A 55,652-nucleotide genomic window follows, 5' to 3' on the forward strand; every position below is an offset into this window, starting at 1 on the left:
GGGGTTTTGTCTTTCTGGTCCTCGAAAGAATCGCGCTTCCTCCTGTAGGAGCGGCCTTGTGCCGCGAAGCGGGCGCGTAGCGGCCGCCAACCCTGCCACCTCGATCACCCTGGTGCACCGCGTCGCCTGGGCTTACGGCCGCTGCGCGCCCGCTTCGCGGCACAAGGCCGCTCCAAGGGGGCGCGTTTCATGCAAAAGCAAATCTCTTTTGCACCACTGGCCGCTTATCTTCCCGCCGACAGCTGCGACAATTAATGCCGATAATTAACGTGACTTTCCTGCACGCAGCCTACGTCAAGGCTTAGGTTCCGAGGATCCTTACCTGCGGACATAGCGATGCCAGCGTACCGTGCTGCGCATTTCTGGACTTCACCACCGTCCTATCATTTGAGGTAGCAAGCAAGATGGCCAAGGCCGCCGATGTCGTTGTGCAATGCCTGGAAAACGAAGGTGTCGAGTATGTGTTCGGCATTCCCGGCGAGGAGAACCTCGACCTGCTGGAATCCCTGCGCAAGTCGAAGATCAAGCTGGTCCTGACCCGTCATGAGCAATCCGCAGGCTTCATGGCCGCCACCTACGGCCGCCTGACCGGCAAGACCGGGGTCAGCCTGTCGACCCTCGGCCCTGGCGCCACCAACCTGGTGACCGCCAGCGCTTACGCCTACCTGGGCGGCATGCCGATGATGATGATCACCGGGCAGAAGCCGATCAAGAAGTCCAAGCAGGGTCGTTTCCAGATCATCGACGTATGCGGCATGATGGACCCCATCACCAAGTACACCCACCAGTTCGCGTCGGCCGACAACATCCCGGCCCGCATGCGCGAAGCCTTCCGCCTGGCCGAAGAAGAAAAGCCGGGCGCCGTGCACCTGGAGCTGCCGGAAGACATCGCTGCCGAGCAGACCGATGCCATGCCGATCCAGCCGAGCCTGCACCGCCGCCCACTGGCCGAGCACGTGGCCATCGAAGCGGCCATCGAGAAGCTGCGCACCGCCCGCAGCCCGATCCTGGTGATCGGTGCCGGCGCCAACCGCAAGATGACCGCCAAGGTCCTCAAGCAACTGATCGACAAGACCGGCATCCCGTTCGTCACCACCCAACTGGGTAAAGGTGTGGTGGACGAGCGCCATTCGAGCTTCCTGGGCAACGCCGCGCTGTCGTCCGGCGACTTCGTGCACCGCGCTATCGAAGCGGCCGACCTGATCATCAACATCGGCCACGACGTCATCGAGAAGCCACCATTCTTCATGGTGCGTGGCGGTACCGAAGTCATCCACGTCAACTTCCGCTCCGCCGAAGTCGACGCCGTGTACTTCCCGCAGATCGAAGTGATCGGCGACATCGCCAATGCCGTCTGGCAGATCGCCGAAGGCCTGGGCGACACCTCACACTGGGACTTCACCCGCTTGCTGGCCATCCGCGAAGCCAACGAAGCGCAGATCGCCGAAGGCAAGGATGACGACCGCTTCCCGGTCTACCCGCAGCGCCTGGTCGCCGATATCCGCCGCGTATTGCCGTCCGAAGGCATCGTGGCCTTGGACAACGGCATCTACAAGATCTGGTTCGCCCGAAACTACAAGGCTCACAAGCCTAACACCGTTCTGCTGGACAACGCCCTGGCGACCATGGGCGCTGGCCTGCCGTCGGCCATGGCGGCGCACCTGGTGTACCCGGACCGCCCAGTGATCTCGGTGTGCGGCGACGGCGGTTTCATGATGAACAGTCAGGAGCTGGAAACCGCGGTACGCCTGGGCATGCACATTACTGTGGTGATCCTGCGTGACGACGGTTACGGCATGATCCGCTGGAAGCAGGCCAACATGGGCTTCACCGACTTCGGCCTGGACTACGGCAACCCGGACTTCGTCAAATACGCCGAAGCATACGGTGCCAACGGTCACCGCGTCGAAAGCGCCGAAGGCCTGCTGCCGCTGCTCGAGCACTGCATCAAGACCCCGGGCGTGCATGTGATCGACTGCCCGGTCGACTACAGCGAGAACGACCGCATCCTCAACCAAGAACTGCGTGAGCGTGCGCTGGCCGTATAAAGCCGTCATGCGTTGATCGCCGGCAAGCCGGCTCCCACAAAGGATCACGTTATCCTGGTAGGAGCCGGCTTGCCGGCGATTGCTTTACCGCAGTTTATTTCACTATTGCCGGGTAATAGCTATTCACCGCTTCCTTTACTTGGTATCCGTCACTCTCGGTTCTCCCATTCGCCTAGGAGAATCGAAGGCCCATGACCATTCGACGCCTTTCGAAATGGGGCAATGCACTGACTGTTCATTCCGTTGCTTCAGAATTTTCCTACCTAATTGCAGGAGGTGCCTGGCTGTATTTGGCACTGACAACCCCGTTTTACTGGCGACCTTCCAATAACCACAAGAAGGAAGCCAGTAATGCCCGAACAGAACCCACCCGTGAGCCCCGTCCGTATCGCCGTCATCCAGTACGATCCCCAGGTAGGGGTCGAGCACTGCGACGGTAACCTCTGCCGAGGCCTGGCATTGGCTCGCCGCGCCGCGCGTGAGGGCGCCAACCTCATTGTACTGCCAGAGCTGGCCAATACGGGCTATACCTTCCAGTCCCGCGAGGAAGCCTATGCCCATGCCGAGACCCTGCAGGAGGGCCGCAGCCTGGAGGCATGGTGTACATTCGCCTGTGATTACAAGGTCTACCTGGCCGCTGGCTTCGTCGAACGCGAAGGTCTGAAGCTTTACGACAGTGCGGTATTGTTTGGGCCGGATGGCCTGCTGGGACACTACCGCAAAGCCCATCTGTGGAATCAGGAGAAGCTGTGGTTCACCCCTGGCAATTTTGGGTTTCCTGTATTCGAGACGCCGATCGGTCGTATCGGCCTGCTCATCTGCTGGGATATCTGGTTCCCGGAGGTTCCGCGCCTGATGGCCTTGCAGGGCGCCGACATCATCTGCAGCCTGAACAATTGGGTATGGACACCTCCGCCGCTGTTCGACGAAGCTGGGCGCTGCATGGCGTCCTACCTGACCATGACCGCCGCCCATGCCAACAATATCTACATTGCCGCAGCCAATCGCATCGGCAGGGAGCGGGGCGGGCGCTTCCTTGGCTGCTCGCTGATCGCAGGCACGAACGGCTGGCCCATCGGTGAGGTCGCCAACGCTGAGGAGGAATGCATTCTCTACGCGGATGTGGATTTGAGCTGCGCCCGTACAGCCCCTATCTGGAACAGCCTGAACGACTTACCCCGTGACCGTCGTGTCGACCTGTACGACGGCATGCTCGGTTATCGCCAGCATCCAGCATTGCCGCGCTGAGGAGACCGTCGTGGATAAACGTTTCTCCGACGGGCGGCCATGGCCCGTGATGCTGATCCTGCTTTGTCTATGGGGGCTGCTGACCGGCAGCTTGACGCTGGGCCATTGGCCGGACTATGGGCAATGGCTGGCTACCCTGGACGAGCCGCTGAGTCGATTGCGTTGGATTATCGGCGATATCAGCGAAGTTGCGTTTTACAAGCATGAACTGCCAGCCTTGGGGTTACTGCTGGGGGCTTGCCTGGCTCATTGGGCACATGCCGAGGGCTACCGTTGGCAAGGCTTCCCCATTTGTTACGGAACCGGGCTCTGGCCCTGGCTGTTCTTCAGTTCGCTGTTGGGGCTGTTATTGAGCCATGCCTTGTGGGGATGGACCTTGGCGGCCGGTATCTGGCAGCCAACGTTTGTCGCATTCGTATCGCTGCCTGCTGCCATGGTGCTTGTATTTGGTGGCGGCTGGCGTGTGTCGATCGTGGGGGCTGTGCTGGGAGCACTGCTGGTTACCCCGGCGAGCCTTCTGTTCGTCAACGTGCTGTGTTATCCGCTGAATCTGCCCCTGGTGGTCGGTAACGTGCTCGGCATGGCTGTTGCGAGCATTGCCGCCTTCGTACTGTGCAAGCGTTATCCACAATGGGTTCGACATGCACGAACGCCTTTCCAGCCCAAAGTCGCGGCACCGGCAGGCCAGGTTGGTCAGGGACTTGGCTGGACCTTGCGACGTGTGCTCGCGGACTTCAGCGAGGCTCCATTCTTTGGCAACGAGCTGGCGAGCCTTGGGTTGCTGCTCGGGGTGTTGCTCGCGTTTGCGCTGGGCCCTGGGGGGCCCGCCTATGGGTCGTATCTGGTTCTGGAACTGGTGGGCGGCCAGGCATTGGCTTCGTTGATCGGGGTCGTGATCTGGCGGCGTCAGTGGCGAGAAAGAGGTTGGTATCCGACCTACATCCCCATCGTCTCCATTGTGCCGGCTGCTGTCCTGACACTTGGAGGCAGTTGGCAGGTCATCGTCCTCAGCGCAAGCCTGGGAGCGTTGATCGCGCCACCACTGGCTGTGGCCATCACCCAGCGGCTGCCGGGGTACATGCATGGTTATATTGGCAACGTGCTATCGATGGCCATCAGCACCTTGGCGATCGTGCCGTTGCTCAGCCTGATTGCAGGAGGTCAAGGATGAAAGAAACGGACGGTTTTCCCAGGTTATCGATCGGCGGCCTGGGCGGCACGATCAGCATGCAGGCTACGATCATGGGGCAAGGGGTTACGCCGCAGCTGGACTGTGAGGCGTTGCTCGCTTTCCTGCCCCGGCTTGGCGAGATTGCCCAGGTCAGTACCGCTACGCTGGGACTGGTGCCAAGTGCCTCTATGGGATTCGCGCAGATGATCGACGTATTGCGATGGGCGCAGGAGGAAGTTGAGCGTGGTGCCCACGGTATAGTGATTACCCAGGGTACCGACAGCCTGGAAGAGAGCGCGTATTTCCTGGACCTGTTCTGGCCCTTTGACGTCCCTCTGGTATTGACGGGGGCCATGCGTTCGGCGGGTGAGCCAGGGGCGGATGGCCCGGCCAACTTGCTGGCGGCGGCGTACGTGGCATTGGCCAGAGAAAGTCGAGATCGAGGCGTATTGGTCGTAATGAATGATCAGATACATGGCGCGGCCCGTGTACGCAAGGGTGACAGCTTGTCGGTCAATGCATTCGAGTCTCCGAATGGCGGCCCTGTAGGTCAACTGTTCGAAGGCCAGGTGCACTATTGGCACATGCCAGGGCATCGCACCATTCTGCCTGAACCAGACCGTGTTCAGCATCAGGTCGCATTGATGGAAAGCTGTCTGGATGCTGACACGGGCTTGCTGGATGCAACTCTTGGCCTGGGCTATGAAGGGCTGGTCATTGCCGGGTTTGGTGCTGGACATGTTTCCGAACGCTGGGCGTCGAGCCTGGAGCGCATCGCGCGGCAGATCCCGGTCATCGTTGCGGCTCGTACTGGCAGGGGAACGACAGCCAGCGCCAGCTACGGATTCGTGGGTAGTGAAATCGATTTGCAGAAAAAGGGTATGCACATGGCCGGTCACCTATGCCCCCGCAAATGCCGGATACTGCTCTGGGCGTTGTTGGGTAATGGGTTGCAGAGCTCAGTGCGCGATTATTTGCGCTGAAAACCTTGCCCGCTCCGCCGAAGGGGTGGGCAAGGCAAGCGTTGCCTCGTTGGCTTATGTGCTAGGGTGCGACGAAGATTTCCATCAGGACTCACTTTATGCTCCCTGCCCTCAGCGAAAAAGAACTCGACCGCCTAGAAGACCTGTTGATCACGTACGGCAATGACTTCTCCGTGCTCAACCTGGCCGAACTCGACGGGTTCTTCACTGCCCTGGCCAGCTCTCCGGTCAATATCCTTCCCGAACAATGGCTGCCGGCCGTTTCCGGCGGCAAGGTACCCAAGTTCAAGAAGCCGGCCGATGAAGAAGCCTACACCGCTCTGATGCTGCGTTATTACCATCAACGGGCCGGCGAATTGGCCGATCATCTCGACCACTTCGAGCCGCTGTTCGAGGAGAGCGAAGGCGAGGAGGGGCCGGCGATCATTCTGGAAGAATGGTGCTTCGGCTACATGCGCGGTACACAGGTCGCGGGCTGGGACGAATTACCGCCCGAACAGGACCGGTTGCTCAAGGCCATTTCGCTGCATGGCCTGGAAGACAACTTCGAACTGCTCGACTCCATGAGCTTCGATGAGCACCAGGCGTGCGTGCCTCAGGTCGTGGAGGCCGCGCGTAGCCTGTATCGGTACTTCAAACAGCGCAACTGACACGATCAATCCGATACTTCCCGGTGTCGGCCGTTTCTTTCCTTGCTGTGAGACAAGTCCCATCTTGTGGGCTGTTCGCCCCAGCGCACTTGCTGGGGGAATGCTCATCCCGCTAACCTGCCAGCCCTGATTCCAGCAACGCTCCGGTCATCGCAATAGATGCATGGCCCTGGGAGGTGCTGTCCCGACCAGAGCGAAAAGGACCAACGCTCCAACCCCAAAGCATGTTTCATGCAGGCGGTGCTGATCGCTGCCTGCTTCGAACACTGACGTTTATCCATCACGCAAGGAGGCTCGACCATGCAACAGAACTCATCCCCAGCCACCGGGAATCTGCTCGGTACCTACGGTTATGGCAAGGCGCTGATCATCAGCTTGGTCGTCATCGGTATCGTCTGCCTGGGCTTGGCCGCCTTCGTCGGCTTCCTGGGCACGATGCTGCCAACGGATGTGTCTGCTCCCATTTCCGTCGAAACCCGCCGTGGCACCACCTTGCAGTTCGATGGTCCGCAAGGCTTGCTGAACTTCACCCTTGGCCTGCTGGCAGTGCTTGCCCTGTGCATGTTCGGCCTGGCCATGTGGCAGAAAAAGCTGCGCAACGCTCGCTATGAAGTGTATGAAAAAGGCATCTGCCAGATCATCGGCACCCAGCGTGACTATGTGCCTTTCAGCGAGATGAACGATCTCTACCTGTTCGCCTCCGGCCAGACAGCCGTTGCCGGCTTGCACAACAACCTGGCGTACCGCCGCAATGCCAGCGAGCCGTTCCGTCGCGTCAACCCCCACCTCAAGAACCTCTATGCCTTCATCGACCTGGTGCGCGACCTGCACCTGAACGAGCGCCTGCCCAGTGCGCTCGCCACCCTGGAAAACGGCGGCGCGGTGCGTTTCAGCTACATCGACAGCGCTCAAGTGTGGGGCAAGCGTATGAAAGGCGACTTCTTCGCGCTGAATACCAAGACCCTCACCATCACCCGGGATGCTCTCGATGTGGATGGGCGTCGGGTGCCGATGTCCAGCCTACGCAACCTCGACCTCAACGCCTGGACCGAGCTGGTGGTGATCAAGGACGAAAGCGAGCAGACGGTACTGTCCACCGTAGGCAGCGGGATCATGAGCTTCGACGTATTCATCAATACCCTGCATAGCTTGCTGCAGGCGCCGAAAGCTCAAGCAGGGGAGATGGCGCAGGCTTGATGTTCACCTTTGTGGGAGCGGGCGTGCGCACCACGTGCAGCGTCATTGACATGCTGGCGCAGGCGCTGAGGGCTCAGCAGCTGGACTGATTCAACGGAGCAGGGTGAATATAAAGCAGCCTGGGCACTGCTGTTCCAGCCACTCCTTGGCCCGTTCGCTCAGAAAGTACCCACGATAGACATCCCCTTTGAAGAAATCGGCTTGCTCGTCGACCTTGAGCACCTTGAGATACTGGCCGAGGTCGGCAGGGTCATGCTGCGGGTCCTTGAGCAGGTTGAGCTTACCCACCACGAATGCCTGCCAGTACTCCGGCATACGTGCGGCAAGCTCAGGGTCATGGGGCAGGGCGTCGATGATCGAGGTCGGCCCGCCTTCCAGATCGAGGTATTCGGTAATGGGTTTGCTGGTATCCCAGTGCAGCCAGTCGATGTGCACGACATGGGTTTTTTCCAGGTGCTCGTAACGCCCGACCCCCTTCAGGCCGCTTTTCTCCAGGGCTTCCTTGACCGGCTGGGTGAGCACCAGCGAACCCGACCGGATATACGCAGCCGGCGTGTACGGCCCGACGCGGTTGATGCTGTCCATGTCGGTATCTTCATCCCAGGCGATCACGCCCTGGATCAGTGCTGCGCCCCAGTCTCCCCAGGGCGTTGGCGCGTTGTCTAAATGGTAGATATTCATACCAGGCCCCCGAGCTCTTGCCGTTCGTGCCGTAGCGATATTCATGGATGGACCTTGGTCCTGGTTGGTCATTCAGGTGAACTGAATGAAGAAGAAACCGGCGTCGTCGCCTTGCTTGCCACGGCGCGCCTGCATGTCCACGAACAGATAGCCGATACCTTCGCCGAACAGCCCTGCATGCTGAGGGCTGGCTTCGGCCACGTCAGCATCTACCAGTTGCATCATGAACATGTAGCGCGCTGGTTCGTAGATCGGGTCCTGCAGCCAGCAGGGCCTGCCGCTGGGTTTGCTCAGGCCGATCCCGCTGTCCTCATCCTGATGTTCCTCGTCATGCTCCTCGTCAGTCATTTCTTCGAAATCGATGAACGCTCGCTCCAGCAGCAAGGGGGGATTGCCGGGCTCCAGTGGTTGGCTGGCAAGTTCGTGCAGGATGACCCGGGCAAAGCCGCTGCTGATGACGTCTTGCAGCTCTGCCTGTTGATTGACCGTATAGCGACGCTGGAGAGGGCGGCTGAAACTGCCATCCTGATGTTGCTCGACGGCGAGGAAAACTGTGATGGCCATGCCTGGCGGGACGAACGTGGCCGGTTGGAACCGCTCGCTCAGGGTCAGGATGGGCGTCATCAACATGCCGGTTTCCGGGTTTGTCGGCCACAAGGAGAGGTCCTTGAGCAAAGCCGCGCCACCGATCTGGCCGAAGCCGCGATCGTGTCGGGACAAGAGGATTTTCTTCATGCCTGATAACACCCTTTGCGCGTGCGAACGACCTGGCGTAGCGATGGGTAGCCCGCGATTTCGGTTACCACTCGAACAGCCCTACGAAGTTCTTCTGGTCCACAGGGCCGTTCGAGCAACTGGCGCCACGTGCCAGGATGGAAGGTTCGAGGCGGTTGCCCATTTGGCGAACAGCCTGGTACTGGCTGTCGCAATGTCCGGGCTGCGACGGGGCTGGTTGCACATGGCTGACGATGATGATCGGCACACCATTGAACTGTTCCACGCGAGGCTTGCTTCCATCCCGTTCCGGGCTGAATTGGCAAGGCCAGGGCATGTCCAGCTGTAGCAGTGATGCATCGGAGCTGCGCAGTGCGCAACGACCTTCGTGGTTCACAAGTGTAAGTTTGTGCCCGGCAAGGGTAACTTCAGGCCCCGCATTCGATGACGGAACGGGCGTCTGTGCGCATGCATTCAGGGCGATTGCAGCCAGCAGCGTCGGCAGGGTTTTGGACACACGATTCATTTTCAGTTCCCCAGAACCGGCCTGAGGGAACAGCGAGAGTAACGGCGATTCATTCACCAGAATTCGATCTCCTATCGGCCCTGGGTGAGGGCGTGTGCCTGTGCGGAGTTGCTGATATGCACAGGTGCGAAACCTACATAAAGTGCCGAATGATATCTCGCTGACAGGCACTTCGAAGTCGGCTTCTTATGGTTTATTCATTTGCAATTGTCAAGGTAAGCTATCCGCTAACCACGGTTTTCAAGGACGACAGTGCTCACTCATATGAAGGGATCGACGTTTCAAAAGGGTCAGGAGCTGCAAAGATTTCTTTCCCGCTATTTCGGCGTTTTTATCGCCGAGTTCCTGCTGTCCTGTTTTGCCATTGGCGGCTGTGTTTCACTGGTGTTCTCCACCTATCTGCGTAGTCCGGACCGGTCGCTGTCGGTGCTGGCACTGGCGCTGGCATGGGTGGTGAGCGCCGCTTCGCATATCGCGCTGGTGCGTGGATATGCCTGGGGCTTGCGAGGGCTGATCGGTCTGAACGGGCTGGCCGTGTTGGCCGCGCTGCCGAGCTACGCTTACCGGCCGCACATGGGCGGCTACGTCTCGGTTTTGCTGTTCGGGCTGCTGGCCTTGCTGGTCATCAATACCCAGCGCTATCGGGAAATGCGCGTGCGCCTGGTGGGCTACCGGGACATTCGCAGGGCCAACCGGGAGGCGGCGAAAGCTGCGAGGTAGCGTGTTGTCGCTGATGTAACGCGGCTTCTGTATGGATGTGCGGGCACCGGCTGCGCCAGTGTTCGCGGCCACGGCCGCTCCCACAGGAACAGCGTGAACCTGAAATCCGCGCAGTACCTCTGGGAGCGGAATTATCTACGAAGAGGCCCGCCCAAACGAAAAAAGGCTGCCAATCGGCAGCCTTCCCTATGCGTCGCTCGGATATCAATCCCAGCTCAACGCCCCACCCGTCTGATACTCGATCACTCGCGTCTCGAAGAAGTTCTTCTCTTTCTTCAAGTCCATGATCTCGCTCATCCACGGGAACGGGTTGGTAGTCCCTGGATACTCTTCTTTCAGACCAATCTGGGTCAGGCGACGGTTGGCGATGAACTTGAGGTAGTCCTCCATCATCGCCGCGTTCATGCCCAATACACCGCGAGGCATGGTGTCACGGGCGTATTCGATCTCCAGCTGGGTACCCTGCAGGATCATCTGGGTCGCTTCTTCCTTCATCGCGGCGTCCCACAGGTGCGGGTTCTCGATCTTGATCTGGTTGATCACGTCGATGCCGAAGTTCAGGTGCATGGACTCGTCACGCAGGATGTACTGGAACTGCTCGGCGACGCCGGTCATCTTGTTGCGGCGACCCATGGAGAGGATCTGGGTGAAGCCGCAATAGAAGAAGATGCCTTCCAGCACGCAGTAGTAGGCGATCAGGTTGCGCAGCAGCTCCTTGTCGGTCTCGACGGTGCCGGTGTTGAATTCCGGGTCAGAGATGGCGCGGGTGTACTTCAGGCCCCAGGCGGCTTTCTTCGCCACCGACGGGATCTCGTGGTACATGTTGAAGATCTCGCCTTCATCCATGCCCAGCGACTCGATGCAGTACTGGTAGGCGTGGGTGTGGATCGCCTCTTCGAACGCCTGGCGCAGGATGTACTGGCGGCACTCGGGGTTGGTGATCAGGCGGTACACGGCCAGGGCCAGGTTGTTGGCCACCAGGGAGTCGGCGGTGGAGAAGAAGCCAAGGTTGCGCATCACGATGCGGCGCTCGTCTTCGGTCAGGCCGTCCATGCTCTTCCACAGGGCGATGTCGGCGGTCATGTTGACCTCTTGCGGCATCCAGTGGTTGGCGCAGCCGTCGAGGTACTTCTGCCAGGCCCAGTCGTACTTGAACGGTACCAGCTGGTTCAGGTCGGCGCGGCAGTTGATCATGCGCTTTTCGTCGACGCGCACGCGAGCGGAGGAGCCTTCCAGCTCGGCCAGGCCTTCGGCGATGTCGAGTTCGTTCAGGGCAGCCTTGGCGCGCTTGACGGCATCGGAGTCGTCGGCGGTCGCTACGCGGGCTTCCTGGGCGGCGGCGTCGCCGGCGCTGTCCAGCTTGTCGAGGGTGGCGGCGGCAGCGTTGCCTTGTGCAGCGGCGTTGCCTTTGGCGGCGACTTCGCCGTCTTCCTTGTCGAATTCGTCCCAGCTCAGCATGGTTCCTGGCTCCTGCTAGAGGGTTGCGCGGGGCAACCGGTTGGATTTTAGAAAGGTGACGCCTGTACTACGCAAGGCCCTTAGGGCAATACGGCGGGCAATGAGCGCGGGCGCTCGTCACGTTTGGAATTGTCGGGGTCAGCGCCTGTCCTTGCCTCGCAGGAGGGGCCAGGTCGCTTGGGAACAGTGTGGCAACGATAAAACGTGCGGGCCGGCCAAGCGTTGGGGTACGGCTTGTGTCACGCAGTCGATCATTGGCTAAACCCTTTTTCGAGGGGGGCGAAGTATAACGGAATTCGCTACCGATCGGAGCGACGCTCAACCGGCCTGCTGTAAATTTTCGACCGGTGTGGGGCGCATCCGTTCACGAATCACGCGTCGTTTCCACGGGGAAGAAGTGTAGCGGAAAAATCGCAGATGTGGTGTCTGAATTTTTGACTTGGCACAAAATATTGTGTTTTTGCGCAGGGGGAGGGAGCGGCAAAAAGCCGCGCCCAGGAGGCCGGAACCACCCGGGCGAGGGCTTAGTGGCAGCGGTAGCGCAGCGTCTGGACGATATGCGTCTTCGGATGCTGGCGCGCCTCTTCGACCGTGGTGAAACGGCCGGTTTCGGCGTTGCGGCCAATCTTGCGTACTACTGTTTTCTTCCGAGCCATCGTTTGTCTTCCGTGTTGGGACAGAGGCCCGGTGCCTGGGAGCACCGGGTCTGGCTGTTTTATCCCTTGGCGAAACAGGTGTGCAGGGGGCACGACCTCTCGATGACGCGGATACAAAAATGCCGCAAGGGGCGCCCGAAGGCGCCTCCCGCGGCATGGGGTGTTACTGGCAGGCTTCGCAGTCTGGTTCGTCGATCGCGCAGGCCTTCGGCACCGGGGCCGGGCCCGCTGCCTGGACCGGGGCGCTGTCGCCGCCGCTGGAAACGGCGTTGAGCTTGCCGGTGTTGATGGTCGACTTCTCGGTGCTGGTGGCGGCCAGGGCACGGAGGTAGTAGGTGGTCTTCAGACCACGGTACCAGGCCATGCGGTAGGTCACGTCCAGCTTCTTGCCCGAGGCGCCGGCGATGTACAGGTTCAGCGACTGGGCCTGGTCGATCCACTTCTGGCGACGGGAGGCGGCATCGACGATCCACTTGGTCTCGACTTCGAACGCGGTGGCGTACAGGTCCTTCAGCTCTTGCGGGATACGCTCGATCTGCTGCACCGAACCGTCGTAGTACTTCAGGTCGTTGATCATGACCGAGTCCCACAGGCCGCGGGCCTTCAGGTCGCGGACCAGGTACGGGTTGATCACAGTGAACTCGCCCGACAGGTTCGACTTGACGTACAGGTTCTGGTACGTCGGCTCGATCGACTGCGACACGCCGGTGATGTTGGCGATGGTCGCGGTCGGCGCGATGGCCATGATGTTCGAGTTGCGGATGCCTTTCTTGACGCGCTCGCGGATCGGCGCCCAGTCCAGGGACTCTTCCAGGTTGACGTCGATGTACTTGGCGCCACGGGCCTCGATCAGGATCTGCTGGCTGTCCAGCGGCAGGATGCCCTTGGACCACAGCGAACCTTCGAAGGTCTGGTAGGCGCCACGCTCGTCGGCCAGGTCACAGGATGCCTGGATGGCGTAGTAGCTGACGGCCTCCATCGACTTGTCGGCGAACTCGACTGCAGCGTCCGAGCCATACGGGATGTGCTGCAGGTACAGCGCGTCCTGGAAGCCCATGATGCCCAGGCCGACCGGGCGGTGCTTGAAGTTCGAGTTCTGCGCCTGGGGCACGGAGTAGTAGTTGATGTCGATCACGTTGTCGAGCATGCGCACGGCAGTCTTGACGGTACGCGCCAGCTTGGCGGTATCGAGCTTGCCATCGACGATGTGGTTCGGCAGGTTGATCGAGCCCAGGTTGCACACCGCGATTTCGTCGGCGTTGGTGTTCAGGGTGATCTCGGTGCACAGGTTCGAGCTGTGGACCACGCCCACGTGCTGCTGCGGCGAGCGCAGGTTGCACGGGTCCTTGAAGGTCAGCCACGGGTGGCCGGTCTCGAACAGCATCGACAGCATCTTGCGCCACAGGTCCTTGGCCTGGACGACTTTGAACACCTTGATCTTGTTGTACTCGGTCAGGGCTTCGTAGTACTCGTAGCGCTCTTCGAAGGCCTTGCCGGTCAGATCGTGCAGGTCAGGCACTTCCGAAGGCGAGAACAGGGTCCACTTGCCGTCGTCGAACACACGCTTCATGAACAGGTCCGGGATCCAGTTGGCAGTGTTCATGTCGTGGGTACGGCGACGGTCGTCACCGGTGTTCTTGCGCAGCTCGAGGAATTCCTCGATGTCCAGGTGCCAGGTTTCCAGGTAGGCGCAGACTGCGCCCTTGCGCTTGCCGCCCTGGTTGACCGCCACGGCGGTGTCGTTGACCACTTTCAGGAACGGCACGACGCCCTGCGACTTGCCGTTGGTGCCCTTGATGTACGAGCCCAGGGCACGCACCGGGGTCCAGTCGTTGCCCAGGCCACCGGCGAATTTCGACAGCATGGCGTTGTCGTGGATGGCCTTGTAGATGCCCGACAGGTCGTCCGGCACGGTGGTCAGGTAGCAGCTCGACAGCTGTGGACGCAGGGTACCGGCGTTGAACAGGGTCGGGGTCGAGGCCATGTAGTCGAACGAGGACAGCAGGTTGTAGAACTCGATCGCACGGGCTTCCTTGTCCTTCTCCTGCAGCGCAAGGCCCATGGCCACGCGCATGAAGAACACCTGCGGCAGCTCGAAGCGCACGCCATCCTTGTGGATGAAGTAACGGTCGTACAGGGTCTGCAGGCCCAGGTAGGTGAATTGCTGGTCACGCTCGTGGTCGATGGCCTTGCCCATGCGCTCCAGGTCGTAGCCCTTCAGTGCAGGGTCCAGCAGCTCGAACTCGACGCCTTTCTCGACGTAGGCCGGCAGGGCCTTGGCGTACAGCTCGGCCATCTCGTGGTGGGTGGCGCTGTCGGCGACGTTCAGGAAGCCCAGCGCCTCGGCGCGCAGGGTGTCCATCAGCAGGCGGGCGGTGACGAAGGAGTAGTTCGGCTCGCGCTCGACCAGGGTACGGGCGGTCATCACCAGGGCGGTGTTGACGTCCTTGATGGCCACGCCGTCGTACAGGTTCTTCAGGGTGTCGCGCTGGATCAGCTCGCCGTCGACCTCGGCCAGGCCTTCGCAGGCTTCGCTGATGATGGTGTTCAGGCGCGCCATGTCCAGCGGCGCCAGGCTGCCGTCGGCCAGGGTGATGCGGATGCTCGGGTGCGGCTCGACCACGGCGTCGGTGTGGGCGCGGGTGGCGCGCTCCTTGGCACGTTGCTCACGGTAGATCACATAGTCGCGGGCGACTTTCTGCTCGCCGGCGCGCATCAGGGCCAGTTCGACCTGGTCCTGGATTTCTTCGATGTGGATGGTGCCACCCGACGGCATGCGGCGCTTGAAGGTCGCGGTGACCTGCTCGGTCAGGCGCGCGACGGTGTCATGGATGCGCGACGAGGCAGCGGCCGTGCCGCCTTCAACTGCGAGGAACGCCTTGGTGATGGCAACGGTGATCTTGTCGTCGGTGTAGGGAACGACAGTGCCGTTGCGCTTGATCACGCGCAGTTGGCCTGGAGCCGTAGCAGCCAGATCCTGGTTCGAATCGGCGGCCTGCGGCACCTTCGCCTGCGGGTTCTCGCGAGTTGTGTCGGTTTGCATGGGTGGGTGTCTCCACAGTTTCTATATGTTCAGGCGCCTTTTGGGCGCCCACCGTTCCATCCACTAGCCTGGTGCCGGGTGGGGGACGCACATGCACGCGCGTCCGCCCGCTCGGGCGTACCGACTTCGGGACAGACTCAGGAATAAGGGGCAATAACCTGCCGCTCCCTGGCCGAAGTCAAATGCTGTTGGCGCTGGGGCCAAAGCTGTTGCTCTCAATGCTTCCGCTGGAGCGGTTTGCTGGTGAAACCACGTTAAGTTCAGCCAGAAAAATCGCTTGAATTTCTGTGCCGACTGGTGTTGGCGATAGTGAGTCAAACCCAATATCTAGTGGTTCGCTGCGATGGGGATACAAGATAATGCGGTATTGGGGCCTTTGCAAGGCGAGCGTCTGTGGATAAGTTGTGCGTACTTTGTGTGTGATCCGTGGGTATGCGCTGTAGGCCTTGTCCTAGCTGGTCTTCACTTTTTTTCTGCGTCCCGATGCCCCATCGCAGATTTTTTCGGGTGCGAACCCTATCACGAAAAGTACGCCGATCCAGGCCCTGCGACCGGCGCCTTGGCATGGTTGGCAGGGCCGGGTGCGGCACGTAGTATCGGCAGGCATTGTTGCCTTTTGGTGACGCGGACACCGCCAAGCCATCGGCAGCACCAGAACAAGAATAAACAGCACAGGCGACTCATGGACCAGCCCAGCAACCGGATTTTGATCGTCGAGGACGACCAGCGCCTGGCGGAGCTCACCGCCGAATACCTGCAGGCCAACGGCTACGAGGTTGCGGTGGAAGGCGATGGCGGTCGGGCCGTGCGACGCATCATCGACAGCCAGCCTGACCTGGTGATCCTCGACCTGATGCTGCCCGGTGAAGACGGCTTGAGCATCTGCCGGCGTGTGCGCGGCCAGTATGCAGGCCCCATCCTGATGCTCACCGCGCGCAGCGATGAGCTCGACCAGGTGCAGGGCCTGGACATGGGGGCCGACGACTATGTCTGCAAGCCTGTGCGCCCACGCGTGCTGCTGGCGCGTATCACCGCCCTGTTGCGGCGCAGTGAGGCGCCGGAGGCCAAGCGCCAGGCGCTGGCCTTCGGCGCCTTGCGTATCGACAGCCGCCTGCGCGAAGCCTGGCTGAGCGAGCAGGCGATCGACCTGACCAGCGCCGAGTTCGACCTGCTCTGGCTGCTCGCCAGCAACGCCGGCCGGGTGCTGTCGCGCGAGGAGATCTTCACCTCCCTGCGCGGCGTCGGCTATGACGGCCAGGACCGTTCCATCGATGTGCGCATATCCAAGATCCGTCCCAAGATCGGGGACGACCCGATTCATCCCCGGCTGATCAAGACCCTGCGCAGCAAGGGCTACCTGTTCGTCGGCGAGGCCGCCCAAGGCGGGGCGCCATGAACTCGATCTTCCTGCGCATCTATGGCGGGATGCTGGCCGTGCTGGTGCTGGTGGCGATACTCGGCGTGCTCAGCCTGCACCTGGTCAACCAGGTACGTGCCGAGCAACACCGCGAGCGGCTGGCGCAGGGCACGTTCAGCCTGATGGCCGACAACCTGGCCGTGCAGGACCCGGTGGAGCGTAAGCGCTCGCTACTGATCTGGGAGCGTTTGCTCGGCGTGCCGCTGGAGCTGCAGCCAACATCGGCTTTCACCCTCGACGGCAGCCAGCGCGCGCGGCTGCGCCGTGGGCTGGTGGTGGTGGAGAAAACCGGCGCCCACGCGGTGCGGGTGCTGCGCCAGATCGGCAACGAGGCGCAGTTGTTGGTGGCCGAGGTCAAGCAGGTCAGCGAACAGCTCGCTCGCGCCACCCTTTACCTGCTGGCGGACGAGCTGGTGCGCTACCCGGTGACCGAGCAGCAACGGCGCCTGGCCGAACTGAAGGAAAGCAAAGGCTTCGGCTTCAATGTCGCCCTGCAACGGCTGGAGCGGGTCGGCTTGGACGATGACCAGCGGCGGCGGGTGGAGGAGGGCGATACGGTGATGGCGCTGGGCAGGGATGGCGATTCGGTGCGTGTCTTCTCGGGGTTGACCGGGTCGCCCTGGGTGTTGGAAATCGGGCCGTTGTACCAGCTCAACCCATATCCGCCACAGCTGTTGATCCTCATTGCCTTCCTTGGCCTATGCCTGATCGGTCTGGTGGTGTACCTGCTGGTGCGTCAGCTGGAGCGGCGCCTGTCGGGGCTCGAAGTCGCCGCCACGCGCCTGGCCCAGGGTAGCCTGGACACCCGCGTGCCGGCCGGCGATGCCGACTCGGTGGGGCGGCTGGCCGAAGCCTTCAACGGCATGGCCGAGCACCTGCAGCGGTCGTTGACCATGCAGCGCGAGCTGGTGCGGGCGGTCTCCCACGAGTTGCGCACACCCGTGGCACGCCTGCGTTTCGGCCTGGAGATGATCGAGAGCGCCGGCACCGAACAGGCCAGGGCCAAGCACCTGGCCGGCATGGACAGCGATATCCAGGACCTGGACAAGCTGGTCGACGAGATGCTGACCTACGCCCGCCTGGAGCAGGGCACGCCGGCATTGAAGTTCCAGGCGGTGGACCTCGACGCCTTGCTGGCGCGGGTGATCCAGGAGCTCTCGCCCCTGCGCGCCGAGGTCAAGGTGGTGCGTGGCGAGTGTTTGGGCGGCCAGGCGGACGGAGCCTGGGTCGATGCCGAACCACGTTACCTGCATCGAGCCCTGCAGAACCTGGTGGGCAATGCCATGCGTCACGCCGAAAGCCAGGTGCGGCTGAGCTACCAGTTGGGCCAGGAGCGCTGCCGGATCGATGTCGAGGACGACGGGCCTGGGATTCCGGAGGGCGTGTGGGATCGTATCTTCACGCCTTTCACCCGGCTGGACGACAGCCGCACCCGGGCCTCGGGCGGGCATGGCCTGGGCCTGTCGATCGTGCGCCGGATCATCTACTGGCATGGCGGGCGGGCGATGGTGGGCCGCAGCCAGGCGCTGGGCGGGGCCTGTTTCAGCCTTAGCTGGCCCAGCACCCGGGCGCCGTCCTGAACCCTATACGCTGATCAGGCTGAGCAATGTCCCGTCGCGGACGCTGAACTGGCCTTCGAGCTCCTGGCCGCTGCGCCACTGGGGCGACAGGTCGGTGAGCAGGCGCAGCCGGGCCTGCCCGTCGGCGGACCACGCCAGCAGTTCGGCGTGTTCGAAATAGAAGCGCTGCCGGGTCAAGGGGTAGAGCGCCTTGAACAGGCTCTCTTTGAGCGAGAAGGTCAAGGTCACGGCCAGGCCGAGCTGACTGCGATCCAGGCGCTGCAGCTCCGCCGGGGTGAGGATTTCCCCCGCCAGCCGCTCGGCGCGCGCTTCATCGAGCAGGGTTTCCTGATCCAGGCCCAGGCCCTGGGTATCGCCATCGGCAGCCACCACTGCCGCCGCCCAGCCCTTGCCGTGGGTGATCGAGCCGTGGATGCCGGTCGGCCAGATCGGCGAGCGGTCCTCATGGGTGCCCGGCACGTAGTCGCGTCCGTCCAGCTGCTGCAGGGCGGCGCGGGCGCAGACCCGGCCGGCCAGGTATTCGGCCTGACGCTTGGCCACCGAGCGGTGCAGGCTGGCGCTCTGCTCGACACCGGCACGCTGGAAATCGTCCGCGGCCAGGCGGGTGGGGTCGAAGGTGCAACTGACCAACACCGCCCCAGGGACCGGGCGGGGCAGAGGCCAGTGGTGTTGGAGTGGAGTACAGCAAGTGGGAAGTCTGGTCATGGCGGCTATTGTGCCAGCGCTCGGTCATTTTTGGGCTGCTTTGCAGCCCTTTCGCGGCACAAGCGGCCCCGGCAATCCTCAGTCGAACACTTTCTTCAAGAATGCTTGCATATCCGCCCACGAACTCTCATCGGCCGACTTGCTGTAGCCGATATCCGGCCCCCCATGCCCGCCATGGCTCAACCGATCAGCGTCGGGGTTGGTGAACCCATGCTTGGCGCCGGGAATGCTGACGAACTCGAAGCTCGCTCCCGCCGCGTCCATTTCCTTCTTGAACGCCTCCACCTGCTGCTCGGTGACCATGCTGTCGGCCGCGCCATGTTCGACCAGTACCTTGGCCTTGACACTGCCAGGTGTCGCCGGAGCCTGGGTCGCCAATGCCCCGTGGAAGCTCACCACTGCGGCCAGGGGCTCGCCGCGCCTGGCGGCGTCGAGCACCACCTTGCCACCGAAGCAGTAGCCGACAGCGGCCAGCTTGTCCTTGTCGGTGTAGGGCTGCAGGGCAAGCAGCTCGAGGCCTGCATCGAAGCGCCGGGCCGCAGCCTTGGGGTCTTTCATCGCGGCGGCCATGAACGCCTGGGCATCCTGAGGGTGTTCGGTGCTCTTGCCATCGCCGTACATGTCGATGGCCAGGGCGCTGTAGCCGAGGGCCGCCAGGTCCCGGGCGCGGCGCTTGGCGTAATCGTTCAACCCCCACCATTCATGCACCACGATGATGCCCGGGCGCTTGCCATCGAGCGCATCGTCATAGGCGTAGTAGCCCACCAGGCGCTGGCCGTCGGCATCCTGGTAGGGGATTTCGCGGGTCTGCACCGCCGCCTGGGCGAAGGTGGCGCTGCATAACAAGGCCAGGGCAAGCAGGGAGCGCATGGTCGGTACCTCCTTATTTAGGCAAAGAACGGGCTCGTTCAGCCAGGGTTCAGCCAGGGTTCAGCGGCGGTTCAGGGCGCCCTCCCTACTCTAGCCCCCAGACCGAAACAACGCATCCAACTGGAGTACCAAACCCATGAAAGCACTCAACACCCTGATGGTCGCCATGGCCGTTTGCGCCGCCAGCCTCACCGCCCACGCCGCAGACGACACCTTCGCCAGCCTGACCTACGGCCAGACCAGCGACAAGGTGCGCAAGTCCGGCCTGCTGCAACGTAACACCGGTCATCTGAACACCGACGGTATCATCGGCAAGGACAGCACCTGGGGCGTGCGCCTGGGCAAGATCAACGACGATGCCCGCTACTACATGACCTATGACAACGTCTCGGGCGACCACAGCGGTATCAAGCTGCGCCAGGAAAACCTGCTGGGCAGCTACGACAGGTTCCTGCCGGTCGGCGACACCACCAAGCTGTTCGGCGGCGCGAGCCTGGGCCTGACCAAGCTGACCCAGGAATCCACGGGCTACAGCCGCGACACCGACCTGGGCTATGCGGTGGGCTTACAGGCCGGAGTGCTGCAGCAGATCACCGACAACGCCTCGGTGGAACTGGGCTACCGTTACCTGCGCAGCAATGCCAGCACCGAACTGGCCGAGCACGGCGCACCCAAGGCCGGCGCCCTGCGCTTGACCAGCAGCGCCCAGACTTACCTGTCAGCCAACTACACCTTCTGACTTGGCTGGGGCTCGGACATTCACTGGTATGCTGTGCCGGCCCTGACACGGGACAAGCCCGCTCCCACAGGAATCGTCGTCGATCTTGTGGGAGCGGGCTTGTCCCGCGATAGGGGCTGTCAGGCAATGAAGCAAGGAGAGTGACATGAAATTGCTGGTGGTCGAGGACGAAGCGCTGCTGCGTCACCACCTGTACACGCGCCTGGGCGAAAGCGGGCACGTGGTCGAGGCGGTGGCCAATGCCGAGGAAGCGCTGTACCAGGCCGAGCAATACAACCACGACCTGGCCGTAGTCGACCTGGGCCTGCCGGGCATGAGCGGGTTGGACCTGATCCGCCAGCTGCGCAGCCAGGGCAAGCGCTTCCCGATCCTGATCCTCACCGCGCGCGGCAACTGGCAGGACAAGGTCGAGGGCCTGGCCGCCGGCGCCGACGACTATGTGGTCAAGCCGTTCCAGTTCGAAGAGCTGGAGGCGCGCCTCAACGCCTTGCTGCGGCGCTCCAGCGGCTTCACCCAGTCGACGATCTCAGCCGGCCCGCTGGTGCTGGACCTCAACCGCAAGCAGGCGACGCTGGGTGAGCAACCGCTGGCCCTGACCGCCTATGAATACCGCATCCTCGAATACCTCATGCGTCATCACCAGCAGGTGGTGGCCAAGGACCGGCTGATGGAGCAGCTTTACCCCGATGACGAGGAACGTGACCCCAACGTCATCGAAGTACTGGTCGGCCGCCTGCGGCGCAAGCTCGAGGGCGACCGGGGCTTCAAGCCCATCGATACGGTGCGCGGCCTGGGCTACCTGTTCACCGAGCGTTGCCGATGATCCGCTCGCTGCGCCTGCGCCTGATGCTGGCGGCGGCGCTGCTGGCCCTGCTGTTCATGCTGGCCCTGTTGCCGGCCTTGCAGAAGGCCTTCAGCCTGGCCTTGCAGGAGTCGATCGAGCAGCGCCTGGCCTCGGATGTCACCACCCTCATCTCTGCGGCGCGCATCGAGAATGGCCAACTGCAGATGCCCGAGCTGCTGCCCGACGAGCGCTACAACCTGCCCTATACCGGCTTGCGTGGCTACATCTTCGACCGTGACGGCACCCTGGTGTGGCGTTCGCGCGCGACCTCCGAACAACACATCAACTACCACCCACGCTACGACGGGCGCGGCAACGAATTCGACCGCATCCGCCAGGACGATGGCGAGGAGTACTTCGTCTATGACGTGGAGATCAAGCTGCTCGGCGGCAAGAGCGCGGCCTACAGCATCGTCGCCCTGCAACCGGTGCGCGACTACCAGCAGACCCTCGATGGCCTGCAGGAAAAACTCTACCTGGGCTTTGGCGCCGCGCTGCTGGTGCTGATGCTGCTGCTCTGGGCCGGCCTGACCTGGGGCCTGCGTTCGCTGCGCCAGCTGAGCGTGGAGTTGGACGAAGTAGAGGCCGGCGCGCGTGATGGCCTGAGCCGCGAACACCCCCGGGAGCTGTTGCGCCTGACCGGCTCGCTCAACCGCCTGCTGCGCAGTGAGCGCGAGCAGCGCCAACGCTACCGCGACTCGCTGGATGACCTGGCGCACAGCCTCAAAACCCCGCTGGCGGTGTTGCAGGGGGTCGGCGAGAGCCTCGGGCAGGGCAACAGCGAGCGCGAGCAGGCGCGGGTGCTGCAAAGCCAGATCGAGCGCATGAGCCAGCAGATCGACTACCAGCTGCAGCGTGCCAGCCTGCGCAAGAGCGGCCTGGTGCGTCACCGGGTGCAACTGCGGCCGGTGCTCGACAGCCTGTGCAGCACGTTGGACAAGGTCTATCGCGACAAGCGCGTGGCGGTCACCCTGGACATTCCCGAGCGTGCCTGGCTGCCGATGGAGCAAGGGGCTGCGCTGGAATTGTTCGGCAACCTGCTGGAAAACGCCTACCGCCTGAGCCTCGGCCTGGTGCGGGTGAGCCTGCAGCAGGCACCTGGGCAACTGACGTTGTGCGTCGAGGACGACGGCCCCGGTGTGCCGGCTGGCCAGCGTGAGCGCATTCTCCAGCGGGGCGAGCGGCTCGACCGCCAGCACCCGGGACAGGGCATCGGCCTTGCGGTGGTCAAGGACATCATCGACAGCTACGACGCCGAGCTGAGCCTGGACGATTCGCCCTTGGGCGGCGCGGCCTTCCGAATCGTCTTCCATCTGGACTGAGTGTCGCCTGCATCGCGGTGCAAGCCGAACCGCCGCTCCCATAGGGTTGGCAGTGCCCTTGCAGGAGCGGGCTTGTCCCGCGATAAAGGCAACACCCGCCGGGCGGATTCCCGCCATCTCCCGCGTTCCAAACCCGCCAGCGGGCGGAAATCCGCCAGCGTCCTCCTGCGCGACTGCCCGATCCTTGGGCATAAAAAGCCCTGAAACACGGCCCCTGCACCCATTGCGAGCACTTTGGCATCGGCCTTGCTATTGACCTGGCATCGGCCTGCCCAGGCAGCTCGACCACAACGACAAATCCCTCCAGGTGCAGGAGGGTTCGCGCTTTAGGTGCCGCAACACCCTGGGAAGGGTGGGCTTGGCACACTTGAGGAAATTGAGCCATGACGACACGTCAGCCGCTGTACAAATCGCTGTATATCCAGGTGTTGGTCGCCATCACCATCGGTATCCTGCTCGGTCACTATTACCCGGAAACCGGCGTCGCCCTCAAACCCCTGGGTGACGGATTCGTCAAACTGATCAAAATGGTCATCGCCCCGATCATCTTCTGTACCGTCGTCAGCGGCATCGCTGGCATGCAGAGCATGAAGTCGGTCGGCAAGACCGGCGGCTACGCACTCCTGTATTTTGAAATCGTCTCCACCATCGCCCTGATCATCGGCCTGGTGGTGGTCAACGTGGTCCAGCCGGGCGCCGGCATGCACGTCGACGTCAGCACCCTGAACGCCAGCAGCGTGGCCGCGTATGCCGCCGCCGGCGCGCAGCAGACCACCGTCGGCTTCCTGCTCAACATCATCCCCAACACCGTGGTCGGCGCCTTCGCCAACGGCGACATCCTGCAGGTGCTGATGTTCTCCGTGCTGTTCGGCTTCGCCCTGCACCGCCTGGGCAGCTACGGCAAGCCGGTACTGGACCTGATCGACCGCTTCGCCCATGTCATGTTCAACATCATCAACATGATCATGAAGCTGGCCCCGATCGGTGCCTTCGGCGCCATGGCCTTCACCATCGGCCAGTACGGCGTGGGCTCGCTGGTGCAGCTGAGCTACCTGATGATCTGCTTCTATGTCACCTGCCTGCTGTTCATCCTGGTGGTACTGGGCAGCATCTGCCGCTTCCACGGCTTCAGCGTACTCAAGCTGATCCGCTACATCCGTGAAGAACTGATGATCGTGCTCGGCACGTCCTCCTCGGAGTCGGCGCTGCCACGCATGCTGGCCAAGATGGAACGCCTGGGTGCGAAGAAGTCCGTGGTGGGCCTGGTGATTCCGACCGGCTACTCGTTCAACCTGGACGGCACCTCGATCTACCTGACCATGGCTGCTGTGTTCATCGCCCAGGCGACCGACACCACCATGGACATCACCCACCAGATCACCCTGCTGCTGGTGCTGCTGATCGCCTCCAAGGGCGCTGCGGGCGTCACTGGTTCCGGCTTCATCGTTCTGGCCGCTACCTTGTCGGCGGTGGGCCACCTGCCGGTTGCAGGCCTGGCGCTGATCCTGGGTATCGACCGCTTCATGTCCGAGGCCCGCGCCCTGACCAACCTGATCGGCAACGCCGTGGCCACTGTGGTCGTGGCCAAGTGGGTCAACGAACTGGACACCGACCAGTTGCAGACCGAGCTGGCCTCTGGCGGTGCACCGCTGGTCGAAAGCCGCCCGCTCGATGACCTGGGCGTGGCAGAAGGCCCGGCACGTTGATCCAGGCATGAACTGAAAAGGCGACCTTCGGGTCGCCTTTTTCATGTCTGTGTCTGGCTGTGCTTGTCCCGCGATAGAGGTGGTTCATTCGACGCGCGTCTCGCCGCTGTACACCAATATCTCCCGGCACCGCCGACACAGGTACCGCCGCCCCTGGCGCACCAGCTTGTGCCGCTGGGCCGTGAACGGGAAATCGCTTTCCGGGCACGGGCAACGGTAGATATAGCGTGTCACCACCCGCCGCTGCACTTCATAGTTGTGGCACCGGTTGGGCGGCAGCTCGTAGACCCCGCGCATGATCAACTGCCATTCCTCGCCATGGGCCTGGATGCGGTCGCCGAACACTTGGTGCGCGACCAGGTGCGCGACCTCATGGGCAACGGTCTGGCGCAGGAAGTCTTCCTGGTTCTCGCGATACAGCTGCAGGTTGAAGCGCAGCAGGTTCTCGTGCAGATGGGCGACGCCGGCCTTCTGGCCGCGCAGCTTGAAGCTGACTTCCGGGCGGGGGAAGGGGCGTTTGAAGAAGGCTTCGGCTTGCTGGTAACAGGTTTCGACGCGTTGTTTGAGCAGCTCGGGCATGGCGGGGTGGTTCTCCTGGCCGGGGCATTATGCCGCAAGCGCCCCATGCCTGCCGAGCCACCGGTCAGCGCACAGCCAGAGGCCGCCTCGATGGCGGCCCCTGGTCATGCTCCTGTGTCGCAATGTCTCTAATTGGTATAGACAGGCCCCACACCCAGCCCCCAGATGATCACCGTGGCGGCCATGATCGCCACCAACACCACCAGGCCCACCGCCAGTACGGAACTGGAGAACAGGAAGCCTTCGTCGGTGGGGATGTTCATGAAGGTTGGCAGGCCGACGTAGAGCAGGTAGACCGTGTAGCAAATGGCCGCCGTGCCCACCAGCATGCCCAGCCAGAGGTGCGGGTAGAGCGCCGCCAGGCCGCCGATGAACAGCGGGGTGGCGGTATAGGTGGCAAAGGCCACGCACTGCGCCATGGACGGCGTGGCATCGTAGGTACGGGCCATCCAGTGGATGAAGGCGCCCATCACTGCGACGCCGGCGAGCATCGCCAGGTAGGACATGATGCTCATCCATAGCGCGCTTTCCATGGTCAGCATCACCGCCGGTCGATCGCCGATGACCCAGCCGACCTGGGTGGTGCCGATGAAGGCCGACACGGCAGGGATCGCTGCCAGTATCAGCGTATGGGTCAGGTACATGTGGCTGATGCTTTCGTCCTCGCCACGGATCTCCTTCCACTCCTGGTCAGGGTGGGTAAACAGCCCCAGAACGTGATGGATCATGCCGGTCACTCCTATCGTCGTTGTCAAACGCCCCCCAAATGGAGCGCTTGCGGCCCGAGGCCTGGACACCGATGCAAGCGGTCGTGTGGCCTTATCAGGGAGTATAGGAAGCCGTTGCCGGCAAAAAACCGGCTTTTTAGAGCAAATTGCGCTGTCAGGCGCGCCCTTGATTCTTTATCGGAATGGCCTACGCCTGTGCTCGGTTTGTGCGTAAAATAGCCCGCTTTTGTCACACCTCGCGGATCCAAGCGCTATGGGCACCCTCTCGGTCAACCAGAACAAACTGCAAAAACGCCTGCGTCGTCTCGCCGGCGAAGCCATCACCGACTACAACATGATCGAGGATGGCGACAAGGTCATGGTCTGCCTGTCCGGCGGCAAGGACAGCTACACCATGCTCGACGTTCTGTTGCACCTGCAGAAGGTGGCGCCGATCAAGTTCGAGATCGTCGCGGTGAACATGGACCAGAAGCAGCCAGGCTTCCCCGAGCATGTGCTGCCGGCCTACCTCAAGACCCTGGGCATCGAGTACCACATCGTCGAAAAGGACACCTACTCGGTGGTCAAGGAACTGATCCCCGAAGGCAAGACCACCTGCTCGCTGTGCTCGCGCCTGCGCCGTGGCACGCTCTATACCTTCGCCGACGAAATCGGCGCCACCAAGATGGCCCTGGGGCACCATCGCGACGACATCGTCGAGACCTTCTTCCTCAACATGTTCTTCAACGGCTCGCTCAAGGGCATGCCGCCGAAGCTGCGCGCCGACGACGGCCGCAACGTGGTCATCCGCCCGCTGGCCTACTGCAGCGAGAAGGACATCCAGGCCTACTCGGACATGAAGGAATTCCCGATCATCCCGTGCAACCTGTGCGGCTCCCAGGAGAACCTGCAGCGCCAGGTGGTCAAGGAAATGCTGCTGGAATGGGAGCGCAAGCACCCGGGCCGCACCGAGAACATCTTCCGGGCCCTGCAGAATGTGGCGCCGTCGCAACTGGCCGACCGCAACCTGTTCGATTTCACCAGCCTGAAGATCGACGAGAGCGCCACCCCGCGTTTTCTCGACGTGCTGAATATCTGACCCATGCGTGACTACCAGTGGCTGCATGAATACTGCCTGAACCGCTTCGGCTCGGCCCAGGCCCTCGAAGCCTTCCTGCCGCAGCCGCGTACCCCTGCGCAACTGCGCGACATCGGCGATGACCGCTACCTGTCGACGCTGGCCCTGCGCGTATTCCGCGCCGGGCTCAAGCACAGCCTGGTGGATGCCAAGTGGCCCGCGTTCGAGCAGGTGTTCTTCGGCTTCGAGCCGCAGAAAGTGGTGCTGATGGGCGCCGAACACCTGGAGCGGCTGATGCAGGACGAACGGATCATTCGCCACTTGGGCAAGCTCAAGAGCGTGCCGCGCAATGCGCAGATGATCCTCGACATCGAGAAGGTGCACGGCAGTTTCGGCGCATTCATCGCCGACTGGCCGGTGACCGACATCGTCGGCTTGTGGAAGTACCTGGCCAAGCACGGCAACCAGCTAGGTGGGCTGTCGGCACCGCGCTTCCTGCGCATGGTTGGCAAGGACACCTTCATCCCCACCGATGACATGAGCGCGGCCTTGATCGCCCAGGGGGTGATCGACAAGCAGCCCACCAGCCAACGCGACCTGGCATTGGTGCAGCAGGCCTTCAACCAATGGCATGCAGAAAGCGGGCGACCGCTGTGCCAGCTGTCGGTGATGCTGGCGCATACCGTCAACCATTGAGCCCCACAGCGTTGAGGTCACGCAGATCCCCTGTGGGAGCGGGCTTGTCCCGCGATTGGGCTGCGCGGCAACCCTAGCGCTCAAAGCCCTTCGCCGGCCAGCCGTCGCTCATGCTGGAACTTCCAGCGCACATACAGCAGCGCACTGACGAACAGCCCCAGGCTCACCAGCACCTCGATCCAGCCGAACACTGCTCGCGCCGGGTCGAACGCCGCCAGTACACCTTTGATGAAATAGAGATTCACCACGAAGCAGGTCCAGGCATGCGCCCGGGCGCCGCCCATCAGCATGCCTGGCAGCAACACGAGCAGCGGCACCAGTTCGATCGCCAGGATCACCTCGACCCGCGCCCCGTGCAGGTCGGCGAACCACAGGTTGTTCACCACCAACAGGGCGATCAGGCCGAAGAAGAAGGCCAGGCTCGATGCTCGCGTCAGGCGCAGACGCGGAGCCAGCCACTCCAGTGGCGGCAACACCTTAGGCTTTTTAGCCACGCGCGGCCTCCAAGGCTTTGGCGGTGTTCGCCAGGCGTTGGCCGAGCGCGCGGCACAAGGCGATCTCATGCGGGTCGAGCTCACGCTTGCCATCGGCACCTGCATGATGGCTGGCGCCATAAGGCGTGCCGCCGCCACGGGTTTCGAGCAACGCCGACTCGCTGTAGGGCAGGCCCAGCACCAGCATGCCGTGGTGCATCAGCGGCAGCATCATCGACAGCAGGGTGGTTTCCTGGCCGCCGTGCAGGCTCGCGGTGGAGGTGAACACCGCTGCCGGCTTGCCGACCAGCTCGCCGCCCAGCCACAGGCTGCTGGTGCCGTCTAGGAAGTACTTCAGCGGCGCGGCCATGTTGCCGAAGCGTGTCGGGCTGCCCATGGCCAGGCCCGCGCAATGGCGCAGATCGTCCAGGGTGGCATAGAGCGCGCCGCTGGCCGGGATGTCCGGCGCCACGGCTTCGCACTCGGTGGAAATCGCCGGCACGGTACGCAGGCGCGCCTCCAGGCCGGCCATCTCGACACCTCGGGCGATATGCCGGGCCATCTCGCTGGTCGAGCCATGGCGGCTGTAGTAGAGAACCAGGACGTAGGGTTCGCTCACGGCAGGATCTCCAGCACTTTCTCAGGCGGGCGGCCGATCACGGCCCTGTCGCCGACGACCAGGATCGGCCGTTCGATCAGTTTCGGGTGCTGGGCCATGGCCTCGATCAGCTGCGCGTCGGTCAGTGCCGGGTTGGCCAGGTCCAGGGCCTTGTATTCATCCTCACCGGTACGCAGCAGCTGGCGCGGGGCGATGCCCAGCTTGCCGAGCAGGGCCTTGAGCGTGGCGGTGTCCGGCGGGGTCTCCAGGTAGCGCACGATGGTCGGGGCCAGGCCGCGTGCTTCGAGCAGTTCCAGGGCGCCGCGGGATTTCGAGCAGCGCGGGTTATGATAGAGGGTCAGATCAGTCATGACGGGTCGCATCCAGCTGGGTGTGGCGGCTATTCTAACCGCAGCGACTGTGTAGTTTGCTTGAATCTTCTAGAAGGATTGACCCATGGCAAGGCGTTTGGCAGCTGTACTGGCCATCACTGCGAGCCTGTTGCTCGGCGGTTGCGGTGCGGATTACGGCGTGGACCAGCACGGCAATACGGTAAAGGCCGAGCAGATCGATGGGCACTGGGTGGTGCTCAACTACTGGGCCGAGTGGTGCGGCCCGTGCCGCACGGAAATCCCCGAGCTCAACGCGGCGGCCAAGCAGTGGGAGGCCCAGGGCATCAAGGTGGTGGGGGTCAACTTCGACGGGCTGCAGGGGCAGGACCTCAAGCAGGCGGCCGATACCCTCGGCATCGCCTTCACCGTGCTCGCCCAGGACCCGGCCGAGCGCTACGAGCTGCCGCGCAGCGAGGCGCTGCCGGTGACCTACATCATCGACGACAAGGGCAAGGTACGCGAGCAGTTGATGGGCGAGCAGACCCTCGAAGGGCTGCAGGCCAAGATCAAGGCGCTCAAGGGCGGCGCCTGATCGATTCCGGGGCTGCTTTGCAGCCCATCGCGGCACAAGGCCGCTCCTACAAGCTGGCGCGAGGCGTGTAGGAGCGCCTTGTGCCGCGAAAGGGGCGCGAAGCGCCCCCGATCATTTCAGCCTTCCTCAGGCCAGAACCGCAGCGGCTTGCCCTCGGCCGGCCAGAAGCGGATCTGCTCGATCGGCGAGACGTCCCAGCGCTGCACGGTCTCCAGCGCCTGCAGGAAGCGTTTTTCCTGGTCCATCAGCGCCGGTGCGCACAGCTTGCGGGTCTTGCCGACCTTGCCGAAGCTGATGCGATCGCCTTCCAGGGTATAGGGCGCGAACCAATGGTTGCAGCCGGCATTGCCATAGGCGCGGCCGTCCTCGCCCAGAATCAGGGTCAGGTGGCTGTAGTCGATCAGTGGACGTTCGCCGATCCACTCCAGCACATAGCCGCGCTCCTGCTGCAGGGGCGAAGGTTCGGAGGCACAACCCACCAGTGCGGTGGCAGCCAGCGCGGTGCTCAACAGATGTTTCACTGCGCGCTCCCCTGGCAAGCCGGACACAGGTGCCGTTCGCCCTGGCTGCTCCAGCCCAGTTCGGCGATACGGGCGCTGGCCGCCGGTTGACGCGCCTTCTTGCCGAGCTTGGCGTCCACGGCGAATTCGAAGTCCAGTTGGGCCTGGCAAGCGTCGCACTTGACCTGCCAGTTGAGAATCTCCAGCTCGTTGAACACTGGGCCGCTGGCGACGGCGACCCACTGGCCGCGAGGGTTGATCAGGTGGCGCACGCTTTCCACGGTCAGGCGCATGGACAGGTCCTTGCTGCCCTTGAGGGTCACCAGCAGGACATCGTCCTTGTGCATCGAGCCACCGTTGCCGGTGACCTGGTAGCGGCCGGGCACCAGGGCGCGGCATTCGATCAGCGTGTGTTGCGGGTTGAATAGGGTGTAGCGGAAATCGTGTTCGACCATGGGTCCTCCAGAATTGCCGCGTATCCTAGCACTAACCCATGACCAGATTCTGCGCATCGCCTGCCGCCCAGCGGACGATATTGTCCAGGGTGGTGGCGGCGATGGCATCCAGGGCTTCGCGGGTAAGAAACGCCTGGTGCGCGGTGACGATCACGTTGGGGAAGGTCAGCAGCCGGGCCAGCACATCATCTTGCAGCGGCAGGTCGGAACGGTCCTCGAAGAACAGCTGGGCCTCCTCTTCATAGACGTCCAGGCCCAGATAGCCCAGCTGGCCGCTCTTGAGCGCGTCGACCAGGGCTGGGGTGTCGACCAGCGCGCCGCGCCCGGTGTTGATCAGCATGGCGCCGGGTTGCAGTTGCGCAAGGCTTTGCGCGTTGATCAGGTGGCGTGTCTGCTCGGTCAGCGGGCAGTGCAGGCTGATGATCCGCGCTTGGCGCAGCAGTTCGGGCAGCGGCAGGTAACGCGCTCCCAAGGCCAGCAGCGCCGGGTTGGGCGTGGGGTCGTAGGCGAGCAGCTGGCAGCCGAACCCCGCCATGATGCGGGCGAAGGCTTCGCCGATCTGGCCAGTGCCGATGACCCCCACGGTTTTGCCATGCAGGTCGAAGCCGGTCAGCCCATGCAAGGTGAAGTCGCCTTCGCGGGTGCGGTTGTAGGCCCGGTGCAGGCGGCGGTTGAGGGCCAGGATCAGGGCCACGGCATGTTCGGCCACGGCGTGGGGCGAATAGGCCGGCACCCGCACCACCGCCAGCCCCAGGCGCCGAGCGGCGGCCAGGTCGACATGGTTGTAGCCGGCCGAGCGCAGGGCGATCAGGCGAGTACCGCCTGCGGCCAGGCGTTCGAGCACCGGCGCGTCCAGCTCGTCATTGATGAAGGCACAGACCACCGCGAAGCCGTTGGCCAGCGGCGCGGTATCCAAGGTCAGGCGGGCGGACTGGTAATGTAGCTCCAGGCCATGGTTTCCGGCAGCCTGGTCGAAGCTTTCCTGGTCGTAGTGCTGGCTGCTGAACAACAGGACGCGCATGGGACACCTCTGGGTTTCGTGTTGCGCCCAGTGTAGCCAGTCCGAGCCCATGGACCTTGATCTATGGCGCTCTTTCGCGGAGGGAACAGGTGTCGCCAGTGCTGGCCCGATCGCCAGCAAGCCACAAGGGTTGTACCGCTGTACAGGTGGGAGCCGGCTTGCCTGCGATCGGGTCCTGAGCTCAGGCGCTCAGCCGCGCCTGGGCCGCCAGGCGGGTGATGGCCCGGTCCAGCTCATCCAGGGCCTGCAAGGCCTGGGGGCTGTCCTGCTTGAGCAGGGTCTCGCTGCGTTGGCAGGCAGCGCGCAGCTGCGGCACGCCACAATAGCGCGAGGCGCCGTTGAGCCGGTGCACCTGTTCTATCATGGCCGTGCGGTCGCCGCGCTCGCGGGCGTTGCGGATCGAGTCGCGGTCGGTCTCCAGCGAGGCCAGCAGCATGGCCAGCATATCGGCGGCCAGGTCCGGCTTGCCCGCCGCCAGGCGCAGCCCTTCGTCAGGGTCGAGCACTTTCAGCTCGGTGCTGTCGGGCAGGCGCTCCTGTGCGCGTTCCTGTTGCTGCGGGGCCAGGCTCAGCCCGGTCCACTTCATCACCACCTGGGCCAGCTGGCGCTCACTGATCGGCTTGGTCAGGTAGTCGTCCATGCCGCTGTGCAGCAAGGCGCGCTTCTCGTTGGCCATGGCATGGGCGGTAAGGGCGACGATGGGCAGCGGGTTGCCGCTCTGGCTGGCTTCCCAGCGGCGGATCTGCTCGGTGCAGGCGCGGCCGTCCATGCCGGGCATCTGCACGTCCATCAGCACCAGGTCGAAGGGCTCGTTCTGCACGGCCTGCACCGCCGCAAAGCCATTGTCGAGCGCCAGCACCTCGGCGCCCAGGCCTTCGAGCAAGGTTTGCACCAACAACAGGTTGGCCGGGTTGTCGTCCACGCACAGGATCTTCGGCGCCCGCTGGCTACCGCTGCTGCGTGGCTCGGCCAATGGCCGACGCGGCTGCACCAGTTCCAGCAGCAGACGGCGCAGCTTGCGTGTGCAGGCCGGCTTGGACAGCAACTGGCCATGGCCATTGGGCAGGTAGGGATGGTACAGCGCGTGTTCGGTGGTCGGGCACAGCACCACGCACAGGCAGTCGAGGCGCTCGAGTTGCTGGTGGTAATGACCGAGCTGCTCCGGCGAGAGGCTGCCCAGGTTGGCCCCGAGCACGGCGAAGTCGAATGGCTGGCCCGCCTGGGCGGCGGCTTGGGCGCCTTGCAGCAACTGGTCGAAGGACGCGAACAGGCTGACGCTCAGGCCACAGTCCTCCAGTTGATGTTCCAGCGCCTGGCGAGCCAGCTCGTGGCCGTCGACGATGGCCGCGCGGCGCCCGAGCAGCGGCTGCAAGGGCTGTTCCTCGGCATCGTCATGGGCCCGGGGCAGGCTCAGGCTGATCCAGAACTGCGACCCTTCGCCTGGCGTGCTGTCGACGCCGATCTCACCGCCCATCTGTTCGATCAAACGCTTGGAGATCACCAGCCCAAGGCCGGTGCCGCCGGGCTGGCGCGACAACGAGTTGTCGGCCTGGCTGAAGGCTTGGAACAGGGTGCGCACGTCCTGGGGCGACAGGCCGATGCCGGTGTCCTGCACGCTGATGCGCAGCTGCACGTTGTCTTCCTGCTCGTCCTCGAGCATGGCCCGTACCACGATGGTGCCTTCGCGGGTGAACTTGATCGCGTTGCTTACCAGGTTGGTGAGGATCTGCTTGAGCCGCAGCGGGTCGCCGACCAGCGACAAAGGCGTGTCGCGGTAGACCAGGCTGAGCAGCTCCAACTGCTTGGCATGGGCGGCCGGGGCAAGAATGGTCAGGGTGTCCTGGATCAGGTCGCGCAGGTTGAAGGGAATGCTGTCGAGCACCAGCTTGCCGGCCTCGATCTTGGAGAAGTCTAGGATCTCGTTGATGATCCCCAGCAGATTGTCGGCGGATTTCTCGATGGTGTTCAGGTAGTCGAGCTGGCGCGGCGTCAGCTCGCTGCGTTGCAGCAGGTGGGTGAAGCCGAGGATACCGTTGAGCGGCGTGCGGATCTCATGGCTCATGTTGGCCAGGAACTCGGACTTGATGCGGCTGGCCTCCAGGGCCTCCTTGCGCGCCATGTCCAGCTCGATGTTCTGGATCTCGATGGTCTCCAGGTTCTGGCGCACGTCCTCGGTAGCCTGATCGATGCTGTGCTGCAGCTCTTCATGGGCATTGTGCAAGGTTTCGGCCATGCGGTTGATGCCCGCGGCGAGCTCGTCCAGCTCGTGGCTGCCCATGGCCGGCAGGCGCTCCTCCAGGTTGCCGTCCTTCAGCTGGGTGACGGCGTGCTTGATGCGGCTGATCGGGTCGTTGATGGTGCGGCTCATGCGCAGGGCGAGCAGGGCGGTCAGTGCCAGGCAGCCGAGGATCAGCAGCACGCTGGTGAACAGGCTGCGGTAGCCGCGCAGCAAGGTGCCGTCGTGGGACAGTTCGATTTCCACCCAGCCCAGCAGGCGCTCGGCCTCGGCGGGCACGGCCTCGGTGGCCAGGTCGCGGTGATGGCCGAACACCGGCATCAGGTAACGGGTGGCATCGTTGCCGGTACGCTGCAGCAGCTGTGTGCCGGTGCCGCCGGTGGGCGCCAGGTTGAGCATGCTGGGGCCGGCATGGGCCAGGCGCGTGCGGTCCGGGGCAAGAAATGCCACGGCGCGCACGTCGGTTTGTTCCAGGGCCTGGGCGGCGATCCGTTCGAGCTGGGCCTGGGCCGGGTGGGCCAAGGCCGGCGCTGCCAGCGGGGCCAACTGTTCGGCAAGCATTTTGCCGCGTTGGAACAGCTGGGTGCGCAGCTCGTTCTGCTGCAGCCAGGTGAAATAGCTCCCCAGCACCAATGCCATCAGGCCGGCGGGCAGCAGGGCCAACAGCAGGACCCGGCTTCTGATTCCCAAGCGATCGAGCACATCTGTCTCCTGTCATGTGCCTGTATGCCGTCATCATAGGGACGGCTCCAGGCAGAACGTTACCCCGGCAGCCGGCCTGTTGCACTTATTTGTATCCGTTTTATGCAGCCAGGGGGGCAGTCGACGCGAATGCGAGCCCGCAGAGGGTGGCCAAAAGCCGTCACCGGTCGAAACCCGGTTGCCTTGGCGTGTCCGCATGGCCAATAATTGCGCAACTGAGAATCAATGTCACAAGCCAATGAATCCCGTAGCTGTTAACCAGTCCTCTATTCTCGCCATCGAGGACGACCCCGTACTTGGCGCCTACCTGAACGAGGAGCTGCAGCGTGACGGCTTCCAGGTGACCTGGTGCCGCAATGGCCTGGAGGGCCTGAAGGCCGCTGGTCGCCAGGTGTTCGATGTGGTCCTGATGGACATCCTGCTGCCCGGCCTCAATGGCCTGGATGCACTGGCCCAATTGCGCAGGCACAGCGCCACCCCGGTGATCCTGATGTCGGCCCTGGGGGCCGAGGCCGACCGCATCACCGGTTTCCAGCGCGGCGCCGATGACTATCTGCCCAAGCCCTTCAGCATGGCCGAACTGCGTGTTCGCATTGAGGCGATCCTGCGCCGCGTCGCCCTCGAGCGGCGTCACCAGGTTTCGCGCGAGGTGGCCAACGGTCAGCTGCGCTTCGACGATGCCGCCTGCGACGTCTGGCTCGATGGTCTGTGGGCTGGGTTGACACCCAGCGAATACCGTCTGCTCGATACCCTCAATCGCAGCCAAGACGAAGTACTGAGCAAGCCGTTCCTTTATCAGCAAGTCCTGCAGCGAGGCTATTCGCGTCACGACCGCAGCCTGGACATGCATGTCAGCCAGATCCGCCGCAAGCTCAAGGTGATCGGCTACCACGAACGGCAGATCCGGACGGTCTGGGGCAAGGGCTATATGCTCTGCGCCGGCGAGGCGGATTGACGGTGCTCGACCGTCACTCGCTGTTCTGGAAGCTGTCCATCCTCCTGGTGGGCTTCTGCCTGCTGATGATCGGCCTGAGCTACACCTGGGGCCGGCATATGGAAACCCGCAATGCCTACCTCGACGCATCGGCCCGAGAGGAGTTGCTGGCCTGGGCCGGCGAAGCCGAGCGTGCCTGGCGCGAAGGTGGGCAGGCCGGCGTCGACCGATGGCAGGCGCAGATGCGCGAGCAGGGGGCGGGCTGGGTCGGCGTGCTTGATGCCGAACTCCGGCCGTTGGGCAGCGCCAGCCTGTCTCTTGCTGAGGTTCAGCAACTGACGCACCTGCGGGGTGTCGATTGGCCCATGAGTCGGCGCAGCATCACCCAACCCTGGCTGCGCCTGCCGTTCCCCGGCGCACCGGAGCAGGGCATGTTGGTGATCGAGCTGCCGGAGCGCCTCAACCCTGGCCGCTACCGTCTGTTCTGGCAAGTGCTGACCAACGGCATCATCCCGGGCTTGTTCACCCTGCTGCTATGCGTGGGCCTGTACCGCATGCTGATCGTACCGCTGAACCAGTTGCGCGAGCAGGCCAATGCCTGGCGCGCCGACCAGCTCTCGGCACGCCTGGATTCGCGCACCATCGGCCGACACGACGAACTGGGCGAACTGGCCCGGGCCTTCGACCAGATGGCCGAGCGCCTGCAGGGCACCGTGGCCATGCAGCAGCAGATGTTGCGTGACCTGTCCCACGAGATGCGTACACCGCTCAGCCGCCTGCGCGTGGCCTGTGACGGCGAAACCGACCTGCAGCGCCTGGCCGAACGTGTGGGCCGTGAGGTGGACTGCATGCAGCAACTGGTGGAGAACACCCTGCAACTGGCCTGGCAGGATGCCGAGCGTGCGCCGATGAACCTCGAGCCGATCCAGCTCCAGGCGCTGTGGGACATGCTCGCTGAGGATGCCTGCTATGAAAGCGGCTGGGCGCCGGCGCGTTTGCGCTGTGAACTGCCGGCCGAATGCTGGGTGCAAGGCAACCTCAACCACTTGGCCCAGGCCCTGGAGAACATGCTGCGCAACGCGATCCGCCATTCCCCCGAACAGGGGCTTGTGCGCCTGGGAGGCCAGCGTGAGGGTGGGTATTGGCGCATCGTCCTGGAAGACCAGGGGGGCGGGGTGGCCGAAGAAGACCTGGAGCGCATCTTCGCCCCGTTCTCGCGCCTGGACGGCTCCCGCCCGGGCGACGGTGGATTCGGTCTGGGCCTGAGCATCGCCCGCAGCGCGATCCAGCGCCAGGGTGGCACCCTGTGGGCAGAGAACGGCAAGCAAGGGCTGCGTCTGTGCATGCGCCTGCCCGCCATCACACCCCCTGTAGGGCTTGCGCGATCGGCTGCGTAGGGCATGAGGTGGCCGCCGCCTGTGAGGCCGAGCGCCGCGCGGGCCGCGCTCGATCCCACAGGCACCGCTTCCTTATGTCTTATAGCTATAGAGACTGCAGATTGCGTGATATGGCGAGGAAACGTTTGCCGGTATGATAGTCGCCCCTGCCGTCCGGATTGTGAACTACGCCATGACCTTGCAGTACCCAACCATCGCCGATTGCGTCGGCAATACGCCTCTGGTTCGCCTGCAGCGTATCGCAGGCGAGACTACCAACACCCTCCTGCTCAAGCTCGAAGGCAACAATCCGGCAGGTTCCGTGAAGGACCGCCCGGCCCTGTCGATGATCACCCGTGCCGAACTGCGCGGCCAGATCAAGCCGGGCGACACCCTGATCGAAGCCACCTCCGGCAACACCGGCATCGCCCTGGCCATGGCAGCGGCGATCAAGGGCTACAAGATGATCCTGATCATGCCCGACAACTCCACTGCCGAGCGCAAGGCGGCGATGACCGCCTATGGCGCCGAGCTGCTGCTGGTCAGCAAAGAGGAGGGCATGGAGGGCGCGCGCGACCTGGCCGACAAACTGCAGGCCGAAGGCCGCGGCTTGGTGCTCGACCAGTTTGCCAACGGCGACAACCCGGTCGCCCACTACACCAGCACAGGCCCGGAGATCTGGCAGCAGACCCAGGGCAGCATCACCCACTTCATCAGCTCCATGGGCACCACCGGCACCATCATGGGCTGCTCGCAGTACCTCAAGGAGCAGAACCCGGCGGTGCAGATCGTCGGCCTGCAGCCGATGGAAGGCTCGGCCATCCCTGGCATCCGTCGCTGGCCCGAGGAGTACCTGCCGAAGATCTTCGACGCCAGCCGTGTCGACCGCGTGGTCGATATGTCCCAGGAAGAAGCCGAGCAGACCACCCGCCGTCTGGCCCGTGAAGAAGGCATTTTCTGTGGTGTGTCTTCCGGTGGTGCGGTAGCAGCCATGCTGCGCCTGTCCCGCGAGGTCGAGAATGCGGTCATGGTGGCGATCATCTGCGACCGTGGCGACCGCTACCTGTCCACCGGCCTGTTTGACGCAACCTGATGTCCAGAAAGAAAAGCAGCGGCGGCCTGCGGTTCCAACCGGCCGGCGGCAACCGTGCGCCCCAGGTGCCGGTCGGCAAGAAACAACGCCTGGACATCGAACGTCTGGCCGGTGACGGCCGAGGCATCGCTTTCCTGGAAGGGCGTACCTGGTTCGTCAGCGGTGCCCTGGCAGGGGAGGCTGTCGAAGCCCGGGTGCTCGGTGCGCGCGGCAAGGTGGTCGAGGCACGCCTGGAGCGGGTGCTGCAGGCCAGCCCTGAACGGCGCGAAGCCCCTTGCCGGTATTACGCCCGCTGCGGTGGTTGCAACCTTCAGCACCAGCCCCATGAGGAGCAGTTGGCGCTCAAGCAGCGCCTGTTGGCCGAGCAGCTGCAGCGCGTGGCGGGGATACAGCCTGAGCAGTGGGCCGCACCGTTGGTGGGCCCTGAGTTCGGCTATCGGCGACGCGCGCGGGTGGCGGTGCGGTGGGACCCCAAGGCACGCCGGCTGGACGTAGGTTTTCGCGCCGAGGCCAGCCAGGACATCGTCGCCATCGATGAGTGCCTGGTTCTGGTACAGCCCTTGCAAACGATTTTTCGCCAGTTGCCGGACGTGTTGCGCAGCTTGGGCAAACCCCAAGCGCTGGGGCATGTCGAGTTGTTCAGCGGTACGGCCGAGGCGGTGCTGGTGCGTCATGTCGCGTCGCTGCCGGCAGACGACCTGGCGCGTCTGGAGGCCTTCTGCGAAGCCGTCGGCGCCCAGCTGTGGCTGCAGGGCGAAGGCGAGCCGGCGCCGGTACGGGCAGGCCAGGCGCTGGGCTTTGTCCTCGAGCCTTGGGGGCTGGAGCTTGCCTGGCGGCCAGGGGACTTCGTGCAGGTCAACGCCCAGGTCAACACGGCGATGATCGAGCAGGCCCTGGCCTGGCTCGCGCCGCAACCTGAGGAGCGGGTGCTGGACCTGTTCTGCGGCCTGGGCAACTTCGCCCTGCCGTTGGCCCGGCAGGCCCGTGAAGTGGTGGCGGTGGAAGGTGTCCAGGCCATGGTCGAGCGGGCGGCGGCCAACGCCGGGGACAACAAAGTGCATAATGCACGCTTTTTTCAGGCCGATTTATCGCAGCCTTTGGATGGCGCCGGATGGGCCGCCGAGGGCTTTTCTGCGGTACTCTTGGATCCACCGCGCGACGGTGCTTTCGAGGTGGTGCAAAACATCGCACGCCTCAAGGCCAAGCGGTTGGTCTATGTGTCCTGCAACCCGGCCACGCTGGCGCGAGACGCCCAGGTGCTGGTAGGGCAGGGGTACCGGTTAACAAGGGCCGGGATTCTCGACATGTTTCCTCAGACGGCACATGTCGAGGCCATGGCGTTATTCGAAGCGGGCTAGCCAGGCTGGCCCCTTGGTGCGGTGTCCAGGGAATGGGCGTCGTACGGTGATTGCCAGCGCATCCGTGGGGTGCGCTGTATGGAAAGGTAAAAGAAAGATGGTACAGGTGAGAGTGCACCAGCCGGTCAATACCGACGGCAGTATCAATCTCGAAGCATGGCTGGATCATGTGGTGAGCGTCGACTCGGCGCTGGACCGCAAGGCGCTCAAGGAGGCCTGCGATTTTGCCCAGGAAGTCGAGAAGAAGGGCAACCCGGCCAAGCATTCCTGGGCCGATGGCACGTCCAGCTTCCAGGCGGGCCTGGAGATCGCTGAAATCCTCGCGGACCTCAAGCTCGACCAGGACTCCCTCGTGGCGGCCGTGATCTATCGCTCGGTGCGCGAAGGCAAAGTGACCCTGGCCGAGGTCGGCCAGCGGTTCGGCCCGGTGGTCTCCAAGCTGATCGACGGTGTGCTGCGCATGGCGGCCATCAGCGCCAGCCTCAGCCCGCGCCAGTCATTGGTGCTTGGCTCCCAGGCCCAGGTGGAGAACCTGCGCAAGATGTTGGTGGCCATGGTCGACGACGTGCGCGTCGCCCTGATCAAGCTGGCCGAACGTACCTGCGCCATCCGTGCGGTCAAGGCCGCCGATGACGAAAAACGCCTGCGCGTGGCGCGCGAAGTGTTCGACATCTATGCACCGCTCGCCCACCGTCTGGGCATCGGTCACATCAAGTGGGAGCTGGAGGACTTGTCCTTCCGCTACCTCGAACCCGATCAGTACAAGCAGATCGCCAAGCTCTTGCACGAGCGTCGCCTCGACCGCGAGCGCTTCATCACCGACGTGATGAACCAACTGCAGAACGAGCTGCTGGCCACGGGCGTCAACGCCGACATCAGCGGCCGGGCGAAGCACATCTATTCCATCTGGCGCAAAATGCAGCGCAAGGGCCTGGAGTTCAGCCAGATCTACGACGTGCGTGCGGTGCGCGTACTGGTACCGGAGATCCGCGACTGCTACACCGCGCTCGGTATCGTCCATACCCTCTGGCGGCACATCCCCAAGGAGTTCGACGACTACATCGCCAACCCCAAGGAAAACGGCTACCGCTCGTTGCACACCGCGGTGATCGGCCCGGAGGGCAAGGTGCTCGAGGTGCAGATCCGCACCCACGCCATGCACGAGGAAGCCGAGCTGGGCGTCTGCGCCCACTGGCGCTACAAGGGCACCGACGTCAAGTCCAGCTCCAACCACTACGAAGAGAAGATCTCCTGGCTGCGCCAGGTACTCGAGTGGCACGAGGAACTGGGCGACATCGGCGGCCTGGCCGAGCAACTGCGGGTCGATATCGAGCCGGACCGGGTCTATGTGTTCACCCCGGACGGCCATGCCATCGACCTGCCCAAGGGCGCCACGCCGCTGGACTTTGCCTACCGCGTGCACACCGAGATCGGCCACAACTGCCGGGGCGCCAAGATCAACGGCCGCATCGTGCCGCTGAACTACAGCCTGCAGACCGGCGAGCAGGTGGAAATCATCACCAGCAAGCACGGCAGCCCGAGTCGTGACTGGCTGAACTCCAACCTGGGTTATGTCACTACATCCCGGGCCCGGGCCAAGATCGTCCATTGGTTCAAGCTGCAGGCCCGCGACCAGAACGTCGCCGCCGGCAAGACCTTGCTCGAGCGTGAGCTGAGCCGCCTGGGCCTGCCTCAGGTCGACTTCGAGCGCCTGGCCGAGAAGGCCAACGTCAAGACCGCCGAGGACATGTTCGCCGCCCTGGGCGCTGGCGACCTGCGCCTGGCCCACATGGTCAATGCCGCCCAGCAGCTGCTCGAGCCCGAGCGCAACGAGCAGATCGAACTGATCCCGCGCAAGGCCAGCGGCACCCGTTCCGGCAAGCGTGGCGACATCCAGATCCAGGGCGTCGGCAACCTGCTCACGCAGATGGCCGGCTGCTGCCAGCCGCTGCCGGGCGACGCCATCGTCGGCTATATCACCCAGGGCCGTGGCGTGAGCATCCACCGCCAGGACTGCGCCTCGGTGCTGCAGCTGGCCGGCAAGGAGCCGGAGCGGATGATCCAGGTCAGCTGGGGGCCGATCCCGGTGCAGACCTATCCCGTCGACATCATCATCCGTGCCTACGACCGCCCGGGGCTGCTGCGCGACGTGTCGCAGGTACTGCTCAACGAGAAGATCAACGTGCTGGCGGTCAATACCCGCTCGAACAAGGAAGACAACACCGCCTTGATGTCGCTGACCATCGAGATCCCCGGTCTGGATGCCCTCGGGCGCCTGCTGGGCCGGATCTCGCAGTTGCCGAACATCATCGAGACGCGGCGTAACCGTACCCCTTGAGACCCCGGGGCCGCTTTGCGGCCCATCGCGGGGCAAGCCCGCTCCCACAGGGGTGCGCTGTACCTGTAGGAGCGGGCTTGCCCCGCGATCGCAGGCGAAGCCTGCGCCGTATGAGAGAACCCGATGTCCTACACCCTCGACGACCTGCTGCACCTCATGGCCCGTCTGCGCGATCCGCAACACGGCTGCCCCTGGGACCTGAAGCAGAACTACGCGAGCATCGTCCCGCACACCCTCGAAGAGGCCTACGAAGTCGCCGACACCATCGAGCGTGGCGACTTCGAACACCTCCAAGGCGAGTTGGGCGACCTGCTGTTCCAGGTGGTCTACTACAGCCAGCTGGCCCGGGAAGAAGGCCGCTTCGCCTTCGATGGCGTGGTCGATAGCATCACCCGCAAGCTGGTCCGCCGGCATCCACATGTCTTCCCCACCGGGGACCTGTACGCGCCACTGGATACGCCCAGCCTGAGCGAGGCCCAGGTCAAGTCGCGCTGGGAAGAGATCAAGGCCCAGGAGCGTGCCGAGAAGAGCGAGCCCGAGCAGTTGTCGCTGCTCGATGACGTGCCGGCGGCGTTGCCGGCCCTGTCGCGCGCGGCCAAGCTGCAAAAACGCGCGGCCACCGTCGGCTTCGACTGGCCTGACGCCTTGCCAGTGCTGGACAAGGTCCGTGAAGAACTGGATGAAGTGCTGCAGGCCATGGCCGACGGCGATGACGATGCCCTCGAGGATGAAATCGGCGACCTGCTGTTCGCCACCGTCAACCTCGCCCGGCACCTCAAGCACGACCCGGAAAATGCCCTGCGCCGGGCCAACCGCAAGTTCGAGCGACGTTTCCGCTTCATCGAACAGGCATTGCGCGACAGTGGCCGCCCGATCGAAGATTGTACTCTTGATGAGCTGGACGCCCTGTGGGGCGAAGCCAAGCGTCAGGAAAAGAACCTGCCCAGCTGCGGCTGAGCTGTTGCATAAGTGAGTGAATACATGAGCCTTTCCCTTCGCGACCAATTGCTCAAGGCCGGTCTGGTCAACCAGAAACAGGTCAAGCAGGTCAACAAAGCCGAGAAGAAACAGAAACGTCTGGAGCACAAAGGGCAGGTCGAAGTCGACGACACCCAGCAGCGCCAGGCCAAGGAAGCCATGGCCGAGAAGGCCAGGAAAGACCAGGAGCTGAACCGCCAACTGCAGGAAAAGGCCGAGCAGAAGGCCCGTGCCGCGCAGATCAAGCAGTTGATCGAGGCAACCCGGCTGCCCAAGCTCAACACCGAGGACTACTACAACTTCGTCGATGACAAGAAGGTCAAGCGCATCGCCGTCAATGCCCTGATGCGCACCAAGCTCAGCAATGGTGCTCTGGCGATCGTCTCCTTCGGCGGCGGTTACGAGGTGATCCCGCGCGAAGCCGCAGTGAAGATCCAGGAACGTGACCCGCATCGTATCCTGCTGCTCAACACCCATGTCGAGGAAGCGGACGAGGACGATCCGTACGCCGCCTACAAGATTCCAGACGACCTCATGTGGTAATTGGCCCGCTCCTACAGGACTCGCACGGTCCTTGTAGGAGCGGCCTTGTGCCGCGAAAGGGCCGCGAAGCGGCCCCTCTATGCTCTGAGGTCACTGCGTAGTGCGCTGGTTCTCCAGGCATTCCAGCTCGCTGCGATATTGCTGGGCCTCCTGTTCGGAGTGGAACATGCCCACCAGTTCGCCTTGCTGGTGCACGTCCCAGATCCGCAGGCCATGGGCCTGGCTTTCGTGGGACATTTTCGATTCGTCGCGTTCGGTTACTTGGACTGTCATCGGTAAACTCCACTTTCGATTGGCTGCGGCAACGTGTCGCAGGTCTCTTTTATAGAGTTTGTTAGCAGGCTAAGTAAATTAAAACGACGATGAAACAAGTTTCATCCTGGGCTGCCTACTCGCGGAACAAGCCCATAGGCCTACAGCGGCAAAATCTGTGGGAGCGGGCTTGTCCCGCGATAGGGCCGGCCCAGGCAGCGACAAATCCCAGGCAAAAAGAAGCCCCGCATCAAGCGGGGCTCTCGGGTATTGCAGGCAATGGTGGTCAGTTGCCCTTCACCGATTTGCCATCGACCGTACCGTCCTGCAGCACGATCACATATTCCTTGCCATCGGTCTCGACCTGGCGCAGTTGCACCAGCAGGTAGTCCCAGTCCTTGGCGAACCACAGCTCGGTGATGCGCTTGCTCTGGCTCGGATCGCGCACGCGCTCGACCTTCACGGCATCGACCTGGCCGGTCTTGGTGGTGACTTTCTCGGTGCCGAGCACGCGGAAGTCATAGGTGTCGATCTCGTCACCATCGACCACCTGGTAGGTCATGCTCTTCTTGCCGGCGGCCACATCATGCTGCAGGGCCAGCTGATAAGAGGATTTGTCCAGCACACCACGGTTGAGCGGCAGGCTGACGGCATCGCCACGGTCGGAGCCGGTGACTTTCTTGCTGTTCCAGTCGAAGGTCAGGTCGACCTTCTTCGCCTTGCCCAGGCCGCCACGTTCGAAGTGGTACTTCTGCGGCAGCAGGGTGTCGTTGTCCAGGCGCAGGGTGCTTTGTTCGGTCAGGCTGGCGATCATCATGGAAGCCTTGAAATTAAGGTCCCAGGTACCGTTGGCATTCTTCACCAGGCTGCGCTCGGCGGTGCCACTCATGGGCAGCTGCTTCCAGTCGGCGGTGTAGCTGGCCGAGAAAGGCTTCAGATCAGCTGCCTGGAGCGGCAGGGCGAGTACAGCGAGAGCCAAGAGCAGGGCGCGACGCATAAATTCTCCTAGGGTCGAATCAAATGACCGCTGGCCGCCAAGGGCTGGCCATCCAGTAATGCACCCTGTTCGCCCAGACGCAAGCGTCCTTCGGCGAACCAGCGCACCGCCAGCGGGTAGATCTGGTGTTCCTGGCGATGAACACGCTGGGCCAGGCTGTCGGGTGTATCGCCTGGCTCAACCGGTACCACTGCCTGTACGACCAAGGGGCCGCCATCGAGTTCCTCGGTGACGAAGTGTACGCTGCAACCATGCTCCGCGTCGCCCGCTTCCAGTGCCCGCTGGTGGGTGTGCAGCCCTTTGTACTTGGGCAGCAGCGACGGGTGGATGTTGAGCAGACGGCCCTGGTAGTGGCGGACGAACCCGCCGCTCAGGATGCGCATGAAGCCGGCGAGCACCACCAGGTCCGGCTCGAAGCCGTCGATCAGCGCCATCAGCGCAGTATCGAAGGCTTCGCGGCCCTCGAAGTCGCCGTGCGCGAGCACAGCGGTTTCGATGCCGGCCGCCTGGGCGCGTTGCAGGCCGTAGGCGTCGGCGCGATTGGAAATCACGCCGCGAATGCGTACGGGGCTAGCGTCGCCACGGTTGGCGTCGATCAGTGCTTGCAGGTTGCTGCCGGAACCCGACAGCAGTACCACGACATTACAGGTCTTGCTTGGCATCAGTGCGCCTTGAGGTTCTGCAGCTCGACCTGGGCGGCACCGGCCGGCGCCTCGGCGATCTGGCCGATGACCCATGGCTGCTCTCCAGCGTCACGCAGCACGCGCAGGGCAGTGTCGACCTTGTCTTGCGCCACGCAGATGACCATGCCGACGCCGCAGTTCAGGACGCGATGCATCTCGTGCTCGTCGACGTTGCCTTTTTCCTGCAGGAAGTCGAACACCGCCGGACGCTGCCAGCTGGCCACGTCGATCACGGCCTGGGCATTGGCCGGCAGCACGCGTGGGATGTTGTCCAGCAGGCCGCCGCCGGTGATGTGGGCCATGGCCTTGACCGCACCGGTGTCCTTGATCAGTTTGAGCAGCGGCTTGACATAGATACGGGTCGGCGCCATCAGCAGGTCGGCCAGTGGCTTGCCGTCGAGCTGGGTGTTCTCGATGTCGGTGCCGGATACTTCGAGGATCTTGCGGATCAGCGAGTAACCGTTGGAGTGCGGGCCGGAGGACGGCAGGGCAATCAAGGCATCGCCGGTGGCGACCTTGGAGCCGTCGATGATCTCGGCCTTTTCCACTACGCCGACGCAGAAGCCGGCCAGATCGTAGTCTTCGCCCTCGTACATGCCTGGCATTTCGGCGGTTTCACCACCGACCAGGGAGCAGCCGGCCAGCTCGCAGCCGGCGCCGATTCCGGTGACCACGGTGGCGGCTACATCGACGTTGAGCTTGCCGGTGGCATAGTAGTCGAGGAAGAACAGCGGCTCGGCACCGCAGACCACTAGGTCGTTGACGCACATGGCGACCAGGTCCTGGCCGATGCTGTCGTGCTTGTTCAGGTTCAGCGCCAGGCGCAGCTTGGTGCCCACGCCATCGGTGCCGGAGACCAGAACCGGCTGCTTGTAGCCGGCCGGGATCTCGCAGAGGGCGCCGAAGCCGCCCAGGCCACCCATGACTTCAGGGCGTGCGGTGCGCTTGGCCACGCCCTTGATGCGTTCGACCAGTGCTTCGCCGGCGTCGATGTCTACACCGGCGTCCTTGTAGCTCAGGGAGGGTTGCTTGCTCATTGATCCAGGCCTTTAGGAGGGAGGGATTCGGGAAAACGACCGCGACGGCCAAGGCCGGCTCGAAGGGCGGCGGCTGCCTGTACGTCACTGGTCTGCGAAGGCGCGCGATTTTATCAGGGTTGCCGGGCAGCGGCCATCCTCAGGCCGACGGGCAGGGCGTGAATCTGGCAAAAAACATCCTTTCACAGGCTGCGACTGGTTGCCGGGGCGGTGCCTGTATAAGGTAATAGGAATGGCGGTGGGACGAATCGGCTGGCACGGCGGAGCGTTTTGCGCCGTGCCGGGGTCACAACGGCAGGTCGGGGCCCGGCGCCCCTTGGTCATCTGGACAGGAATCCTCCATGCGTTTTCTCAATCACCTGGCGGTCGCTTGCCTGGTCGTGGGCAGTGCCGTTGCACAGGCCGAAACCGTCTCCGGGCTCTACCAAGTCCGTGAGCCTATCGACGGGCAGGGCAGCGAAGCCCGCGCCCAGGCCACCGGCAGAGCCCTGGACACCCTGGTACTGCGTCTGACCGGCGACCCCAAGGCGGCCCAGAGCCCAGGCCTTGCGGCGTTGCACAAAGATCCACAGCAAATCATCAACCAGGTCGGCACCGAGGCGGGCCCGCCCGAAACCCTGGTGGTGGAGTTCGACCCTGGCAGTACCGAGCGCGCCCTACGCCAGGCCGGGCTGGCCCTGTGGGGCAGCAACCGGCCATCGATCCTCGGCTGGTGGCTGAACGACAGCGTCGAGGGCAGCAACCTGGTGGGGGACGGGCAGTCGGCCGCCGGGCCGTTGCGCCGTGCCGCCCAGCATCGCGGCCTGCCGCTGCGCTTGCCGCTGGGCGACCTGCAGGAACAATTGGTGGCTGACGCCAAGCAACTGGAGGGCAACGACCCGGCGCCCTTGCGCGAAGCGTCCGAACGCTACAATGCCGATGCCATGCTGGCGGTGCATGCCCAGGAAGCGGACGGCAAGTGGCGGGGTAAATGGCAGCTGTGGCTGGGCGACCAGCGCGAGCAGGGGAGCGTCGAGGCCGCCGACCAGGCAGCCTTGGCCGATGCGGTGATGCTGGCGGTCAGCAGTCGGCTGGCCCCCCGCTACGTCACCCGCCCGGGGGCCAGCAGCCAGTTGCAGATCCAGGTGCAGAGCATGAACCTGCAGCGCTATGCCGAGCTCGGCCGCGTGCTCGAGCCTTACGGCCCACGCCTGCGCCAGGCCGAAGGCGACACCCTGACCTACAGCGTCACCGGCAACCGCGAACAACTGCGCGCCCAGTTGGGTCTGGCCAAGCTCCAGGAGCTGCCGCCCGAGCAGGCGCCTGCGCCGCTGCCCGATGCCGTTGCGGCGCCGCAGCCACCGGGCACGCCCCAGCCGGCTGCGCCCAAGCCGTTCGACGGCCTGCGCTTTCGCTGGTAGGGAGTGCAACGCATGATCGATATGCGCCGTTGGGCGTGGCTGGGTGTGGCGTTGCTGGTCGCCGTGCTCCTCTATTGCCTGCATAACATCCTGTCGCCGTTCCTGGTCGGCATCCTGCTCGCCTACCTGGCCGACCCGCTGGTCGATCGCCTGGAGCGCCTGGGGCTGTCTCGGACCTGGGGCGTGGTGGTGGTGTTCAGTCTGTTCGCCCTGCTGTTCCTTGCCTTGCTGCTGGTGTTGGTGCCGATGTTGGCCAAGCAGTTGGTGCGCTTGTACGAACTGGCACCGCAGATGCTCGACTGGCTGCAGCATGTGGCCCTGCCTTGGGTGCAGGGCCGGCTGGGCCTGGCCGATGGCTTCTGGAGATTCGACAAGATCAAGGCCGCCATTGGTGCGCACATGGGCCAGACCACCGATATTGTCGGCGTGGTGGTGTCCCAGGCCACGGCGTCGGGGCTGGCCTTGCTCGCCTGGCTGGCCAACCTGGTGCTGATCCCGGTGGTGGGGTTCTACTTGCTGCGCGATTGGGACGTGATGATGGCCAAGCTGCGCAGCCTGCTGCCTCGCCAGCGCGAAGCGCAGGTCATGGGCCTGGCGGGGGAGTGCCATGAGGTGCTGGGGGCGTTCGTTCGCGGCCAGCTGCTGGTGATGCTGGCGCTTGGCTTGATCTACGCCGGCGGCCTGATGCTGGTGGGCCTGGAGCTGGGGTTACTGATCGGCCTGTTGGCCGGGCTTGCGGCCATCGTGCCGTACATGGGGTTCATCATCGGTATCGGCGCGGCATTGGTCGCGGGCCTGTTCCAGTTCGGCGGCGACCCCTACGCGATGCTCGGCATCGTCGCAGTGTTCATGGTCGGTCAGGCGCTCGAAGGCATGGTGCTGACGCCGCTGTTGGTAGGCGACCGTATCGGCCTGCACCCGGTTGCGGTGATCTTCGCGATCCTGGCCGGTGGCGAGCTGTTCGGCTTCACCGGCGTGCTGCTGGCCTTGCCGGTGGCGGCGGTGATCATGGTATTGCTGCGGCATGTGCATGACCTTTACAAGGAGTCGGACATGTACGCCGGGGATATCGACCCGAAGCTTTAGCAGGGCAGGGGCCGCGTCGCGGCCCTTATAGGCGCGGGCTTGCCGCGCGATCAAGGGCGAAGCCCTTGTCATGCAACCGTGCCGGCAAGGCCAAAATGTCATGCAACCCATTGATTTTACTTGCCCTATTACCCTCACAGATTGTGCCGTCCGCGTTGCGGGTATAGACTTTGCACACTGTTCACCAAAGGCCCCCTGTGGTCCTCGCGACCGCCAGCCAGCATGAAACCGATCCAGTTGCCCCTGGGTGTGCGTCTGCGCGATGACGCCACCTTCATCAACTACTATCCGGGCGCCAATGCCGCGGCATTGGGTTACGTCGAACGGCTTTGCGAAGCCGACGCCGGCTGGACCGAGAGCCTCATCTATCTATGGGGCAAGCAGGGTGTTGGTCGTACGCACCTGCTCCAGGCCGCGACCCACCGTTTCCAGCAATTGGGCGAACCGGCTGTCTACCTCCCCCTGGCACAATTGCTCGACCGTGGCGTGACGTTGCTCGATTACCTGGAGCAATACGAACTGGTGTGCATCGACGATCTGCACGTGATCGCCGGCAAGGCCGATTGGGAAGAGGCCATGTTCCACTTGTTCAACCGCTTGCGTGACAGTGGCCGGCGCCTGTTGCTGGCAGCGTCCAGCTCACCGCGCGAGCTGCCGATCAAGTTGCCCGACCTCAAGTCGCGCTTGACCCTGGCGTTGATCTTCCAGATGCGCGGCCTGTCCGACGAAGACAAGCTGCGCGCCTTGCAGTTGCGGGCCTCGCGCCGCGGCCTGCACCTGACCGACGAAGTCGGCCATTTCATCCTCACCCGTGGCGCTCGAAGCATGAGTGCGCTGTTCGATCTGCTCGAGCGTCTCGACCAGGCTTCTCTCCAGGCGCAACGCAAGCTGACCATCCCGTTCCTCAAGGAAACCCTGGGTTGGTAGCACCCTGAAAACAGCGCCCCAGAGCCTGAAAACAGAAAAGTCACATTTTTTTCGATAAAATTTGCAAATGGCCATGATAGAGGGCATAGTTTCCCCCTTCTAAAGGATTACAGACACGGTCGTGCCCATGCTGACGCGCTTCGCACCCCTCGTGCCATTTGCACTCGTGACCCTGCTTTTTGGCTGCGCCTCCCAAGGCCCTGTTTCCCAGCCACAGGATCAACAATCGCTCGCCGCGCATACCGCCGAGCTGATCAAGCCATCTGCCTCTTCCGTTTTCGGTGAAGAGCCGGTGGCCACTGAAGACGACCTGGAAGCCTTTTCCAGCAACAGCAAGCCCTATGAGCTGCCGGCCCTGGCCGACAGTATCCTGGAGCGTGGCATGTCGCTGATCGGCACCCGTTACCGTTATGGCGGTACCTCGGAGAAGTCCGGTTTCGACTGCAGTGGTTTCATTGGCTACCTGTTCCGTGAGGAAGCAGGCGTGAAACTGCCGCGTTCGACCCGCGAGATGATCAACGTCGACGCGCCAAAGGTTGCCCGCAACAAGCTCAAGCCAGGCGACCTGCTGTTCTTCAGCACCAACGGCCGCGGCCGAGTGAGCCACGCCGGCATCTACCTGGGTGACAACCAGTTCATCCACTCCAGCAGCCGCCGTAGCGGTGGTGTGCGCATCGACAACCTGGGCGATCGCTACTGGAGCAAGACCTTCATCGAGGCCAAGCGCGCCTTGGCCATGGCGCCGACCACGATCTCGCGCAACTGATATCAAAATGCTGTACCCTGCCGCGGCGGCGATGCTGAAAAAGCTTGCCGCCGTGCGCATTTATAGAAAGCGTCTAATCTAATTCCTCAACTCTTTTGGCTTCGGCTGCGGCCGGACGGTTCCAGACAGGATGTTCTGACCATGGCGATGTTGGCGCGCTTCGCATTCCTTTCCCTGGCGGCATTGCTCGCGGCCTGCTCGAGCCGGGCCCCGGTACCTGCACCGGTGGCCAAGCCGACGGTAACGTTCAACCTGCAACCTGCTTTTTCCCCCGTGGCGGAGGATGTATTGTTCCGCGCCATCGGTTTGGTGGGCACGCCATACCGCTGGGGTGGCAATACGCCGGACTCGGGGTTCGATTGCAGTGGGTTGATCGGTTATGTGTACCGGGATGCGGCGGGGATCAAGCTGCCGCGGTCGACGCGTGAAATGATCGTGATGCGGGCGCCTAATGTCGACATCAATGCGTTGCAATCGGGTGACCTGGTGTTCTTCGCCACCGGTGGCGGCTCGCAGGTCAGCCACGCGGGGATCTACGTGGGAGAGGGGCGGTTCGTGCATGCACCTTCCAGCGGCGGGACGGTGCGGTTGGATTATCTATCCAACAGCTATTGGGCGCGGGCGTACCTGCAGGCCAAGCGAGTGTTGACGGCGGGGCATTTGGCGCAGAATCCTTGAGGGCTGGCGTTGTTTATCCAACGGTAATGACCTCAGATTTGTGAGGCAGCTGTACAGCCCATCGCCGGCAAGCCGGCTCCCACAGGGCTTTCGCAAGTCTTGAGAGCGGCGCAACCTCGGTGGGAGCTGGCGACAGCCTGCGATGGGCTGCAAAGCAGCCCCAAGCTCTCAAACGCTGGAGCCCCTCCATGAAGCAAGCGGAGCCTGGGCCGTATTTGCACGGCTGAGACGTGCCCAAGCCCTCAAGACCCTCGACTGACCCGCCAAACCACATCCCCCACATCATCCGCCACCAAAACCCCGCCACGCCCATCATTGATCACGCCCACAGGCCGCCCCATCGCCTTGCCCTTGCTGTCGACGAACCCCGTCAACACATCCACCGGCTTTCCGGCAGGCCTCCCCTCATCACTGAACGGCACGAAAATCACCTTGTACCCACTGTGCGGCTTGCGATTCCAAGAGCCATGCTGCCCTACGAACGCCCCCTGTTCGAACGGCGCCGGTAACACCCCCGGCTGGGCGAACTCAAGCCCAAGCGACGCCGTGTGTGGCCCCACCGCATAATCCGGCACGATCGCCTGCGCGACTTTCGCCGGGTCCTGCGGCTCGACCCGCAAGTCCACATGTTGGCCGTAGTAGCTGTACGGCCAGCCATAGAACCCGCCATCCTTCACCGAGGTGATGTAGTCCGGCACCAGGTCGCTACCGATCTCGTCACGCTCGTTGACCGCTGTCCACAACACCCCTGTGCGCGGCTCCCAGGCCAACCCGTTGGGGTTGCGCAGGCCTGAGGCGAAGATCCGATGTTCGCCATCGGCCGGGTCAACCTCCCAGATCGCTGCCCGACCCTGTTCCTTGTCCAGCCCGTTCTCGCCCACGTTGCTGTTGGAGCCGACCGTGACATACAGCTTCTTGCCGTCGCGGCTGGCGATCACGTTCTTGGTCCAATGGTGATTCAACGGGCCGCCAGGCAGGTCCACCACCTTGCGGCCTTCCTGGCGCAGTTGCATGGCGCCCGGCTCATAATGAAAGCGCAGCAGCCGGTCGGTATCGGCGACATACAGGTCCTTGCCCACCAACGCCATACCGAACGGTGAGTTGAGCCCTTCGATGAAGGTCGTACGGATCTCCGCAACGCCATCATGATCGGCATCGCGCAGCAGAGTGATGCGATTGGCGCTGGGCACACCAGCGCCAGCGCGCTCCATGACCTTGCGCATCACCCAGCCGCGAATCCCCTTGCCATCCTCGGGCTTGGGCGGGGCGTTGGTCTCTGCCACCAGTACATCGCCGTTGGGCAGCACATAGAGCCAGCGCGGGTGGTCCAGGTTTCTGGCGAAGGCGACCACCTGCGTACCGGTAGCCGATTTGGGTTTGGCACCCTCTGGCCAGCCGATGGCGGGCGCGATGTTCACGGTAGGGAGCAGCGTCTTTCGTGGCTCCGGCAATTGTGGTGAAGGGCCACTGCCGGCGCTGATATCCAGGCGAGCGGACTCGCCGCAGGCGCCCAGGCTGAAGAACAGGGCCAGCAGTATCGAAGTTCGCATCCTGTCCATGCTCGGAATCCTCAACGGAGCTTGTGAAAATTGAGAGTCGGATGCGTCCGAGTAGGTTCATTCGCAGCATGCCGAGACCTATCTACCACCGGCTGAACGGGGCATTGACAACCCTGGTGGGCTCCAGACCACCACGGACCTTACCCCATGCATGACATCCAACAGGCGTTACTGCACAACCTCGAAGTGCTCGGCACCGGACGTGCGCTGGCACAGCTGGCTGACGATTTCCTGGACCACTTTCCCGACCCCTGTCGACTCGCCCGGCGCCACGCCGACAAGATCCTGCGGCGCCATACCGGCAAGGTATGGAACCCGGACCAGGTCTGGTGGCACCAATTCACCGATGCAGCCTCAAGCAGCCGGAGCTACACGGGCTGGGCGCACTACCAACGCCCTATCAAGACCAGGCGTTTCACTGAACTGATGATCGAGCGCTTCGATGTCGGCTTTCAGGACGCCACGGACGAGCTGGACTTGTACGGCGGTTTCTACTCCCAGGGACCGCATGCGCAGCGGTTCGACGAGCGCAACGAGGTGCCCATGCTGGCACGGGATGTCCAGAAGGACTTTTGGAATCTGGACTTCGCCCAGGTCGTGCGTGACGAAGTAGAGACGTTCTGGAAAGTGCGCACCGACGATTTCCGGGTATTGGCCAAGATCACCCTGTTGGCCCAATGCAAGGAGGCCGAGCGGGCCGGAAGACTCACGGCACAGGATGCCAGGCAGGTTCGTGCACTCGTTTCGAGCGTTCTTGCATCTGCCGAGCGAGCCCCGACGCTCGAGCTGCTGCGCAAGGCGGCAGGGGAAGGGGAGATGCACATCAATGTCTATCGCCCGAGTGTAGGGAGGGCCTGCCTGTACATCCTGCGCCCGACCAGCGGGCGCGTATGGCTGTACATGCCTTACGACGATCAGGCCTTGCGAGCGTTTGCCTCGGAGCAGGCCATGACGCACTGGTTGCGTGGTTGGGCCACCACTACCGAGGGCATGCAGCGACTCAGGGCAGCGGTGGTTGCCGATGAGCATTTGAGCGATGGCCATGAAGCGGCCGAGGACGCCCTGCGACAGCTCGCCGATAGCTCCAGCGATGCCGCAGCCTTGAAGTTGCTCCAGCGATACAGCACGCCGGGCAGCGGCAACCTGTTCAGTCAGCTGGTGGAGGATGCCAGGAGCGACATGCGCCACAACGCCAAGCTGATGGTCGACAACCAGCGATTACGCAAGGCCATGCTCACCGGTTATCTCGCAGCCTTTATCAAGGTTGGCGCCTTGCTGGTGCCGTTGTCGACCGGCATCAGCCTGGCACTGCTGGCGGCATCGGTGACCAAGGTCTGGTTGGAGGTGGATGCGGCTGCCCATGCGCGCAGCCGCCAGGCCCGGCAAGATGCGCTGCGCGGGGCGATCATCGATTCGATCTTCGCCGCGTTGAACATGATCGAACTCGGCTTCGGTGCCAGCCATGCCACCTTGAACTACCGCGCACCATTCCATGAAACGCAGGCATCGCTGGCCGACTGGCAGCCGGTTGCCCATCCCCAAGGCTTGCTCGAGGCCCGGGAAGCGAAAGAAACCCTGGATGGCCTGCAGCAAGGCCGCCAGGCGTTACGCGGTATCCGCCTGGATAGCAAAGGTGAATGCTGGATCGATCTGCAGGGTCGGCCCTATCGCGTGCGCTACAGCACTGAACTGAAAACCTGGCTTATCGTGCCGCCTGACAACCCATTCGCCTTCGGGCCGATACGCCCCGTGCGGCTGAACGATGTAGGCGAATGGGAACTGCTGGGCCCGCCGCGTCTGGCAGGTGGGGTACCGGGAGATGGGCTCGCCCCACAACCCTCCGCCTTTTGGGATGAATACATGCTCACCGATGAGCAGCGCAGCGAGGTCTTGTCCGATGCCGCGCTGGCACGTCAGACCAGCCTGCTCGAGCAGAGCGACATCCCTGAACTTGCAAGCGACGCCGAACCATTGGTCGATGAGGAGGGGTTCGACTATGTCGACGAGCATGGCGCATGCACCTATACCTACAAGCACGATGGACGTTTCAGGAATCACCTGATCGATCTCTACACCATGGATGACGGTATCAATGACTATCTGCGCCAGGGGGTACGGAATTTCAACTATGCGGATGAAGTCAGCTATCTGGACAAGCTCGCCGACGCCCTGGAAAGATTGCCGGTCGATGCCGAAGTCCCCCTGTATCGGGGGGGATGCGGTGAGCGCGGTACCAGTGGCATTCACTTTCGCAGCGGGCGTTTCAAAAAAGGTGACATCCTGGTCAATACCGACCTGACGTCTTTCACCGAAAATCCCTACATCATCCGTAAATTCTCAGCCGATACGAACAAGGTTTCGCCTCAAGGCCTGGAGGGTGTCTTCGATGATACCTCCGTGGTGTTCGAGCTACCGGCCGGACGCTACCACAGCGGCAGGCCGATCGCGCCGTTCTCGTCGCATTATGATGAAGCCGAGACCCTTTTCCTGCCGGGAGCGTATTTCCAGATCGATGAAATCAGTGAAATCACCGGCGTGGACTTCCGCTTCGTCAATGTCAGGATCAAACAGGTAGGCAAGCCTCGAAGCGGTCCGGTGTACGATCTGCGCAGCGGTGAGCCGTTCGACAGAGGTGCCTATGTAGAGCGTCTGGGGGCGCCTCATCTGGTAGATCGGTTCTTTGCGCCTTGAGTAAAGTGTCGGGAGCCTCGCTTCATTTGACGCTCCCGATCCAACCCTCTAACCTTCGCGACGTGTTTCAGGTGCCCTGCCAGCTAACGCTGGGCAGGGTGAAACTGGGAAGCCGGTGGGCGCCAGCAAAGGCGCGATTCCGGCGCTGCCCCCGCAACGGTAGGTGAGTCAAAAGCCGCGCAGGGCCACTGGGGACATGCCCCGGGAAGGCGCGCGGTACAGGGGTCCAAGGCCCCGCTCACGAGCCCGGAGACCGGCCTGTCACTGCCAACGGCATCACGGAGGGTGATGCGCGGTGCACCGTGGCGCGTCTGCCACGGCTCCTGCGCGTTCTCCGGCTGCCTGCCTATCGACCTGTCGTCGCCCCATGCGCGGCGACAGCCTGCGGAGAACCCTGATGAGCGATTCCACCGAGCGCGACGAACGTCACCTGGCGCGCATGCAGCGCAAGAAGGCGATCATCGACGAACGTATCGCCAATGCCCCCAACGAATGTGGCCTGCTGCTGGTGCTCACCGGCAACGGCAAGGGCAAGAGCAGCTCGGCCTTCGGCATGCTCGCCCGTGCCCTGGGCCACGGCATGCAGTGTGGCGTGGTGCAGTTCATCAAGGGCCGCAACAGCACCGGCGAAGAGCTGTTCTTCCGCCGCTTCCCCGAACAGGTGCGCTACCACGTGATGGGCGAGGGCTTTACCTGGGAAACCCAGGAT

52 protein-coding genes and 1 riboswitch (1 of these 53 running past the window's edge) are annotated in these 55,652 nt (G+C 63.4%); of the genes, 30 read left to right on the forward strand and 22 right to left on the reverse strand.

Going from position 1 to position 55,652, the window contains the following annotated elements; genetic code table 11:
- Window positions 1-404: 404 nt before the first annotated feature.
- The 6 genes from AC1MHZ_RS17680 (at window position 405) to AC1MHZ_RS17705 (ending at window position 7,297) form a co-directional block, all read left to right on the forward strand.
- Window positions 405-2,048 (forward strand): acetolactate synthase large subunit, encoded by a 1,644-nt coding sequence (locus AC1MHZ_RS17680; protein ID WP_084858657.1) that lies wholly within the window; start codon window positions 405-407, stop codon window positions 2,046-2,048.
- 351 nt (window positions 2,049-2,399) lie between these two features.
- Window positions 2,400-3,296: a nitrilase family protein gene (locus AC1MHZ_RS17685; RefSeq protein ID WP_482966736.1), complete on the forward strand. Its 897-nt coding sequence runs from the start codon at window positions 2,400-2,402 to the stop codon at window positions 3,294-3,296.
- Window positions 3,297-3,345: 49 nt separating this feature from the next.
- Window positions 3,346-4,467 (forward strand): hypothetical protein, encoded by a 1,122-nt coding sequence (locus tag AC1MHZ_RS17690; protein WP_465002213.1) that lies wholly within the window; start codon window positions 3,346-3,348, stop codon window positions 4,465-4,467.
- Entirely contained in the window at window positions 4,464-5,450 is a 987-nt protein-coding gene (locus tag AC1MHZ_RS17695; RefSeq protein ID WP_482966737.1) for an asparaginase, read from the forward strand. The genes AC1MHZ_RS17690 and AC1MHZ_RS17695 overlap by 4 nt, the downstream gene beginning before the upstream one ends.
- A gap of 98 nt (window positions 5,451-5,548) precedes the next feature.
- Window positions 5,549-6,100 carry a UPF0149 family protein gene (locus AC1MHZ_RS17700; protein ID WP_084858661.1) on the forward strand — a complete coding sequence of 184 codons (552 nt, stop codon included), beginning with the start codon at window positions 5,549-5,551 and terminating at the stop codon, window positions 6,098-6,100.
- A 300-nt stretch (window positions 6,101-6,400) separates the two neighbouring features.
- Window positions 6,401-7,297 carry a hypothetical protein gene (locus AC1MHZ_RS17705; RefSeq protein ID WP_482966738.1) on the forward strand — a complete coding sequence of 299 codons (897 nt, stop codon included), beginning with the start codon at window positions 6,401-6,403 and terminating at the stop codon, window positions 7,295-7,297.
- Window positions 7,298-7,387: 90 nt separating this feature from the next.
- On the opposite strand, the gene AC1MHZ_RS17710 is transcribed toward AC1MHZ_RS17705, so the two are convergent.
- The 3 genes from AC1MHZ_RS17710 to AC1MHZ_RS17720 form a co-directional block, all read right to left on the reverse strand.
- Window positions 7,388-7,978, reverse strand: a complete 591-nt coding sequence (locus tag AC1MHZ_RS17710) for a hypothetical protein (RefSeq protein WP_172403062.1) — start codon at window positions 7,976-7,978, stop codon at window positions 7,388-7,390.
- 72 nt (window positions 7,979-8,050) lie between these two features.
- Window positions 8,051-8,713, reverse strand: coding sequence for a hypothetical protein (locus AC1MHZ_RS17715; RefSeq protein ID WP_084858664.1), 663 nt, complete (start codon window positions 8,711-8,713; stop codon window positions 8,051-8,053).
- A gap of 64 nt (window positions 8,714-8,777) precedes the next feature.
- Window positions 8,778-9,275 carry a hypothetical protein gene (locus AC1MHZ_RS17720; protein WP_253249371.1) on the reverse strand — a complete coding sequence of 166 codons (498 nt, stop codon included), beginning with the start codon at window positions 9,273-9,275 and terminating at the stop codon, window positions 8,778-8,780.
- A gap of 195 nt (window positions 9,276-9,470) precedes the next feature.
- Between AC1MHZ_RS17720 and AC1MHZ_RS17725 the strand changes: the two genes are divergently transcribed.
- Window positions 9,471-9,938: a hypothetical protein gene (locus AC1MHZ_RS17725; RefSeq protein ID WP_368830139.1), complete on the forward strand. Its 468-nt coding sequence runs from the start codon at window positions 9,471-9,473 to the stop codon at window positions 9,936-9,938.
- A 204-nt stretch (window positions 9,939-10,142) separates the two neighbouring features.
- On the opposite strand, the gene AC1MHZ_RS17730 is transcribed toward AC1MHZ_RS17725, so the two are convergent.
- The 3 genes from AC1MHZ_RS17730 to AC1MHZ_RS17740 all read right to left on the reverse strand — a co-directional run bounded on the left by AC1MHZ_RS17730 (window position 10,143) and on the right by AC1MHZ_RS17740 (window position 15,095).
- Window positions 10,143-11,396: a ribonucleotide-diphosphate reductase subunit beta gene (locus AC1MHZ_RS17730; protein WP_084858667.1), complete on the reverse strand. Its 1,254-nt coding sequence runs from the start codon at window positions 11,394-11,396 to the stop codon at window positions 10,143-10,145.
- A gap of 524 nt (window positions 11,397-11,920) precedes the next feature.
- On the reverse strand, window positions 11,921-12,052 hold the full coding sequence (locus AC1MHZ_RS17735) for a hypothetical protein (protein ID WP_263498521.1): 132 nt from the start codon (window positions 12,050-12,052) through the stop codon (window positions 11,921-11,923).
- 163 nt (window positions 12,053-12,215) lie between these two features.
- Window positions 12,216-15,095 (reverse strand): ribonucleoside-diphosphate reductase subunit alpha, encoded by a 2,880-nt coding sequence (locus tag AC1MHZ_RS17740; RefSeq protein ID WP_084858668.1) that lies wholly within the window; start codon window positions 15,093-15,095, stop codon window positions 12,216-12,218.
- Window positions 15,096-15,777: 682 nt separating this feature from the next.
- Between AC1MHZ_RS17740 and AC1MHZ_RS17745 the strand changes: the two genes are divergently transcribed.
- Both AC1MHZ_RS17745 and AC1MHZ_RS17750 read left to right on the forward strand, forming a co-directional pair.
- Entirely contained in the window at window positions 15,778-16,491 is a 714-nt protein-coding gene (locus AC1MHZ_RS17745) for a response regulator (RefSeq protein WP_084858669.1), read from the forward strand.
- Window positions 16,488-18,092, forward strand: coding sequence for an ATP-binding protein (locus AC1MHZ_RS17750; protein WP_084858670.1), 1,605 nt, complete (start codon window positions 16,488-16,490; stop codon window positions 18,090-18,092). Before AC1MHZ_RS17745 ends, AC1MHZ_RS17750 begins: the two co-directional genes overlap by 4 nt.
- 3 nt (window positions 18,093-18,095) lie before the next feature.
- Here the strand turns inward: AC1MHZ_RS17750 and AC1MHZ_RS17755 are convergent, their stop codons facing one another.
- Window positions 18,096-18,797 carry a 4'-phosphopantetheinyl transferase family protein gene (locus tag AC1MHZ_RS17755; RefSeq protein WP_482966739.1) on the reverse strand — a complete coding sequence of 234 codons (702 nt, stop codon included), beginning with the start codon at window positions 18,795-18,797 and terminating at the stop codon, window positions 18,096-18,098.
- A gap of 78 nt (window positions 18,798-18,875) precedes the next feature.
- Window positions 18,876-19,667, reverse strand: coding sequence for a dienelactone hydrolase family protein (locus tag AC1MHZ_RS17760; RefSeq protein WP_084858672.1), 792 nt, complete (start codon window positions 19,665-19,667; stop codon window positions 18,876-18,878).
- 136 nt (window positions 19,668-19,803) lie between these two features.
- Between AC1MHZ_RS17760 and AC1MHZ_RS17765 the strand changes: the two genes are divergently transcribed.
- The 4 genes from AC1MHZ_RS17765 (at window position 19,804) to AC1MHZ_RS17780 (ending at window position 24,278) form a co-directional block, all read left to right on the forward strand.
- Window positions 19,804-20,406 carry an outer membrane beta-barrel protein gene (locus AC1MHZ_RS17765; RefSeq protein WP_084858673.1) on the forward strand — a complete coding sequence of 201 codons (603 nt, stop codon included), beginning with the start codon at window positions 19,804-19,806 and terminating at the stop codon, window positions 20,404-20,406.
- A gap of 145 nt (window positions 20,407-20,551) precedes the next feature.
- A complete protein-coding gene (locus AC1MHZ_RS17770) occupies window positions 20,552-21,229 on the forward strand; it encodes a response regulator (protein WP_084858674.1) in 678 nt (225 codons plus the stop codon).
- Window positions 21,226-22,572: an ATP-binding protein gene (locus AC1MHZ_RS17775; RefSeq protein ID WP_084858675.1), complete on the forward strand. Its 1,347-nt coding sequence runs from the start codon at window positions 21,226-21,228 to the stop codon at window positions 22,570-22,572. The genes AC1MHZ_RS17770 and AC1MHZ_RS17775 overlap by 4 nt, the downstream gene beginning before the upstream one ends.
- Before the next feature lie 383 nt (window positions 22,573-22,955).
- Window positions 22,956-24,278: a dicarboxylate/amino acid:cation symporter gene (locus AC1MHZ_RS17780; RefSeq protein WP_084858676.1), complete on the forward strand. Its 1,323-nt coding sequence runs from the start codon at window positions 22,956-22,958 to the stop codon at window positions 24,276-24,278.
- An 84-nt stretch (window positions 24,279-24,362) separates the two neighbouring features.
- On the opposite strand, the gene AC1MHZ_RS17785 is transcribed toward AC1MHZ_RS17780, so the two are convergent.
- Together AC1MHZ_RS17785 and AC1MHZ_RS17790 are read right to left on the reverse strand one after the other, a co-directional pair.
- Complete coding sequence (locus AC1MHZ_RS17785; RefSeq protein WP_084858677.1) at window positions 24,363-24,857, reverse strand: SprT family zinc-dependent metalloprotease; 495 nt, start codon at window positions 24,855-24,857, stop codon at window positions 24,363-24,365.
- 128 nt (window positions 24,858-24,985) lie between these two features.
- Window positions 24,986-25,585 carry a Yip1 family protein gene (locus tag AC1MHZ_RS17790; RefSeq protein ID WP_070091748.1) on the reverse strand — a complete coding sequence of 200 codons (600 nt, stop codon included), beginning with the start codon at window positions 25,583-25,585 and terminating at the stop codon, window positions 24,986-24,988.
- Window positions 25,586-25,838: 253 nt separating this feature from the next.
- Between AC1MHZ_RS17790 and ttcA the strand changes: the two genes are divergently transcribed.
- Entirely contained in the window at window positions 25,839-26,663 is an 825-nt protein-coding gene (gene ttcA, locus AC1MHZ_RS17795; RefSeq protein ID WP_084858678.1) for a tRNA 2-thiocytidine(32) synthetase TtcA, read from the forward strand.
- A 3-nt stretch (window positions 26,664-26,666) separates the two neighbouring features.
- Window positions 26,667-27,338, forward strand: a complete 672-nt coding sequence (locus AC1MHZ_RS17800) for a DNA-3-methyladenine glycosylase I (RefSeq protein WP_084858679.1) — start codon at window positions 26,667-26,669, stop codon at window positions 27,336-27,338.
- Between the two features lie 80 nt (window positions 27,339-27,418).
- Here the strand turns inward: AC1MHZ_RS17800 and AC1MHZ_RS17805 are convergent, their stop codons facing one another.
- Genes AC1MHZ_RS17805 through arsC form a run of 3 tightly spaced genes read right to left on the reverse strand, consistent with a single transcriptional unit; the run spans window position 27,419 to window position 28,780 of the window.
- The gene (locus AC1MHZ_RS17805) at window positions 27,419-27,832 is read right to left on the reverse strand and encodes a DUF2069 domain-containing protein (RefSeq protein WP_084858680.1); all 414 of its coding nucleotides are present in this window, start codon (window positions 27,830-27,832) and stop codon (window positions 27,419-27,421) included.
- Window positions 27,825-28,430, reverse strand: coding sequence for an NAD(P)H:quinone oxidoreductase (gene wrbA, locus AC1MHZ_RS17810; protein ID WP_084858681.1), 606 nt, complete (start codon window positions 28,428-28,430; stop codon window positions 27,825-27,827). Before wrbA ends, AC1MHZ_RS17805 begins: the two co-directional genes overlap by 8 nt.
- Complete coding sequence (arsC, locus tag AC1MHZ_RS17815; RefSeq protein ID WP_084858682.1) at window positions 28,427-28,780, reverse strand: arsenate reductase (glutaredoxin); 354 nt, start codon at window positions 28,778-28,780, stop codon at window positions 28,427-28,429. The genes wrbA and arsC overlap by 4 nt, the downstream gene beginning before the upstream one ends.
- 85 nt (window positions 28,781-28,865) lie before the next feature.
- On the opposite strand from arsC, the gene AC1MHZ_RS17820 reads away from it, so the two are divergent.
- Window positions 28,866-29,333, forward strand: coding sequence for a TlpA disulfide reductase family protein (locus AC1MHZ_RS17820; protein ID WP_084858683.1), 468 nt, complete (start codon window positions 28,866-28,868; stop codon window positions 29,331-29,333).
- A 116-nt stretch (window positions 29,334-29,449) separates the two neighbouring features.
- Here AC1MHZ_RS17820 and AC1MHZ_RS17825 read toward each other — a convergent pair whose 3' ends face one another.
- From AC1MHZ_RS17825 to AC1MHZ_RS17840, 4 genes are all read right to left on the reverse strand, one after another.
- Window positions 29,450-29,854, reverse strand: coding sequence for an META domain-containing protein (locus AC1MHZ_RS17825; RefSeq protein ID WP_084858684.1), 405 nt, complete (start codon window positions 29,852-29,854; stop codon window positions 29,450-29,452).
- On the reverse strand, window positions 29,851-30,288 hold the full coding sequence (locus AC1MHZ_RS17830; protein ID WP_084858685.1) for a hypothetical protein: 438 nt from the start codon (window positions 30,286-30,288) through the stop codon (window positions 29,851-29,853). The genes AC1MHZ_RS17825 and AC1MHZ_RS17830 overlap by 4 nt, the downstream gene beginning before the upstream one ends.
- 31 nt (window positions 30,289-30,319) lie before the next feature.
- Window positions 30,320-31,309, reverse strand: coding sequence for a 2-hydroxyacid dehydrogenase (locus AC1MHZ_RS17835; protein WP_368830145.1), 990 nt, complete (start codon window positions 31,307-31,309; stop codon window positions 30,320-30,322).
- 181 nt (window positions 31,310-31,490) lie between these two features.
- Entirely contained in the window at window positions 31,491-34,247 is a 2,757-nt protein-coding gene (locus AC1MHZ_RS17840; protein WP_084858687.1) for a response regulator, read from the reverse strand.
- Between the two features lie 238 nt (window positions 34,248-34,485).
- Here AC1MHZ_RS17840 and AC1MHZ_RS17845 point away from each other — a divergent pair, with 238 nt between their 5' ends.
- The 7 genes from AC1MHZ_RS17845 to AC1MHZ_RS17875 all read left to right on the forward strand — a co-directional run bounded on the left by AC1MHZ_RS17845 (window position 34,486) and on the right by AC1MHZ_RS17875 (window position 42,867).
- Window positions 34,486-35,202, forward strand: coding sequence for a response regulator transcription factor (locus tag AC1MHZ_RS17845; RefSeq protein WP_084858688.1), 717 nt, complete (start codon window positions 34,486-34,488; stop codon window positions 35,200-35,202).
- Between the two features lie 2 nt (window positions 35,203-35,204).
- Window positions 35,205-36,578 (forward strand): sensor histidine kinase, encoded by a 1,374-nt coding sequence (locus tag AC1MHZ_RS17850; protein WP_084858689.1) that lies wholly within the window; start codon window positions 35,205-35,207, stop codon window positions 36,576-36,578.
- 172 nt (window positions 36,579-36,750) lie between these two features.
- A complete protein-coding gene (gene cysM, locus AC1MHZ_RS17855) occupies window positions 36,751-37,650 on the forward strand; it encodes a cysteine synthase CysM (RefSeq protein ID WP_084858704.1) in 900 nt (299 codons plus the stop codon).
- A complete protein-coding gene (gene rlmD / locus AC1MHZ_RS17860) occupies window positions 37,650-39,008 on the forward strand; it encodes a 23S rRNA (uracil(1939)-C(5))-methyltransferase RlmD (RefSeq protein ID WP_084858690.1) in 1,359 nt (452 codons plus the stop codon). Before cysM ends, rlmD begins: the two co-directional genes overlap by 1 nt.
- A 97-nt stretch (window positions 39,009-39,105) precedes the next feature.
- Window positions 39,106-41,346, forward strand: coding sequence for a GTP diphosphokinase (gene relA, locus AC1MHZ_RS17865; protein WP_084858691.1), 2,241 nt, complete (start codon window positions 39,106-39,108; stop codon window positions 41,344-41,346).
- 123 nt (window positions 41,347-41,469) lie between these two features.
- The gene (gene mazG / locus AC1MHZ_RS17870) at window positions 41,470-42,303 is read left to right on the forward strand and encodes a nucleoside triphosphate pyrophosphohydrolase (protein WP_084858692.1); all 834 of its coding nucleotides are present in this window, start codon (window positions 41,470-41,472) and stop codon (window positions 42,301-42,303) included.
- A 24-nt stretch (window positions 42,304-42,327) separates the two neighbouring features.
- Window positions 42,328-42,867 (forward strand): DUF2058 domain-containing protein, encoded by a 540-nt coding sequence (locus tag AC1MHZ_RS17875; RefSeq protein WP_084858693.1) that lies wholly within the window; start codon window positions 42,328-42,330, stop codon window positions 42,865-42,867.
- 90 nt (window positions 42,868-42,957) lie between these two features.
- Here AC1MHZ_RS17875 and AC1MHZ_RS17880 read toward each other — a convergent pair whose 3' ends face one another.
- From AC1MHZ_RS17880 to purM, 4 genes are all read right to left on the reverse strand, one after another.
- On the reverse strand, window positions 42,958-43,140 hold the full coding sequence (locus tag AC1MHZ_RS17880; protein WP_324818162.1) for a hypothetical protein: 183 nt from the start codon (window positions 43,138-43,140) through the stop codon (window positions 42,958-42,960).
- A 265-nt stretch (window positions 43,141-43,405) separates the two neighbouring features.
- Complete coding sequence (locus AC1MHZ_RS17885) at window positions 43,406-44,116, reverse strand: DUF3108 domain-containing protein (protein ID WP_084858695.1); 711 nt, start codon at window positions 44,114-44,116, stop codon at window positions 43,406-43,408.
- An 8-nt stretch (window positions 44,117-44,124) separates the two neighbouring features.
- A complete protein-coding gene (purN, locus tag AC1MHZ_RS17890; RefSeq protein ID WP_084858696.1) occupies window positions 44,125-44,778 on the reverse strand; it encodes a phosphoribosylglycinamide formyltransferase in 654 nt (217 codons plus the stop codon).
- A complete protein-coding gene (gene purM, locus AC1MHZ_RS17895) occupies window positions 44,778-45,836 on the reverse strand; it encodes a phosphoribosylformylglycinamidine cyclo-ligase (RefSeq protein WP_084858697.1) in 1,059 nt (352 codons plus the stop codon). Before purM ends, purN begins: the two co-directional genes overlap by 1 nt.
- A gap of 341 nt (window positions 45,837-46,177) precedes the next feature.
- Here purM and AC1MHZ_RS17900 point away from each other — a divergent pair, with 341 nt between their 5' ends.
- The 5 genes from AC1MHZ_RS17900 (at window position 46,178) to AC1MHZ_RS17920 (ending at window position 50,693) form a co-directional block, all read left to right on the forward strand.
- Window positions 46,178-47,236, forward strand: coding sequence for a DUF2066 domain-containing protein (locus tag AC1MHZ_RS17900; protein ID WP_084858698.1), 1,059 nt, complete (start codon window positions 46,178-46,180; stop codon window positions 47,234-47,236).
- Window positions 47,237-47,248: 12 nt separating this feature from the next.
- Window positions 47,249-48,322, forward strand: a complete 1,074-nt coding sequence (locus AC1MHZ_RS17905; RefSeq protein ID WP_084858699.1) for an AI-2E family transporter — start codon at window positions 47,249-47,251, stop codon at window positions 48,320-48,322.
- A gap of 222 nt (window positions 48,323-48,544) precedes the next feature.
- Entirely contained in the window at window positions 48,545-49,249 is a 705-nt protein-coding gene (hda, locus tag AC1MHZ_RS17910; protein ID WP_084858700.1) for a DnaA regulatory inactivator Hda, read from the forward strand.
- A gap of 127 nt (window positions 49,250-49,376) precedes the next feature.
- Window positions 49,377-50,015, forward strand: a complete 639-nt coding sequence (locus AC1MHZ_RS17915) for a C40 family peptidase (protein WP_482966740.1) — start codon at window positions 49,377-49,379, stop codon at window positions 50,013-50,015.
- Window positions 50,016-50,156: 141 nt separating this feature from the next.
- Entirely contained in the window at window positions 50,157-50,693 is a 537-nt protein-coding gene (locus AC1MHZ_RS17920) for a C40 family peptidase (protein WP_482966741.1), read from the forward strand.
- A gap of 242 nt (window positions 50,694-50,935) precedes the next feature.
- On the opposite strand, the gene AC1MHZ_RS17925 is transcribed toward AC1MHZ_RS17920, so the two are convergent.
- A complete protein-coding gene (locus AC1MHZ_RS17925) occupies window positions 50,936-52,243 on the reverse strand; it encodes a PQQ-dependent sugar dehydrogenase (protein WP_418889828.1) in 1,308 nt (435 codons plus the stop codon).
- 156 nt (window positions 52,244-52,399) lie between these two features.
- Between AC1MHZ_RS17925 and AC1MHZ_RS17930 the strand changes: the two genes are divergently transcribed.
- Window positions 52,400-54,943 (forward strand): dermonecrotic toxin domain-containing protein, encoded by a 2,544-nt coding sequence (locus AC1MHZ_RS17930; RefSeq protein ID WP_482966742.1) that lies wholly within the window; start codon window positions 52,400-52,402, stop codon window positions 54,941-54,943.
- Between the two features lie 52 nt (window positions 54,944-54,995).
- Window positions 54,996-55,219: riboswitch (cobalamin riboswitch) on the forward strand.
- A gap of 121 nt (window positions 55,220-55,340) precedes the next feature.
- Window positions 55,341-55,652, forward strand: the 5' portion of a protein-coding gene (gene cobO / locus AC1MHZ_RS17935; protein ID WP_084858796.1) for a cob(I)yrinic acid a,c-diamide adenosyltransferase. 300 nt of this gene lie beyond the right edge of the window; 312 of the gene's 612 nt are visible here — the first part of the coding sequence; its start codon is at window positions 55,341-55,343; its stop codon lies off the right edge, out of view.

Source organism: Pseudomonas sp. FA-1, from assembly GCF_056856075.1.

Excerpts from the sequence above, each read along its gene's own strand:
- AC1MHZ_RS17680 (WP_084858657.1), top strand. The coding sequence starts at position 405 with ATGGCCAAGGCCGCCGATGTCGTTGTGCAATGCCTGGAAAACGAAGGT.
- AC1MHZ_RS17685 (WP_482966736.1), top strand. The coding sequence starts at position 2,400 with ATGCCCGAACAGAACCCACCCGTGAGCCCCGTCCGTATCGCCGTCATC.
- AC1MHZ_RS17690 (WP_465002213.1), top strand. The coding sequence starts at position 3,346 with ATGCTGATCCTGCTTTGTCTATGGGGGCTGCTGACCGGCAGCTTGACG.
- AC1MHZ_RS17695 (WP_482966737.1), top strand. The coding sequence starts at position 4,464 with ATGAAAGAAACGGACGGTTTTCCCAGGTTATCGATCGGCGGCCTGGGC.
- AC1MHZ_RS17700 (WP_084858661.1), top strand. The coding sequence starts at position 5,549 with ATGCTCCCTGCCCTCAGCGAAAAAGAACTCGACCGCCTAGAAGACCTG.
- AC1MHZ_RS17705 (WP_482966738.1), top strand. The coding sequence starts at position 6,401 with ATGCAACAGAACTCATCCCCAGCCACCGGGAATCTGCTCGGTACCTAC.
- AC1MHZ_RS17710 (WP_172403062.1), bottom strand. The coding sequence starts at position 7,978 with ATGAATATCTACCATTTAGACAACGCGCCAACGCCCTGGGGAGACTGG.
- AC1MHZ_RS17715 (WP_084858664.1), bottom strand. The coding sequence starts at position 8,713 with ATGAAGAAAATCCTCTTGTCCCGACACGATCGCGGCTTCGGCCAGATC.
- AC1MHZ_RS17730 (WP_084858667.1), bottom strand. The coding sequence starts at position 11,396 with ATGCTGAGCTGGGACGAATTCGACAAGGAAGACGGCGAAGTCGCCGCC.
- AC1MHZ_RS17735 (WP_263498521.1), bottom strand. The coding sequence starts at position 12,052 with ATGGCTCGGAAGAAAACAGTAGTACGCAAGATTGGCCGCAACGCCGAA.
- AC1MHZ_RS17740 (WP_084858668.1), bottom strand. The coding sequence starts at position 15,095 with ATGCAAACCGACACAACTCGCGAGAACCCGCAGGCGAAGGTGCCGCAG.
- AC1MHZ_RS17745 (WP_084858669.1), top strand. The coding sequence starts at position 15,778 with ATGGACCAGCCCAGCAACCGGATTTTGATCGTCGAGGACGACCAGCGC.
- AC1MHZ_RS17750 (WP_084858670.1), top strand. The coding sequence starts at position 16,488 with ATGAACTCGATCTTCCTGCGCATCTATGGCGGGATGCTGGCCGTGCTG.
- AC1MHZ_RS17755 (WP_482966739.1), bottom strand. The coding sequence starts at position 18,797 with ATGACCAGACTTCCCACTTGCTGTACTCCACTCCAACACCACTGGCCT.
- AC1MHZ_RS17760 (WP_084858672.1), bottom strand. The coding sequence starts at position 19,667 with ATGCGCTCCCTGCTTGCCCTGGCCTTGTTATGCAGCGCCACCTTCGCC.
- AC1MHZ_RS17765 (WP_084858673.1), top strand. The coding sequence starts at position 19,804 with ATGAAAGCACTCAACACCCTGATGGTCGCCATGGCCGTTTGCGCCGCC.
- AC1MHZ_RS17770 (WP_084858674.1), top strand. The coding sequence starts at position 20,552 with ATGAAATTGCTGGTGGTCGAGGACGAAGCGCTGCTGCGTCACCACCTG.
- AC1MHZ_RS17775 (WP_084858675.1), top strand. The coding sequence starts at position 21,226 with ATGATCCGCTCGCTGCGCCTGCGCCTGATGCTGGCGGCGGCGCTGCTG.
- AC1MHZ_RS17780 (WP_084858676.1), top strand. The coding sequence starts at position 22,956 with ATGACGACACGTCAGCCGCTGTACAAATCGCTGTATATCCAGGTGTTG.
- AC1MHZ_RS17785 (WP_084858677.1), bottom strand. The coding sequence starts at position 24,857 with ATGCCCGAGCTGCTCAAACAACGCGTCGAAACCTGTTACCAGCAAGCC.
- AC1MHZ_RS17790 (WP_070091748.1), bottom strand. The coding sequence starts at position 25,585 with ATGATCCATCACGTTCTGGGGCTGTTTACCCACCCTGACCAGGAGTGG.
- ttcA (WP_084858678.1), top strand. The coding sequence starts at position 25,839 with ATGGGCACCCTCTCGGTCAACCAGAACAAACTGCAAAAACGCCTGCGT.
- AC1MHZ_RS17800 (WP_084858679.1), top strand. The coding sequence starts at position 26,667 with ATGCGTGACTACCAGTGGCTGCATGAATACTGCCTGAACCGCTTCGGC.
- arsC (WP_084858682.1), bottom strand. The coding sequence starts at position 28,780 with ATGACTGATCTGACCCTCTATCATAACCCGCGCTGCTCGAAATCCCGC.
- AC1MHZ_RS17820 (WP_084858683.1), top strand. The coding sequence starts at position 28,866 with ATGGCAAGGCGTTTGGCAGCTGTACTGGCCATCACTGCGAGCCTGTTG.
- AC1MHZ_RS17830 (WP_084858685.1), bottom strand. The coding sequence starts at position 30,288 with ATGGTCGAACACGATTTCCGCTACACCCTATTCAACCCGCAACACACG.
- AC1MHZ_RS17835 (WP_368830145.1), bottom strand. The coding sequence starts at position 31,309 with ATGCGCGTCCTGTTGTTCAGCAGCCAGCACTACGACCAGGAAAGCTTC.
- AC1MHZ_RS17845 (WP_084858688.1), top strand. The coding sequence starts at position 34,486 with ATGAATCCCGTAGCTGTTAACCAGTCCTCTATTCTCGCCATCGAGGAC.
- cysM (WP_084858704.1), top strand. The coding sequence starts at position 36,751 with ATGACCTTGCAGTACCCAACCATCGCCGATTGCGTCGGCAATACGCCT.
- rlmD (WP_084858690.1), top strand. The coding sequence starts at position 37,650 with ATGTCCAGAAAGAAAAGCAGCGGCGGCCTGCGGTTCCAACCGGCCGGC.
- relA (WP_084858691.1), top strand. The coding sequence starts at position 39,106 with ATGGTACAGGTGAGAGTGCACCAGCCGGTCAATACCGACGGCAGTATC.
- mazG (WP_084858692.1), top strand. The coding sequence starts at position 41,470 with ATGTCCTACACCCTCGACGACCTGCTGCACCTCATGGCCCGTCTGCGC.
- AC1MHZ_RS17875 (WP_084858693.1), top strand. The coding sequence starts at position 42,328 with ATGAGCCTTTCCCTTCGCGACCAATTGCTCAAGGCCGGTCTGGTCAAC.
- AC1MHZ_RS17880 (WP_324818162.1), bottom strand. The coding sequence starts at position 43,140 with ATGACAGTCCAAGTAACCGAACGCGACGAATCGAAAATGTCCCACGAA.
- AC1MHZ_RS17885 (WP_084858695.1), bottom strand. The coding sequence starts at position 44,116 with ATGCGTCGCGCCCTGCTCTTGGCTCTCGCTGTACTCGCCCTGCCGCTC.
- purN (WP_084858696.1), bottom strand. The coding sequence starts at position 44,778 with ATGCCAAGCAAGACCTGTAATGTCGTGGTACTGCTGTCGGGTTCCGGC.
- purM (WP_084858697.1), bottom strand. The coding sequence starts at position 45,836 with ATGAGCAAGCAACCCTCCCTGAGCTACAAGGACGCCGGTGTAGACATC.
- AC1MHZ_RS17900 (WP_084858698.1), top strand. The coding sequence starts at position 46,178 with ATGCGTTTTCTCAATCACCTGGCGGTCGCTTGCCTGGTCGTGGGCAGT.
- AC1MHZ_RS17905 (WP_084858699.1), top strand. The coding sequence starts at position 47,249 with ATGATCGATATGCGCCGTTGGGCGTGGCTGGGTGTGGCGTTGCTGGTC.
- hda (WP_084858700.1), top strand. The coding sequence starts at position 48,545 with ATGAAACCGATCCAGTTGCCCCTGGGTGTGCGTCTGCGCGATGACGCC.
- AC1MHZ_RS17915 (WP_482966740.1), top strand. The coding sequence starts at position 49,377 with ATGCTGACGCGCTTCGCACCCCTCGTGCCATTTGCACTCGTGACCCTG.
- AC1MHZ_RS17920 (WP_482966741.1), top strand. The coding sequence starts at position 50,157 with ATGGCGATGTTGGCGCGCTTCGCATTCCTTTCCCTGGCGGCATTGCTC.
- AC1MHZ_RS17925 (WP_418889828.1), bottom strand. The coding sequence starts at position 52,243 with ATGCGAACTTCGATACTGCTGGCCCTGTTCTTCAGCCTGGGCGCCTGC.
- AC1MHZ_RS17930 (WP_482966742.1), top strand. The coding sequence starts at position 52,400 with ATGCATGACATCCAACAGGCGTTACTGCACAACCTCGAAGTGCTCGGC.